At 68.9% G+C, this 41,313-nt stretch carries 37 protein-coding genes and 1 pseudogene; 28 read left to right on the top strand and 10 right to left on the bottom strand.

Annotated elements, in window-relative coordinates; genetic code table 11:
• Nucleotides 1–1,076, top strand: a pseudogene (locus NS4_RS32650) (hypothetical protein); the annotation flags it as partial.
• Between the two features lie 102 nt (nucleotides 1,077–1,178).
• Nucleotides 1,179–2,984, top strand: coding sequence for a dynamin family protein (locus tag NS4_RS14340; RefSeq protein WP_063060026.1), 1,806 nt, complete (start codon nucleotides 1,179–1,181; stop codon nucleotides 2,982–2,984).
• A gap of 4 nt (nucleotides 2,985–2,988) precedes the next feature.
• Here the strand turns inward: NS4_RS14340 and NS4_RS14335 are convergent, their stop codons facing one another.
• Both NS4_RS14335 and NS4_RS14330 read right to left on the bottom strand, forming a co-directional pair.
• A complete protein-coding gene (locus NS4_RS14335; protein WP_063060025.1) occupies nucleotides 2,989–5,001 on the bottom strand; it encodes a glycoside hydrolase family 15 protein in 2,013 nt (670 codons plus the stop codon).
• 42 nt (nucleotides 5,002–5,043) lie between these two features.
• Nucleotides 5,044–5,706, bottom strand: coding sequence for a class I SAM-dependent methyltransferase (locus tag NS4_RS14330; protein WP_063060024.1), 663 nt, complete (start codon nucleotides 5,704–5,706; stop codon nucleotides 5,044–5,046).
• A gap of 83 nt (nucleotides 5,707–5,789) precedes the next feature.
• Here NS4_RS14330 and NS4_RS14325 point away from each other — a divergent pair, with 83 nt between their 5' ends.
• From NS4_RS14325 to NS4_RS14295, 7 genes are all read left to right on the top strand, one after another.
• On the top strand, nucleotides 5,790–5,999 hold the full coding sequence (locus NS4_RS14325) for a hypothetical protein (protein ID WP_063060023.1): 210 nt from the start codon (nucleotides 5,790–5,792) through the stop codon (nucleotides 5,997–5,999).
• A gap of 172 nt (nucleotides 6,000–6,171) precedes the next feature.
• Nucleotides 6,172–7,170: a sulfate ABC transporter substrate-binding protein gene (locus tag NS4_RS14320; RefSeq protein WP_063060035.1), complete on the top strand. Its 999-nt coding sequence runs from the start codon at nucleotides 6,172–6,174 to the stop codon at nucleotides 7,168–7,170.
• Nucleotides 7,171–7,338: 168 nt separating this feature from the next.
• Nucleotides 7,339–8,094 carry a sulfate ABC transporter permease subunit CysT gene (gene cysT, locus NS4_RS14315; RefSeq protein WP_157106047.1) on the top strand — a complete coding sequence of 252 codons (756 nt, stop codon included), beginning with the start codon at nucleotides 7,339–7,341 and terminating at the stop codon, nucleotides 8,092–8,094.
• Complete coding sequence (cysW, locus tag NS4_RS14310; protein ID WP_063060021.1) at nucleotides 8,091–8,897, top strand: sulfate ABC transporter permease subunit CysW; 807 nt, start codon at nucleotides 8,091–8,093, stop codon at nucleotides 8,895–8,897. Before cysT ends, cysW begins: the two co-directional genes overlap by 4 nt.
• Before the next feature lie 91 nt (nucleotides 8,898–8,988).
• Complete coding sequence (locus NS4_RS14305) at nucleotides 8,989–9,984, top strand: sulfate/molybdate ABC transporter ATP-binding protein (RefSeq protein ID WP_063060020.1); 996 nt, start codon at nucleotides 8,989–8,991, stop codon at nucleotides 9,982–9,984.
• 374 nt (nucleotides 9,985–10,358) lie between these two features.
• Nucleotides 10,359–11,372: an AurF N-oxygenase family protein gene (locus tag NS4_RS14300; RefSeq protein ID WP_157106045.1), complete on the top strand. Its 1,014-nt coding sequence runs from the start codon at nucleotides 10,359–10,361 to the stop codon at nucleotides 11,370–11,372.
• A gap of 17 nt (nucleotides 11,373–11,389) precedes the next feature.
• Nucleotides 11,390–12,982: an FAD-dependent oxidoreductase gene (locus tag NS4_RS14295; protein ID WP_084487248.1), complete on the top strand. Its 1,593-nt coding sequence runs from the start codon at nucleotides 11,390–11,392 to the stop codon at nucleotides 12,980–12,982.
• A gap of 276 nt (nucleotides 12,983–13,258) precedes the next feature.
• Here the strand turns inward: NS4_RS14295 and NS4_RS14290 are convergent, their stop codons facing one another.
• On the bottom strand, nucleotides 13,259–14,224 hold the full coding sequence (locus NS4_RS14290) for an Lrp/AsnC family transcriptional regulator (RefSeq protein WP_063060018.1): 966 nt from the start codon (nucleotides 14,222–14,224) through the stop codon (nucleotides 13,259–13,261).
• A 515-nt stretch (nucleotides 14,225–14,739) separates the two neighbouring features.
• On the opposite strand from NS4_RS14290, the gene NS4_RS14285 reads away from it, so the two are divergent.
• Nucleotides 14,740–16,908, top strand: a complete 2,169-nt coding sequence (locus NS4_RS14285) for an Hsp70 family protein (protein WP_063060017.1) — start codon at nucleotides 14,740–14,742, stop codon at nucleotides 16,906–16,908.
• Nucleotides 16,909–16,991: 83 nt separating this feature from the next.
• Nucleotides 16,992–17,789, top strand: coding sequence for an HAD family hydrolase (locus NS4_RS14280; protein ID WP_084487245.1), 798 nt, complete (start codon nucleotides 16,992–16,994; stop codon nucleotides 17,787–17,789).
• 39 nt (nucleotides 17,790–17,828) lie between these two features.
• Here NS4_RS14280 and NS4_RS14275 read toward each other — a convergent pair whose 3' ends face one another.
• The 6 genes from NS4_RS14275 to NS4_RS33875 all read right to left on the bottom strand — a co-directional run bounded on the left by NS4_RS14275 (nucleotide 17,829) and on the right by NS4_RS33875 (nucleotide 23,552).
• Nucleotides 17,829–18,578, bottom strand: coding sequence for a sirohydrochlorin chelatase (locus tag NS4_RS14275; protein WP_063060016.1), 750 nt, complete (start codon nucleotides 18,576–18,578; stop codon nucleotides 17,829–17,831).
• Complete coding sequence (locus NS4_RS14270) at nucleotides 18,578–19,906, bottom strand: sulfate adenylyltransferase subunit 1 (RefSeq protein WP_063060015.1); 1,329 nt, start codon at nucleotides 19,904–19,906, stop codon at nucleotides 18,578–18,580. Before NS4_RS14270 ends, NS4_RS14275 begins: the two co-directional genes overlap by 1 nt.
• A gap of 1 nt (nucleotide 19,907) precedes the next feature.
• Nucleotides 19,908–20,840 carry a sulfate adenylyltransferase subunit CysD gene (cysD, locus tag NS4_RS14265; protein ID WP_063060014.1) on the bottom strand — a complete coding sequence of 311 codons (933 nt, stop codon included), beginning with the start codon at nucleotides 20,838–20,840 and terminating at the stop codon, nucleotides 19,908–19,910.
• On the bottom strand, nucleotides 20,837–21,601 hold the full coding sequence (locus NS4_RS14260; protein WP_169811763.1) for a phosphoadenylyl-sulfate reductase: 765 nt from the start codon (nucleotides 21,599–21,601) through the stop codon (nucleotides 20,837–20,839). The genes cysD and NS4_RS14260 overlap by 4 nt, the downstream gene beginning before the upstream one ends.
• On the bottom strand, nucleotides 21,598–23,331 hold the full coding sequence (locus NS4_RS14255; protein WP_063060013.1) for a nitrite/sulfite reductase: 1,734 nt from the start codon (nucleotides 23,329–23,331) through the stop codon (nucleotides 21,598–21,600). The genes NS4_RS14260 and NS4_RS14255 overlap by 4 nt, the downstream gene beginning before the upstream one ends.
• A 128-nt stretch (nucleotides 23,332–23,459) precedes the next feature.
• Complete coding sequence (locus NS4_RS33875) at nucleotides 23,460–23,552, bottom strand: Ms4527A family Cys-rich leader peptide (RefSeq protein ID WP_357977950.1); 93 nt, start codon at nucleotides 23,550–23,552, stop codon at nucleotides 23,460–23,462.
• 200 nt (nucleotides 23,553–23,752) lie between these two features.
• On the opposite strand from NS4_RS33875, the gene hemW reads away from it, so the two are divergent.
• From hemW to NS4_RS14180, 15 genes are all read left to right on the top strand, one after another.
• On the top strand, nucleotides 23,753–24,961 hold the full coding sequence (hemW, locus tag NS4_RS14250; protein ID WP_084487243.1) for a radical SAM family heme chaperone HemW: 1,209 nt from the start codon (nucleotides 23,753–23,755) through the stop codon (nucleotides 24,959–24,961).
• A gap of 345 nt (nucleotides 24,962–25,306) precedes the next feature.
• On the top strand, nucleotides 25,307–26,338 hold the full coding sequence (gene hrcA, locus NS4_RS14245) for a heat-inducible transcriptional repressor HrcA (RefSeq protein ID WP_063060012.1): 1,032 nt from the start codon (nucleotides 25,307–25,309) through the stop codon (nucleotides 26,336–26,338).
• 209 nt (nucleotides 26,339–26,547) lie between these two features.
• Nucleotides 26,548–27,705 carry a molecular chaperone DnaJ gene (gene dnaJ, locus NS4_RS14240; RefSeq protein ID WP_063060011.1) on the top strand — a complete coding sequence of 386 codons (1,158 nt, stop codon included), beginning with the start codon at nucleotides 26,548–26,550 and terminating at the stop codon, nucleotides 27,703–27,705.
• A gap of 4 nt (nucleotides 27,706–27,709) precedes the next feature.
• Nucleotides 27,710–28,450: a 16S rRNA (uracil(1498)-N(3))-methyltransferase gene (locus NS4_RS14235; RefSeq protein ID WP_063060010.1), complete on the top strand. Its 741-nt coding sequence runs from the start codon at nucleotides 27,710–27,712 to the stop codon at nucleotides 28,448–28,450.
• 218 nt (nucleotides 28,451–28,668) lie between these two features.
• Nucleotides 28,669–29,724: a PhoH family protein gene (locus NS4_RS14230; RefSeq protein ID WP_063060030.1), complete on the top strand. Its 1,056-nt coding sequence runs from the start codon at nucleotides 28,669–28,671 to the stop codon at nucleotides 29,722–29,724.
• 58 nt (nucleotides 29,725–29,782) lie between these two features.
• On the top strand, nucleotides 29,783–30,352 hold the full coding sequence (ybeY, locus tag NS4_RS14225) for an rRNA maturation RNase YbeY (RefSeq protein ID WP_063060009.1): 570 nt from the start codon (nucleotides 29,783–29,785) through the stop codon (nucleotides 30,350–30,352).
• A 5-nt stretch (nucleotides 30,353–30,357) separates the two neighbouring features.
• Nucleotides 30,358–31,680: a hemolysin family protein gene (locus NS4_RS14220; protein WP_063060029.1), complete on the top strand. Its 1,323-nt coding sequence runs from the start codon at nucleotides 30,358–30,360 to the stop codon at nucleotides 31,678–31,680.
• Complete coding sequence (locus tag NS4_RS14215; RefSeq protein WP_063060008.1) at nucleotides 31,673–32,023, top strand: cytidine deaminase-like protein; 351 nt, start codon at nucleotides 31,673–31,675, stop codon at nucleotides 32,021–32,023. The genes NS4_RS14220 and NS4_RS14215 overlap by 8 nt, the downstream gene beginning before the upstream one ends.
• Nucleotides 32,016–32,930: a GTPase Era gene (era, locus tag NS4_RS14210; RefSeq protein WP_063060007.1), complete on the top strand. Its 915-nt coding sequence runs from the start codon at nucleotides 32,016–32,018 to the stop codon at nucleotides 32,928–32,930. The genes NS4_RS14215 and era overlap by 8 nt, the downstream gene beginning before the upstream one ends.
• Before the next feature lie 346 nt (nucleotides 32,931–33,276).
• Nucleotides 33,277–34,869, top strand: coding sequence for a sensor histidine kinase (locus NS4_RS14205; RefSeq protein WP_084487241.1), 1,593 nt, complete (start codon nucleotides 33,277–33,279; stop codon nucleotides 34,867–34,869).
• Nucleotides 34,866–35,285, top strand: coding sequence for a roadblock/LC7 domain-containing protein (locus tag NS4_RS14200; RefSeq protein WP_198165423.1), 420 nt, complete (start codon nucleotides 34,866–34,868; stop codon nucleotides 35,283–35,285). Before NS4_RS14205 ends, NS4_RS14200 begins: the two co-directional genes overlap by 4 nt.
• Nucleotides 35,282–35,641 carry a DUF742 domain-containing protein gene (locus NS4_RS14195; protein WP_063060006.1) on the top strand — a complete coding sequence of 120 codons (360 nt, stop codon included), beginning with the start codon at nucleotides 35,282–35,284 and terminating at the stop codon, nucleotides 35,639–35,641. Before NS4_RS14200 ends, NS4_RS14195 begins: the two co-directional genes overlap by 4 nt.
• Entirely contained in the window at nucleotides 35,622–36,251 is a 630-nt protein-coding gene (locus tag NS4_RS14190; protein WP_063060005.1) for a GTP-binding protein, read from the top strand. Before NS4_RS14195 ends, NS4_RS14190 begins: the two co-directional genes overlap by 20 nt.
• Nucleotides 36,248–37,531, top strand: a complete 1,284-nt coding sequence (locus NS4_RS14185; RefSeq protein WP_063060004.1) for a cytochrome P450 family protein — start codon at nucleotides 36,248–36,250, stop codon at nucleotides 37,529–37,531. Before NS4_RS14190 ends, NS4_RS14185 begins: the two co-directional genes overlap by 4 nt.
• Entirely contained in the window at nucleotides 37,528–38,766 is a 1,239-nt protein-coding gene (locus NS4_RS14180) for a cytochrome P450 family protein (RefSeq protein WP_063060003.1), read from the top strand. The genes NS4_RS14185 and NS4_RS14180 overlap by 4 nt, the downstream gene beginning before the upstream one ends.
• Nucleotides 38,767–38,842: 76 nt before the next feature.
• On the opposite strand, the gene NS4_RS14175 is transcribed toward NS4_RS14180, so the two are convergent.
• Nucleotides 38,843–39,721, bottom strand: coding sequence for a LysR family transcriptional regulator (locus NS4_RS14175; RefSeq protein ID WP_063060002.1), 879 nt, complete (start codon nucleotides 39,719–39,721; stop codon nucleotides 38,843–38,845).
• A 107-nt stretch (nucleotides 39,722–39,828) separates the two neighbouring features.
• Here NS4_RS14175 and NS4_RS14170 point away from each other — a divergent pair, with 107 nt between their 5' ends.
• Nucleotides 39,829–40,338, top strand: a complete 510-nt coding sequence (locus NS4_RS14170) for a cupin domain-containing protein (protein WP_063060028.1) — start codon at nucleotides 39,829–39,831, stop codon at nucleotides 40,336–40,338.
• A gap of 83 nt (nucleotides 40,339–40,421) precedes the next feature.
• Nucleotides 40,422–41,231: a DNA repair protein RecO gene (recO, locus tag NS4_RS14165; protein WP_063060001.1), complete on the top strand. Its 810-nt coding sequence runs from the start codon at nucleotides 40,422–40,424 to the stop codon at nucleotides 41,229–41,231.
• Nucleotides 41,232–41,313: the final 82 nt, after the last annotated feature.

Below are 41,313 nucleotides of genomic sequence, written 5' to 3'. Positions count from 1 at the left end.
CAGTGGCCGCGGCCCCGGTCGCGCCCGCGCCGATGGCTCCGGCCCCCGTTCCGCCGCCGGTTGCCGTACCGGCCGCCATGGCACCGGCGGTGCAGCCGGTCGCGGCGACCCCGCTGCAGACCACGGTCCAGCCCGATGCGGCGACCACTCCGATGGCCAATGTCCTCCATGCGCCGGCCGGACCGTCGCCGCTGACCGCGCCCGCCGCGCAGCTGCCGGAACTGTTCCACCGGCCGCCGCGGACACCGGAGCCACAGCCGCCGGCCGAGCCGGCTCTGCCCGGGCCCTCCACCCCCGTCGTGCCGACAACGACCACGCCGACGACCACCGGCGACGCCACGTCCACCACCGGCACCACGACCACCGGCCCCGACGGCACTACGACCACGTCCCCGGACGGCAGCACCACGGTGGACGGCAGCACCACACCGCCGCTCGGCGGGAGCACCACCACATCTCCGGACGGTTCGGTCACCTCGCCGGAGACCACCACCGGCACCGAGGGCCCGTCCACCGGAAGCACGATGCCGGAGACCACCACCTCCCAGGGCGGGGCCACCGGCAGCACCGGCGAATCGACCGGCGCCACCACCACGAGCCCCGGCGCCTCCACCGGTGGGACCGAGACCGGCGGTACCACCACCGACCCGATCGGTGGTACCGGCTCGAACGGCCCGGGCGCCGGTGATCAGACCCCGGACGGGACTCCGTCCACGGTGGAGATCCCCACGCAGCCGGTCCCCACGCAGCAGGTGCCCACCGCGGACCAACCGTCCGTCCCGGTGCCCACCGTGAGTGTGCCGACCCAGCAACCGGTCCTGCCGGACGCCCCGGTGGCGCCGCACCCGCTGCCGACACCGCTGCCGGTAGCGCCCCAGGTGCAGCCGATCGCCGAGCACGGTTCGCCGGTTCCGTACGATGTGCACGCGGTGGCCGTCACGCCAGATAGCGAGCCGATCGCGCTCGGTATCGCGAGCGGTGGCCTGGCCGGTGATCTGTCCGGCGGATTGCTGCCGCATACTGTGGCGGTGACCGAGGATTCGATTGGCGATCACGGCCACTGGGTATTCATGTGACGGTTCACGACCGGCGGGGGGTTCCGTCCGGTCGTACGGGGGGTCGATTCGACCGAGCGCGGTCGGATGACGGGATTTTGTGACCGAGAGTGAGGAGAGGGCTTGTCTGCCGTAGCCGGACCGCGGGCCGCCACGGTGAAGAACCCGGATGTGATGGCCCCCCTCATCCAGATCATCGATGAGCTGCGGGACGTATCACGCACCGCGAGTCGTAACGACTTGCGGGGCCGGCTCGGGATGGTGCGCGCCCGGGTGGCCGACACCCGGGTGCGGCTGGTGGTGGTCGGTCCGCCGAAGAGCGGGATGAGCACTCTGGTCAACACCATGGCGGGGGCGCCGATCAGCGCCACCGACAGCGCGATCAGCGTGCCCGCGATCGTGGAGTACGGACCCGAACCTTCCGCCACCCTCATCCGCCGCGAGGGCGGTGGGCGTATTCGGCGTCAGCCCGTCGATCCGCTGAACCCGGCTCCGGCGCTCATGGCCAAAGGCGTGATCCGGGCCGATTTCACCCAGCCCAGCCCCCTGCTGGCCGAGGGGATCGTGCTGATGGACGCCCCCGGAGCGGCCGTGCAGGACCGCAGCACCTGGTCGATGATCGCCGCCGCCGACGCCGTGCTCTATGTGAGCGACGCGGACAACGAGTACAGCCGGGAGCAGATCGAGCATCTGCGGCGGATCGGTCAGGTGTGCCCCACGGTGATCTGCGTACTCAACAAAATCGATCGGAACCCGCACTGGACACACGTGCAGGAACGTAATCGCGAACTGCTCGATGCCGCCGGGCTGGGCTTCGCGGTGGCGCCGGTCTCGGCCGCCCTCCATCAGGAGGCGCAGCAGTCCGGTGATCAGCAGCGTGCGATCGAATCGGGTCTGCCGCAACTTGTCGAACATCTGCGCGACTACGTGGTCGCCCACGCCGACGCGGCGGCCGTACAGTCCGCGGTGCGCGATATCCGGCTGGTCGGCGACCATCTCGGTGTCACGCTGCGCACCGAGGCCGACGCCCTGCGTGATCCGCGCCGCCGGGCACATGTCACCCAGCAGCTGGCGACCGCCCGGGACCAGGCCGATCAGCTACGCCAGCGCACCGCGACCTGGCAGATCACCCTCGCCGACGGCAGCACCGAACTCATGGCCGATATCGAACACGATCTGCGGCATCGGCTGCGGATCCTGGTGCGCGATGCCGAGGCGGAGATCTCGCGTACCGACCCGGCGGCCCGCTGGGCGCGCTTCGGCACCGATCTCGAGGCCAGGATCGCCGAGGCGATCGCGGAGAATTTCGAAACGGCCAACTATCGCGCCGAGGAACTGGGCGAGCAGGTGGCCGCGCGGTTCCCCGCCGACCACCGACGCCCGGATCTGCCCGATATCCGTCCGCAGTATCCCGCCGAACTGCTGGAGGACGTCGCGGCGCTGGAGCCGCTGCAGAGCGCGAAAGCCGGTGTGACCGAGCAGTTCCTGTCCGCGCTGCGCGGTTCCTACGGCGGTATCCTGATGGTCGGCCTGGCCACCAGCCTGCTCGGTATGTCCCTGGTGAACTGGTATTCGGCCGGCGCCGGCATTCTGCTGGGTCTGCATGCCCTGTGGGAGGACCGGCGCACCCGCCGGCAGCGGCGACAGGCCGAGGCCAAGGTGGCGCTGGCGCGTTTGATGGACGATGTGGTGTTCCAGGTCGGCAAGGAGTCCCGGACCCGCCTGCGTGAGGTGCAGCGGGTGCTGCGGGATCATTTCACCGATATAGCCACCGACGCGTTGCGCACCGCGGACGAGGCGCTACGCGTCGCCGAGGAAGCCGGCGCCCAGTACGGCGATCGGGGCGCCGAGCGGCTGGCCCGGTTGGACAGCGAGATGGGTAAACTGCGCGACCTGCGCCAGCAGGCCGACAGTTTCGTCGCCGCCTGACCGCTCAGCGCCGGGGCCGGCTGCGCCACGGGGTGCCGCCGGTGTTGCTGTGGGCCGGCCGGAACGTTCCGGCCTCCTGGGAGCCTTCGGCCCGGATCAGGTGGGTGACCGCGTTGATCAGGGCCAGGTGGGTGAACGCCTGGGGGTAGTTGCCCAGATGCCGGCCGGTGGACGGGTCGATTTCCTCGGCGTACAACTTCAGTGGGCTGGCATGGGTGAGCAGCCGTTCGCACAGTCTGCGGGCGCGGCCGATCTCGCCTATCTCCACCAGCGCCGATACCAGCCAGAACGAGCAGATGGTGAAACTGCCCTCGGGGCTGACCTGCCCGTCGTCAGTGGTCTCGTTGCGGTAGCGCAGTACCAGGCCGTTCTCCGTGAGCTCCTCGGCGATGCCGAGCACGGTGGCGCGAACCCGCCGATCGTCCGGGGGCAGGAACCGGGTGAGTACCACCAAGAGCAGCGAGGCGTCGAGGGTCGTGCCGCCGTAAACCTGGGTGAAGCGACCGCGGTCGTCCACGCCGTGGGCCAGCACATCGGCCCGGATCTCCTCGGCGATCCGATGCCATTCCTGGGCGATATGGGCCTGACCATGCAGTTCGGCGATGCGCGCGCCGCGGTCCAGCGCCACCCAGCACATCACCTTCGAGGAGGTGAAGTGCTGGGGTTGGCCGCGGACCTCCCACAGACTCCGATCGGGTTCGCGCCAGTGGTCGATGGCCGCACCTACCTGGCGTTCCAGCATCGGCCACAATGTTTCCGGCACATGCTGACGGGATTTCACGTGCAGGTACACCGCGTCGAGCATGGTGCCCCAGATATCGTGCTGCTCCTGGTTGTAGGCGCCGTTGCCGATCCGGACCGGCCGCGCGTTGCCGTAGCCGGACAGATGATCGAGAGTGCGCTCGGTGAGTTCGCGCTCCCCGCCGATTCCGTACAGCACCTGCAGGGGCACTGCCTCACCGTCGGGTCCGGTGGTGGCGTCGTGCAGGAAGGCGAAGAAATCGTCGGCTTCGCGGTCCAGGCCCAGGGTGTACAGACCCCACAGGGCGAAACTGGCATCGCGCACCCAGGAGTAGCGGTAGTCCCAGTTGCGCTCGCCGCCGGGGGACTCGGGCAGCGAGGTGGTGGCGGCGGCCATCAGAGCGCCGGTAGGGGCGTAGGTGAGGCCTTTCAGCGTGAGGGCGCTGCGTTGCAGATAGCGACGCCAGGGATGGTCCGGGAAATCACCGAGGGTGACCCACTGCCGCCAGCATTCTATGGTCGTCCACATCTTCTCGGTGGCCTCGGCGAAGGTTTGCGGCGCCGGCAGTTCCGACCAGGTGAGCGCGACATAGGCGCAGTCGCCCTCGCGCATCCGGGTCCGCGCTCGGGCCTCGCGCCCCTCGAGACCCAGCCGCAGATCGGTGGTGAGCACCAGGGTGGGCCCGGCCGTCGGGTCGGCGGCACAGACCGCGGAGGCCTCCTCGTACACCTTGCCCGTGTACTCCCAGGTGGCCGAGGCCCGGTGGTAGTCGAACGACGGTTCACAGCTCAGTTCGAGTTCGACCGTACCGCTCACGCATTTGACCGTGCGCAGCAGCATATGGGCGGCGTCCCAATCGGTCGGCGTGCGGCGATGGGTGCGGCTGCGCTGTTCGGTGCTGTGCCATGGGCCCAGCACCAGCGCGTCCCGGACGATCAGCCAGCCCGCCTCGGTCTGCCAGGTGGTCTCCAGGATCATTCCGCCGGGCAGATAGCGGCGGGCGGCGGGCACGGTGCGACCGTAGGGGCCCAGCCGGAAATGGCCGGCGCTGCGATCCAGGATGGCGCCGAAAACACTCGGTGAATCCGGGCGCGGGACACACATCCACTCGACCGCGCCGTTACTGGCGATCAGACACGTGGTTTCGCAGTCGGACAGGAAGGCGTAGTCATCGATGACCGGGAAATTGCTCTGCGGCAGCTTGGTTTGCGGCGGAAGAGCCGGGAAGGTGCCCGGTTTCCCGTCGGCCGACGGTGCGTGCTCGGGACTCGGCATACCCCATCATGGGTCGCGCGGCCCCGAGCCGTCCACCACGGCTCAGCCGACGCGTCGGATCCGGGCCAGCCAGGCGGCGAGTTCCACCTTGCCCGCGGCGTCGGGAGTGAGGTCCCCGGCCCGGTCGGCGACCGTCTCGGTGATCCGGCCGTAGTAGTGCTCGGGCCGCAGGTCCTCGACCTCCCAGCCGGGGCCGGCGAACGAGTCGCGGATCATCGCCGCGCCGATCCGCGGACCGAACCCGGGTTCGGTGTCCGAGAGCGCCAGGATATGCACGTACCCGCCCGGCGCGCACAGGCGGTGCAGTGTGCTGACGTAGTCGGCCCGGGCCCCGGCGTCGGAGACGAACACATGGAACAGCGCACTGTCGACGATCGTGTCGAAGGTGCCGAGCGGGTTGTCGCCGGAGTGGGCGAGGGCGACCATATCGGCCACGTCGAACCGCGCGGTCGGCACATTCTTGGCCGCGGCGTTGCGGCGCGCGTAGGCGACCGCGCTCGGGGACAGATCCACGCCGAGCACGTCGTAGCCGAGGGCGGTGAGCGCGATGGTGTGCTCACCGGCACCCGCGCCGGGGTCCAGGACGCGGCCGCGGATCCGGCCGGCGCGTTCGAGGGCGACGATCGCGGGCTGGGGTTCACCGATGATCCACGGTGCGGTGTCGTTGTCGTAGGCGGAGTTCCATACCTCTGGTGCCTGTGTCATGACCTCAGCCTGCAATCTCGAGTCGGGTTGAGGTCAAGGCACGGGTCGGAGTGGGCGCTGTGCGGTGTTCTACGCTGGTCGCCGTGGAGCGTATTGCCGACTGGTGGGACGGGTTCGAGATGTGGGTGGCGGGTCTGCCGTTCATACCTCAGTTCCTCGTGGTGCTGGTGGGTATGGTGCCGATCAGTTTCGCGATCGCCTACCTGATCGACCGGTTCCTGCACGTGGCGGGCGTCGCGTTGGGCCGCGACGACGCCGACGGTGACCGCGAGGCCGGAAACGAGGTGTACTGATGCCGCGCTCACGGGTGCAGATCGCGCTGCTGGCACTGTTGGTGCTGGTGATCGTCGCCTGGTTGTTCACCCGGTGACGCGGGCTGTCGTGCGCGCCGGTGCCCGGGCCGTATCGGGCGGGCGCGGGTTCGGTGAGCGGGCCGGTACCCGAGTCGGCCGGCCGGTACCTCGCCTGCTGGCGGTGCTGGTCGCGGTGCCGATACTGGTGGCCGGGTGTGCCGGGGGATCCAGCGACGAGGTCGGCGGCGGTGGGGCCGACGGCAGCGGGGGAACCGTCGATCTGTACGCGTACGCCATCCCCAAGCCCGGCTACGACGAGGTGATCCCGAAGTTCAACGACACCGAGGTGGGCGAGGGCGTCGAGGTGCGCCGGTCCTACGGCGCGTCGGGGGATCAGTCCCGCAAGATCGCGCGCGGCGCGCCGGCCGATGTGGTGAGCTTCTCCCTCGAACCCGACATCACCCGCTTGGTCGACGCCGGACTGGTGGATCCCGACTGGAACGCCGACGCCACCCGCGGGGTGCCCTTCGGCTCGGTGGTGGCGCTGGTGGTGCGCTCCGGGAACCCGAAGAACATCCGGACCTGGGACGATCTCCTACGCCCCGATGTCGAGGTGGTGACCCCGAACCCGTTCAGTTCCGGTTCCGCGAAATGGAACCTGCTCGCCCCCTACGCCGCGGCCAGCGCGGGCGGGCAGAACCCGCAGGCGGGGGTGGACTACCTGAATCAGATGCTGACCCGTGTGCGCGTCCAGCCGAAGTCGGGGCGCGAGGCCACCGAGGCCTTCCTGCAGGGTACCGGCGATGTGCTGATCAGCTACGAGAACGAGGCGATCTTCGCCGAACGGCACGGCGACCCGGTCGAGCACATCGTCCCGGAGACCACTTTCAAGATCGAGAACCCCGTCGCGGTGCTCGAACACGCCCCGCATCCGGAGAAGGCGATCGCCTTCCGCGATTTCCTCTACACGACCGAAGCGCAGCGCGCCTGGGCCGATGCGGGCTTCCGGCCGGTCGACCCGGGGGTGGCCGCCGAGTACACCGATGTCTTCCCGCAGCCGCCCGTCCTCTACACCGTCGCCGACCTCGGCGGCTGGGAGAGGGTGGAGGCGGAACTGTTCGCGCCCGAGACCGGAACCATCGCCGTCGCCTACGACAACGCGACCGAGTAGCCGGGTGACCCGGCCCACACGCGATACTCGATACTCGTGACCGAACGCAGCACCGCCACCGAGCCCGCGCCCGCCGGCGCCGCCGGCCCGGACGTGTCGACCCGCCGACCGGTCCGATCATGGTTGCGGTTCACCGGTTCGGTGGGCCCGCTCGGTATCGCCACCGCGATGCTGTGGCTCAGTGTGATCGTGTTGCTGCCGCTGGCCGCGCTGACCTTCAGTGCGTTCGACGACGGCTGGTCCGGGTTCTGGGGCGCGATCACCGATCCGGCGGCGTTGGCGTCGCTGCGGGTGACGGTGCTGGTCTCGGTGGCGGTGGCCCTGCTGAATGTCGTGATGGGCACGATGATCGCCTGGGTTCTGGTCCGGGACGACTTCCCCGGCAAGGGCCTGGTGAACGCGCTGATCGATCTGCCGTTCGCGCTGCCCACGATTGTCGCCAGCATTGTGCTGCTGGCCCTGTACGGACCGCAGAGTCCGGTCGATATCCATCTCAACGCCACCCGGCCGGGCCTGGTGGTGGCACTGGCCTTCGTGACCCTCCCGTTCGTGGTGCGCTCGGTGCAGCCGGTGCTCATCGAGGCCGATCGCGAGGTGGAACAGGCGGCCCTGTCGCTGGGCGCCGACAACTGGACGACCTTCCGCCGCGTGGTGCTGCCGACTTTGGCGCCGGCCATCATCAGCGGCGGCGGTCTGGCGTTCGCGCGCGCCATCGGTGAATTCGGTTCGGTGGTGTTGATCGGCGGCAATATCCCACGGGAGACGCAGGTGGCCTCCCAATACATCCAGCAGCAGATCGAGATCGATCGGCCGGTGAACGCGGCGGCGGTCTCGGTGGCGCTGCTGGTGATCGCGTTCGTCGCGCTGCTGGTGCTGCGGGTGTTCGCCGAGCGCACGGCGCGCAAGGAACGTGAGGCCCGGTGAAACTGTCCGCTCCCGGCCGGATCACGCTGCGCGTGCTGGCCCTCGGCTACCTGTTCGTCCTGCTGGTGCTGCCGCTCGGGATCATCCTGTATCGGGCGTTCGGCCAGGGGATCGGGGCGTTCATCGATCAGATCAGTACGCCCGCCGCCATCTCGGCCTTCAACCTCTCCATGATCATCCTGGTGATCGTGGTGCCGGTGAACGTGATCCTCGGCGTGGTGATCGCCCTGGCGCTGGTACGCGGAGATTTTCCCGGCCGCCGGTTGCTGCAGGGCGTCGTGGACCTGCCGTTCGCGGTCTCGCCGGTGGTGGTGGGTGTCGCGCTGATCATGCTGTGGGGTGTCGACGGCTGGTTCGGTGTGGTCACCGACTGGGGTTTCCGGGTCATCTTCGCGCTGCCGGGCATGGTGCTGGCGACCATTTTCGTCACCATGCCGTTCGTCGTGCGCGAGGTGGAACCGGTGCTGCACGAGATCGGCGACGATCAGGAACAGGCGGCGGCGACCCTGGGGGCGTCGCGCTGGCAGACCTTCTGGCGGATCACCGTCCCCGCCATCCGCTGGGGGCTGACCTACGGCGTGGTACTCACCGTGGCCCGCGCGCTGGGCGAGTTCGGCGCCGTCATCATGGTGTCGTCCGGGTTCCCGGGTGTATCGCAGACGCTGACGTTGCTGGTGCACGAACGCTATATCAACGATCACAACGATTTCGGCGCGTACTGCGCCGCCACCCTGCTGATGGGACTCGCGCTCATCACCCTGCTGTTGATGACGCTGCTGGAACGTAAGCGGAACGCGTCGTGAGGCGACACCTTCGCCGTCGCCGCGGCCTTCGCGGGCCGCATGTCCCAGCTTCGAAGAAAAGCACCTCGACTGTGTATGCCGGAGGCCGCCCGTGATCACCGTGACCAATGCGCGCAAGAGCTACGGTTCGTTCGCCGCCCTCGACGATGTCAGCCTGGATATCCCCTCGGGTGAGCTGACGGCGCTGCTCGGTCCCTCGGGGTCCGGGAAGTCGACGCTGCTGCGGTCGATCGCGGGGCTGGAGAATCTCGATTCCGGGGTGGTCACCATCGGCGGCCGGGACGTGACCCGGGTACCACCGCAGAAGCGCGATATCGGTTTCGTCTTCCAGCACTACGCGGCGTTCAAACATATGACCGTCCGCGACAATGTGGCCTTCGGGCTGACCATCCGGAAACGGCCGAAGCCCGAGATCGCGAAACGGGTCGACGAACTGCTCGGCATCGTCGGTCTGGACGGTTTCCAGCACCGGTATCCGGCGCAGCTGTCCGGCGGGCAGCGGCAGCGGATGGCACTGGCCCGGGCGCTGGCGGTGGACCCGCAGGTGTTGCTGCTGGACGAGCCGTTCGGCGCGCTCGACGCGAAGGTCCGCGCGGACCTGCGGACCTGGTTGCGCCGCCTGCATGAGGAAGTACACGTGACCACCGTGCTGGTCACCCACGACCAGGAAGAAGCCTTGGACGTCGCCGACCGTATCGCGGTCATGAACGCCGGCCGGATCGAACAGGTCGGCAGTCCCGAGGATGTCTACGACCGGCCCGCCAGCGAGTTCGTCATGTCGTTCCTGGGCGCGGTGGCGCGGCTCAACGGGCACCTGGTGCGGCCGCACGATATCCGGGTGGGCCGGGATGCGAATATGGCGCTGGCCGCATATGAGGGGACCGCGGAATCGGCGGGCGTCACCCGGGCGACGGTCGAGCGGGTGGTGCGGCTCGGGTTCGAGGTCCGGGTGGAGTTGCGCAACGCCGCCACCGGTGACCTGTTCACCGCCCAGGTCACCCGCGGTGACGCCGAGGCGTTGCGCTTGGCGGAGGGGGAGACGGTCTACGCCCGCGCGACCCGGATTCCCCAACTGCCGGTGCGGTGATCGAGGGCCTGGCCTTCGGTGTCGCGCGGGTCCGGCCGCTCGTAACCCCGGGTCCGCACACCGGTGCCGGAGTCGCTGCGCTTCTTCGCTCGGCCCTCCCGAAGCCGGGGCGGGCCTCGGACGCCGACCATCCGACGTAGGCGCACCGCCCTCCCTGTCGGCCCGCGCGGTGTCCGGGTGTCACTGCGGGCCACCACCTGTACTCCGTGCTTCTCAGCCTGTTCGGCCCCTGCCCACCCTGTGCTGAGCTGGAGTGATACTCGCCACGTCCATGGTGTGACCCGGCGCCCGCGGGTAGTCGTGTTGACGTACCCGGGCGTAGCTGTAACTATGGGAAACAGTTAAGCCCGAATCATCGACGAGAGGCAGTGACGATGACGTCTTCAGCCACCACGGTCTCCGACGACCAACTGGTCGCGCAGGCTCAGGAATACGCGGAGAAGCTGTTGCTGCTGTCGGAGGGCTCGGTCAACCGGAACTTCGATCCGTTCACCGATATCGACTGGGACAATCCCGACTTCGCCGCCGATGCCCGGCCGGAGCGCTGGATTCTGCCGGTCTCCGGTGACACCGTCGGCCGCCACCCCTGGTATCAGGCGCTGCCGGACGACAAGAAGATCGCGCTCGGCAAGTACCGCCAGGCCAATGTCGCAAAAGTGGGCCTGCAGTTCGAGGCCATCCTGATCAGCGGCATGATGCAGCACATCTTCGGCCTGCCCAACGGTGACCCGGAATTCCGCTACTGCTCCCACGAGATGATCGAGGAGCACAACCACACCCTGATGTTCCAGGAGATGGTGAACCGCATCGGGGTGGATGTCCCGGGTATGGGTCCGCTGGTGCGTCAGATCCGGCATATCGCCGTCCCGGTGGCGGTGGCTTTCCCGAACCTGTTCTTCATGGCAGTGCTCGGCGGCGAGGAGCCGATCGACCACATCCAGAAGGAAGTTCTGCGCTCCGGCGAGGAAGTGCATCCGATCATGCGCGGCGTGATGGCCATCCATGTGGCCGAAGAAGCGCGGCACATCTCCTTCGCCCACGAATTCCTCAAGAAGCATGTCCCGGAGTCCTCGGCGCGGAACAGGTTCGTGCTGTCACTGGCCATGCCGATCGTCATGTGGATCCTCGGCCGTGCCATCGTGACGCCGCCCAAGGCGTTCTTCGACGAGTTCGATATTCCCGACAGCGTGCGCAAGGAACTGTTCTACGGGTCCGACGACGCCAAGCAGACCTTCAGCGACTACTTCGGCGATGTCCGCGCCCTGGCCGAGGAGATCGGCCTGATGAACCCGATCGCCAAGCGGGTGTGGAAGGCGCTGGGGATCGACGGGCACACCACCCGGTACCGCTCCGAGCCGCTGCGCGCGGTCTCCGGCAAAGCGGCCTGAGCGGCGGTAGTACTTCCATGCCCTATGTCGTCACCCAGTCGTGCTGTAGCGACGCGTCCTGCGTGTACGCCTGCCCGGTCAACTGCATCCATCCCACCCCGGACGAGCCGGATTTCCGGACGGCGGACATGCTCTACGTCGATCCGGCGGCCTGCGTGGATTGTGGCGCGTGTGCCTCGGCCTGCCCCGTGGACGCCATCACCTCCACGAAGAAACTGACCGCGGAGCAGCAGCCGTTCATCGAGATCAACGCCGACTTCTACCGGCAGGCGCGCCCGCGTCCGCTGCTGGCACCACCGGTGCCGGCGCCGGCGATCGATACCGCCGCGCGCGGGCCGCTGCGGGTGGCCGTGGTCGGCTCGGGACCCTCGGCCATGTACGCGGCCGACGAACTGCTCACCCAGCCCGAAGTGCAGGTGACGGTGTTCGACCGGCTGCCGGTCCCGTACGGGCTGGCCCGGTACGGTGTGGCGCCGGACCACGCGAAGACCCGGCAGGTGGCCGACCTCTTCGATGTGATGTCGGAACAGCCGGGGTTCGGGTCCTATTTCGATGTCGAGGTGGGCAAGCACATCTCGCACGAGGAACTGCTCGCCTATCATCACGCGGTCGTCTACGCGGTCGGCGCCTCGACCGACCGCAAGCTCGGTATCCCGGGTGAGGGTCTGGCCGGTAACGTTTCCGCCACCGACTTCGTGGCCTGGTACAACGGTCACCCCGACCACCGGCACCACGATTTCGATCTCTCCCGGCGCAAGGTCGTCATTGTCGGCAACGGCAATGTGGCGCTCGATGTGGCGCGCATTCTGACCAGCGATCCAGAACGGCTGGCCGGGACCGATATCTCGCCGATCGCGCTCGAGGCGCTGCGGCGCAGCAGCGTGGAAGAGGTCGTGGTGCTGGGCCGGCGCGGCCCCGCCGAATCGGCGTTCACGGTGCCGGAGTTCGTCGGATTGCTGGGCGCGGAGGTGGATATCGTCGTGGACGGCGAACTGCCTCCGCCCGCGGAGGGCCTGCCGTATCAGGTAGAGCGCAAACTGGATCTGCTGCGCCGGGCCGCCGGGCGGCCGTCGACCGGGCGGCGGCGCATCGTCTTCCGGTATCAGAGCGCGCCGAGCCGTATCCTCGGCCCCGACGCCGTCACCGGCATCGAGGTGGAGCGCACCGATCTGGTGACCGGTGAGGACGGCCGGGTACGCGCGGTGGGCACCGGCGAGCTGGATCTGCTGGAGACCGGGCTCGTGCTCACCTCGGTGGGTTACCGGGGAGTGCCCACGCCGGGCCTGCCGTTCGACGAACAGCGCGGAATCATCCCGAATCAGGCCGGGCGGGTGCTGGAGGCGCCGGACGGGGCAGTGTTCCCGGGCACGTATGTCACGGGCTGGATCAAGCGCGGGCCCACGGGATTCATCGGTACCAACAAGTCCTGTGCGCAGGAGACGGTGCAGCAGTTGGCCGACGATTTCAACGCGGGCCGCCTACCCGAACCCGCGGGCAGCGCCGAGGCCTTCGACGGCCTGTTGCGCGGTCGAAGGCCGCAGGTCCGACCGGGCGGAGCGGTATTGCGCGCCGGGCGATCGGCACGCCGCCGCCTCTTCGGTCGCATCTGAATCCGCTGCGCGGCGGACCACCCGACCCGCGGCGTGTTCCGCCGCGGAGTCGCCCGCGCGGTCACGCCGCCGCGCGGGTGGGCTACGCGCACAGCTGTCTCGGCCGCGGTATCGCTGCGCCGATACGGCATTCCGGCCTGGGTCCGGCCTGCAGACGATCGAGGTCATGGCCGCCCGGCACCGCCACGACCAGTAAAGCCGGCTATCCGCCGCGCCGTATCACTCGGGGCGCCGCCATGTTCTCGTCGCCGGGACCGCGCACCTCACCCGATGCGGTCAGCCCATCCGGCTCACCGGGGCCGGGGCGAAACGTTTCGCGTACGCGGTGATCGGCGCGGTCTCCACCTGCTCGACCCCGGGTAACGTTCCGATCCGCTCGCTCAGATAGCTGTACAGGGTGTCGGCGTCACGGCTGAGCGTGACGGCCAGCAGATTGTGCTTGCCGGTGGTCGCGCCGAGATAGGCGGTTTCGGTGTCCGCGGCAAGGCGCGCGGCGACTGTGTTCAGCCGCGACGGGGTGACCGAAAGCCAGAGCAGGCATTGTGCGGAGAAGCCGAACAGCTTGGGCTCCACTTCGACATCGAACAGCAGCATCCCGGCGGCCCGCAGTTCCGCCAGCCGCCGCCGGACCGCGGATTCCGACCAGTCGATATGCCGGGCCAGATCCGCGTAGGCCGTCCGGCCGTCGGCGGACAGGGCGCGGAAGAGCCTGCGGTCCAGATCGGTGAGCCGGATCGGATCGTGAGGCGTTGTATCGGGCGGGTGTATCCCGGCGAGCTGGTCCTCGGTGAGGGCGGACATACGTCCGCGCCAGCGGTGGTTCATCAGATGGCGCAGCACGCGCTGGGCGGTCACCTCGACGATGCCGGGATGCGCACTGAGCATTGCCAGCGGTGCCGTGCCGTCGCCGGGTACCCGGAACAGGCAGACGATCTCGGTGCCGCCGGATAATTCGGTGACCCAGGCGGTGTCGTGGCGGGCGGCCAGCGCACGTGCCACGCCGGTGGCGGCTCGGGGATGGACCCGCAGGCGCACCAGCCACTGTGCGTCCGCGGCGAGAGGACTGTGCGGTACGGCGCTGACGCGAAGTGCGCCGGCGGCCCGGAGCCGGCCGAAGCGGCGGGCGACAGTACGGTCCGAGACGTCCAGGACAGCGGCGATCCTGCTGAACGGCGCGCGCCCATCGATCTGCAGGGCGTGCAGCAAGCCGTGGTCGACGGGGTCCAGCGTGACCGATTCCACCCGAACAGGATAGGACGCTGCCGGAATCCCCCGATGGTCGCTTTCACAGAGGCGCGGTGTGCGCGGACAGGTCTGCGAGGCGACGAGTTCGGTGCGGTTTCCGTATCGGGGGAGGGCTTGGGCCGGGTACTGCCAAAGGCATTTGCGCGGACTGTTTTCCTGCCAAATGATGCTTTCCGATAAGGCTACCGGTCCGTTACCGACGGGTAGGAATGGTGTTCGAGTAATGCTGCGCCACCGGGGTTTACGAATCCATCGGCCCGTCGACATAACAGAAACCGTGCCATAGGCCGATATATTCGCTGATAAGAAGCTGTTTCGTGGAATCATCGGCTGCTTCGGCCCGATAGGTGACTCCGGTCGGATACGGGAAAACCTCTCCGCAACTACGGATTTACTTCTCGTTTATTCGGTATTCGAGCGGAGATCCAGCTAACCTGTGGTCGCTGTTTGGAAGACGACCGCGCCCATGGCTCTTTCGAGGACGTGGTCACGGTGCGTTGACGGGATGGCAGATGACTTCTGGGCTGGGTATCAGCATCGGTACGGTGAACGTGGTTTCGGCGTGGGTCGGGGCACAGGACGCGCGACCGGTGGTCCGGACTCGACGGACCGCCGTCGGATTCGACAGCGGGGGCACCGCGAGACTCGGGGGTATCACCCGGTTCTCCACGGCGATAAACGAATTCGCCGATCTGGGCCGGAATCCGGATTCGGTGTACGTGGACGGGCGGATCTGGTCGCCGGCCACCATCTTCGCCTCGGTGGTCCAGGGGCTGGTGGCCGCCGAACCGGCGACCGGGGTGGTCGCCACCCACCCGGCCGGGTACACCCGCAAACAACTCGGCCTGCTGCGGCAGAGCCTGGATCTCGCCGGGGTCGGGCATGTGGAGCTGGTCCCGGAACCGGTGGCTGCCGCGCACTGGCTCGATACCGAACACGGGCCACTGGACACCGGATTCGTCCTGGTCTACGACCTGGGCGGAAACAGTCTCGATGTGGCGGTGGTGCGGACCGGGCCGGACTGGCCCGACCACCCGGTGGTCGGCAACGCGGTCCGCTCCTATGAATTCGGCGCCCGGCCGCTGGGCGCGATGATCGCGCGTTGTGCCGGCGACCGCGCCATCGGCCCGGCCGAACCGGCCACCGGCGCCGTATCGCTCATGTCCTTCGTGAATCCGGAGGGCCTGCGGCGTGAACACGTGCGCGATTCCCTCGAGGTGGTCCGGGCGGCGGTGCGCTCGGCCGGTGTAGCGCTCTCCGATATCGATCGGGTGCTGGTGGTGGGCGGCGCCGCGCGACCCCCACAGGTGGCCGAAACCCTCGCCGAACTGGGCCTGCCGGTGACCGTCGCCGCCGATTCGGGGCAGTGCGTGGCGCTCGGTGCCGCCGCGATGGCCGCGGAGAGCGTGGCTCCGGCGGCCTCGGGTGGGATGAAGCATCCGCCGATCTTCTCCGGCGCCGCCCTTTTCTCGGCGGTCGCCATGTCCGCGGCCACCATCCTGGGCAACGGTCCGGCGGATACCGAACATTTCGACCAGGACCGGGTTCCGCTGCAGAGCCCGGGGGCGGTGCAGTTCGAGATCCACGGTGAGGCGCAGGTGGAGCGGTCGGCCACCGGATGGACGGTGTCCTACGCGCCGCTGCGCGCCCCCACGGTGATCTCGCCCGCCGCGATGACACGGCCGTACGGGCCACCCATGCCCGGTCGTGCACCCGCTCCGGCGACATCGGTTCCCGAAAGGTCCGCGGACGCCGGGGCCGGACCACACCACACCCGACAGGACGAACACCCCCAAACCCGGCCGCCGTACGACGACCCCGCGCGATTCGGCCATCCCCCGTTCGGGCACGGTGGTGTCCGGCTTCCACCGCACATCGGCGCGGGCCCGGATCGGCCCGCGCCCGGTGACGAGGGACCGGGCAGCCCGGCACCGGGTGACGAGGGACCGGGCAGCCCGGCACCGGGTGATCCGCCGGTGGTGGACGAACCGGGTGGGGATACCGGTGGTCCGGCCGATGGTGGCGGTGAATCCGGCGGCGCCGGCGGTTGGTCGCCCGGTATCGAGCCGCCGGAGCCAGGAGACGACTCCGACGGCGGCGGCTGGACCGGCGGCTTGCCGGGTGGCGGCTGGACCGCTCCGGGTGGTGCCGGTTCGGGTGAGGACAGCGGCGGTGGGCTCGGTTCGGGTGGTGCCGGTTCGGGTGAGGACAGTGGCGGTGGACTCGGTTCGGGCGGTGCCGGTTCGGGTGAGGGCAGCGGCGGTGGACTCGGTTCGGGCCGAGCGGGTTCGGGTGGTAACAGTGGAGGTGGATACGGTTCGGGGGCTCCGGGCGGCTCCGGCGGCACGGACAGCGGGGCCGCCGGGTTCGGTGCCGACCACGGCGGAACCTCCTCCGGTCCTTCGGCAGGATCCCATCCCTCCGCTCCGGGTGGATCCGGTGACTCCGGCGGGTTCGGCGGGTTCGGCGGGTTCGGCGGCACGCACGGATTCGGGGGGCGTTCGGGACCGGGTGGCGCGGGTGCGAATTCCGGCACCTTCGGCGGTGGTTCGGATTTCTCCGGTGGGTCGCACAGCAGTGGATCCACGTCCCATGGCTCGAATTCCATCAGTGGTGACGGTGGGGCCACCCGTGGTGGGAACACGCGTGGCGGCTCCTCCCGAAGCGGATCACACCGCTGAGCACCCGCGTCGCCGCGGAGCGGTCGAAGCCTTTCGGGAAAACCCGGTGCGGCCCGGCGGCGCTGCACGGCACAATTGACGGGGTGGACATTGACGGGGGCCCACCGCGGCTGATCGCGCTCGATGTGGACGGGACACTGCTGAAAACCGGCACCCAGGTGAGCACTCGGGTGACCGCGGCCGTGCGCGGGGCGGTCGGGTCGGGCGCGCACGTCGTGGTGAGCACCGGACGTACGGTCATCTCGACCCGGCCGGTGCTCGACGAACTCGGCCTCGTCCAGGGACACGCCATCTGCTCGAACGGCGCCGTCCACATCGATATCGAGCAAGCCCTCCCGGTGGCGGTACACCATTTCGACCCCGCGCCCGCGGTCACCGCCCTGCGCCGGCTGTTCCCGGACATGATCTTCACCGCTGAACGGGTCGGCGAGGGATTCTGGGCCACCGGAATGAGCCCCGGCGAGTACTACGCCGGTGGCGATTACGTGGTGGTCGACGATCTCACCCTGGGCAGCGAACCCACTCCGCGCCTGAACTGCTGGTGGCCGCAGGGCGCGCCGGAGGAGATGCACCGGCTGCTCGAGGGGCTGGCACTGCCGGAGATCAGCTGGGTCTATGGCGAATTCGGCCCCTGGCTGACCATTTCCCGGCACGGGATCTCCAAAGGGTGGGCGCTGGAACATCTGCGCCGCCTGCTCGGTATCCCGCGCGAGGCCACCCTGGCCATCGGGGACGGTTTCAACGACCGCGAAATGTTCGCCTGGGCGGGTCATTCGGTCGCGATGGCGAACGCGCCGGCCGAACTCCACGGTCTGGTCGACGAGGTCACCGATGATGTCGCGGCCGACGGTGTGGCAACCGTGCTGGAGCGCTGGTTCTGAGTTCCGAGCCGCTCCGTCCCTGGTGAAAGGCCGCCGGCCTCAGGCCGACAGCGGCAGTGCGCGAGCGAGCGCGGCGTCGTAGCGGTCCCAGACGATCGCGGCGAGCGCGGAGTCCGCGCCGAGGACCTCGGCATGCGGAAGCAGCGGATCCTGGTCGCGCAGCCGGTCGGTGAGCAGGCCGGGCGCCAAGAACCAGGGCGCGACGAGCACGCGGTCGGCGCCGCGGGCCCGCAGTCGTGCCGCCGCCTGTGCGAGGGTGGGTTCCGCGGTGGCGAAGCATACTTCGGTGAGATGGCCGGTCCGGGCCGCGAAACGGCCGGCCAGGCGGGCGGTCCGGCGGTTCGCCGCCGCCGACGACGAGCCGACCGCGGCGAGGGCGACACCGAGTCGTGCGGGTGGGGCGTCCCAGCCGTGCCGGTCACGCACCGCCCGCACCCGCGCGTGTAACACCTCGATCAGGCGGGGGTCGGCGCCGAACACCTCGGCCTGGGTGAGTCGCAGGCCGGGGTTGCGGGCGGCGGCGCCGGCCAGCAGAGCGGGCAGATCCACGCGGGCATGGAAGGCGCTGCCCAGCAGCAGCGGGACGACCACCGCGTCGGTTTCGCCGGTGGCCGCGACCGAGTCCAGCACCTGCCCGACCGAGGGGGCGTTCAGGTCGAGGAAGGCGAGGCGGGCCGGCGTCCCGGGACGCGCGGCCCGCACCCGGTCCAGGAGCGCGGCGACGGTGGCGGCCGACCGGGGATCCCGGCTGCCGTGGGCCACCGCTACCAGCGTGGGACTGCCCGGCATCAGGCTTCGGTTCCGACCTCGACCGCGGTGAGCACATCCCCGACCAGGCCCGCCGCCAGCGTGTTCCCACCCGCCGGGTCGATGAGCAGGAAACTGCCGGTGTGCCGGTTGGCCCGGTAGTCGTCGGCCGCGATCGCCTCGGCGACCCGCACCGAGATCCGGCCGATATCGTTGAGCGACAGCGATTCCGGGTTCGGTTCGGCGGCCAGGCGCTGCTCGTCGAAACGTTCGGTGAGCGCGCCCACGATCGCCTGGGTGGTGCGGGTGCCGTGCTTGAGCAACAGCCGGGCGCCGGGGCGCAGCGGTTTGTCACCGAGCCAGCACACGGTGGCGTCGAAGGTGTCGACGGGTTCCGGCGCGTCGCCGGGTGAGGCGATGGTGTCACCGCGTGAGATATCGACCTCGTCGGTCAGCACCAGCGTGACACTGCGACCGGCCTGCGCGACGGCCAGTTCCCCGTCGGGAGTGTCGATCCGTTCGACGGTCGTGCGGATACCGGAGGGCAACACCACCACCTCGTCGCCCGGGGCCACCGAGCCCGCGGCGATCTGGCCCGCGTAACCGCGGTAGTCCGGGTATTCCGGAGTGCGCGGCCGGATGACGTACTGGACCGGGAAGCGCAGCCCCACCGCGTGCTCCCCGGAGTTGTCCGCGTCCACCGGCACCGATTCGAGATGCTCGATCAGCGACGGGCCACTGTAATACGGGGTCTTGTCCGAGCGGGTGGCGATATTGTCGCCGTGCAGCGCCGACACCGGGATCTCGAGTACATCCTCGTCCGACCAGCCGAGGGTCCGGGTGAGGTGGGAGAACTCCGCGGAAATCTCCGCGAATACCTTGGCGGCCGCGGCCTGCCGGCCCTCTTCGGTGGGCTCGTCCCCGCCGATGAGGTCGATCTTGTTCACCGCCAGCACCAGCTTGGGCACACCCAGCAGCGCCAGGACCGCCGCATGCCGCCGGGTCTGCTCGATCACGCCCTTGCGCGCGTCCACCAGCAGGATCACCAGCTGGGCGGTCGACGCCCCGGACACGGTGTTGCGGGTGTACTGCACATGGCCGGGAGTGTCGGCCAGCACGAAAGATCGGCGCGGGGTCGCGAAGTACCGGTAGGCGACATCGATGGTGATGCCCTGCTCGCGTTCGGCCCGCAGACCGTCCACCAGCAGCGACAGGTCCGGGGTGGACAGTCCCTTGTCCACCGACGCCCGGGTCACCGCGTCGATCTGGTCGGCGAGCACGGATTTGGTGTCGTAGAGCAGGCGTCCGACCAGGGTGGACTTGCCGTCGTCGACAGAACCGGCGGTGGCCAGCCTCAATAGGTCGGACATATCAGAAGTAACCCTCTCGTTTGCGGTCTTCCATGGCGGCTTCGGAGACCCGGTCGTCACCACGGGTCGCGCCGCGTTCGGTCAGCCGGGAGGCGGCGACCTCGGCCAGGATGGCCTCGTTGTCGGCGGCGTCGGACAGGATGGCGCCGGTGGTGGACCCGTCGCCGACGGTGCGGTACCGCACCGACCGGGTCTCGAGGGCCTCGCCGTCGCGCGGGCCACCCCAGACGCCGGGGGTCATCCACATACCGTCGCGCTGGTACACCGGCCGCTGGTGCGCGTAGTAGATGGTGGCCAGTTCCACGTTCTCGCGGGCGATGTAGCGCCAGATATCGAGTTCGGTCCAGTTCGACAGCGGGAACACCCGGACGTGCTCGCCCGGGGCGTGGCGGCCGTTGTACAGGTTCCACAGTTCGGGCCGCTGGCGTTTGGGATCCCACTGGCCGAAGGCGTTGCGCAGGGAGAAGATCCGCTCCTTGGCGCGGGAGCGCTCCTCGTCGCGGCGACCGCCGCCGAAGACCGCGTCGAAGCGGTTCTCGGTGATGGCGTCCAGCAGCGGCACGGTCTGCAGTGGGTTGCGGATACCGTCGGGGCGTTCGGTGAGCCGGCCGTCGGCGAGATAATCCTCCACGCTCGCCACGTGCAGGCGCAGACCGTACTTCTCGACCACATGATCGCGGAACTCGAGCACCTCGGGCAGGTTGTGCCCGGTGTCCACGTGTAGCAGCGCGAACGGCAGCGGCGCCGGCCAGAAGGCCTTCAATGCCAGATGCAGCAGGACGGTGGAGTCCTTACCGCCGGAGAACAGGATCACCGGGCGTTCGAATTCGCCCGCGACCTCGCGGAAGATATGGATGGCTTCCGATTCCAGCGCGGCCAGGGTGTCGAAATCCGAGAGTCCGACGGAGCGTTCGGTGGTGATGGCTTCGGTCATGAGGCGTGTAACCCGCATTCAGTCTTGGCGAGGCCGGCCCAGCGGCCGCTTCGCGGATCGGAACCCGGCTCCGGCTTCCGCGTGCACGGAGCGCAGCCGATGGACGGATATCCCTCCTCCACCAGGGGATTGACGAGAATCGAATGCTTTTCGATATAGGCCTGCATCTCCTCGTCGGACCAGGGCGCGATCGGGTTGATCTTCACCAGCCCGAAGCCCTCGTCGAAGGAGATGAGCGGGGCGCCTGCCCGGGTGGGCGCCTCCACCCGGCGGATGCCGGTGACCCACGCGTTGTAGGGCGCCAGCGAATTGCGCAGCGGCACCACCTTGCGCAGCCGGCAGCATTCGTTGGCGTCGCGGGCGAACAGATCCTTGCCCAGCAGCGCGTCCTGTTCGGCGACCGTCTGCTCGGGGCGGGCGTTGACCACGTTCACCCCGTACACCGCCTCCACGGCGTCGCGGGTGCCGATGGTCTCGGCGAAGTGGTAGCCGGTGTCCAGGAAGAGGACGTCCACGCCCGGCCGGACCTGGGCGGCCAGCTGCACCAGCACCCCGTCCTGCATATTCGAGGCGACGATATAGCCGCTGCCGAAGTTCTCGTCGGTCCAGCGCAGCAGCTCGTCGGCCGTGGCATCGGGGCCGAGTTCGGCGGCACCGCGCTCGGCCAGCGTCCGGAGTTCGTCGGCGCTCAGTTTGGTGGGCAGCGGTTTCTGCTCGGTGGTCACAGTGGGTTCTCCCGTCACGACGCTCGCGGGTTTCATCGCAGATCGGCTTCCTCGGCGCGGACGGCCCACTGCGCGAACCGTTCCCCGCCTTCGCGGTGCTTGACGAAATTGCGGACCACGCGCTCGATGTAGTCACCGAGTTCGGCGCTGGTCACCTTGTGCTGGCGCAGTTTGCGTCCGAAGGCGCTGTCCAGGCCGAGGCTGCCACCCAGGTGAACCTGGAAGCCCTCCACCTGATTCCCGGCGCCGTCGTCGACCAGCTGGCCCTTGAAACCGATATCGGCGATCTGCGACCGGCCGCAGGAGTTCGGGCAGCCGTTGATATTGATGGTGATCGGCACATCGAGTTGGGCGTTGATATCGGCCAGCCGCTGCTCGAGCTCCGGCGCCAGCACCTGGGAGCGTTTGCGGGTCTCGACGAAGGACAGTTTGCAGAATTCGATCCCGCTGCAGGCCAGCAGATTGCGCCGCCAGGCCGAGGGACGCGCCTGCAGGCCCAGCGGTTCCAGCTCGGCGATGAGCTGCTCGACCTTGTCGTCGGCGACATCGAGCACGATGATCTTCTGGTACGGCGTGAAACGGATCCGATCCGACCCCGCGCGCTCGACCGCGTCGGCGACCGCGGTGAGGACACTGCCCGAGACCCGTCCCGCGATCGGGGAGAAGCCCACCGCATTGAGGCCGTTGCGCAGCCGTTGCACGCCGACGTGGTCGATGGGGCGGCTGGGTTGTTCCGGCGCCGGGCCGTCGATCAGCTTGCGCTTCAGGTACTCGTCCTCGAGTACCTGGCGGAACTTCTCGATACCCCAGTCCTTGATCAGGAACTTCAGCCGCGCCTTGGTACGCAGTCGGCGGTACCCGTAGTCGCGGAACAGCGAGACGACCGCTTCCCAGACCTCCGGCACCTCCTCCAGCGGCACCCAGGCGCCCACCCGCTGGGCCAGCATCGGGTTGGTGGACAGTCCGCCACCGACCCACAGATCCAGGCCGGGCCCGTGCTCGGGATGCTCGACGCCGATGAACGCGACATCGTTGATCTCGTGCACCACGTCCTGCTGACCGGAGATCGCGGTCTTGAACTTGCGCGGCAGGTTGGAGTACTCCTTCTTGCCGATGTAGCGGCGCACGATCTCCTCGACCGCGGGCGAGGTATCGAGAACCTCGTCGAGCGACTCACCGGCCAGCGGCGATCCGAGCACCACGCGGGGGCAGTCGCCGCAGGCCTCGGTGGTCTGCAGGCCCACACTCTCGATCCGGCGCCAGATCTCGGGAACGTTCTCGATCTCGATCCAGTGGTACTGGAGGTTCTCGCGGTCGGAGAGGTCGGCGGTATCGCGGGCGAACTCGGTGGAGATACCGCCGAGGGTGCGCAGCTGCGCGACATCGAGCGCGCCGCCGTCGCAGCGGATCCGCATCATGAAGTACTTGGCTTCGATCAGGTCGGTGTTCTCGTCGCCGGTCCAGGTGCCGTCGTACCCCTGCTCACGCTGGGTGTAGAGACCCCACCAGCGGAAACGGCCGCGCAGATCGCCCTTGTCGATACTGTCGAAACCGTTTTTCGAGTAGATGTTCTCGATCCGGGTGCGGACGTTGAGCGGGTTGTCGTCCTTCTTGGACTGCTCGTTGGGATTGAGCGGTTCGCGATAACCGAGCGCCCACTGGCCCTCGGCGCGGCGGCGCACCGGTTTGCCGGTACGGGCGCGCGTGGGCCGCTGGGCGGGGGCCTCGGGCTTCGCGGTGGGATCGGCGTCGGTGCTCGACGTCATGAAGTGGCTCCTGCTTGTGGTCGTACATCCGGGCTGAAGGCGCGAGGTACTCCGCTCGCGCCCGCGGTGTCAGCGGGCCGAAATCCTCGAGAGGGAATCGCCGGAGATCCGGAGAGGGCGCAGCTGAGCTACCGGGCGGAACCGGGCAGACAACAGGCGCTGCAGACACGCTTGAAGTCGACGTGGCGACGTGCCACAAGTCGTACTCCGGATGCGCGCATGCGGCCTATTGTGCCATGCCGGAGCTCGCGTTCCGATGGCCCTACCAGTATTTCCCGCGAACAAGCGGGAAATACCCTGGTATTACGGGCTTATTTGTGACAGTCGTCATATTTATTCGATGGGGCGGTATCCGGTGGTCACCGCGAACCAGAACACCCCGATCGTCGAGGACTGATCCGCGCCCGGTCACACTGGAGGGGTGAGTCCCGCCGCCCCCACCGCATCGCACACCGACGCCTCCGCTCCGGTGCTGCGTGATTTCGGCGGCGGTCCCTTCGGGATCTACGTGCACGTACCGTTCTGCGCGACCCGCTGCGGATACTGCGACTTCAACACCTACACCGCCGGTGAACTGGGCACCTCGGCCTCCACGCAGTCGTGGGCGGAGGCACTGCGCGGGGAACTGGCGACCGCCGCGCGTGAGTTCGCCGCACTGCCCACCGCGACACCGCCGGTGGCGACGGTGTTCGTGGGCGGTGGCACCCCCTCGCTCCTCGGCGGCGACGGTCTGGCGGCCGTGCTCGACGCGATCCGCGCGGAATTCGACCTCGCCCCGGACGCCGAGGTCACCACCGAATCGAATCCGGAATCGACCTCACCGGCGTTCTTCGAGAAAATCCGGTCGGCCGGATTCACCCGGATCTCGCTCGGAATGCAATCGGCGGCCCCACATGTGCTGGCCGTACTGGACCGCACCCACACCCCCGGACGCGCGGTCGCCGCGGCCCGGGAGGCGCGAGCGGCCGGATTCGACCACGTGAACCTCGACCTGATCTACGGCACACCGGGCGAACGCGACAGCGACCTCGATGCCAGCCTGGACGCGGTACTCGACGCGGGCGTCGACCACGTATCGGCCTATTCGCTCATCGTCGAGGACGGCACCGCACTGGCCCGCCGGGTGCGGCGCGGTGAACTGCCCGCCCCCGACGAGGACGTGCTCGCCGCCCGCTACGAGCGGATCGACGCGCGGCTGGAAGCCGCCGGGCTCACCTGGTACGAGGTATCGAACTGGGCGGCCGGCGAGTCCGCGCGCTGCCGGCACAACCTCGGTTACTGGGACGGCGGCGACTGGCTCGGCGCCGGACCCGGCGCGCACAGCCACCTCGGGGGAGTGCGCTGGTGGAATGTGAAGCATCCGGCCCGCTACGCCGACCGGGTTGCCCAGGGCGGACTGCCCGCCGCCGACTGGGAGGACCTCACCGCCGCCGACCGCTACCTGGAACGCGTCATGCTCGCCCTGCGCCTGCGCACCGGGCTACCGCTGGCCGACCTCGACGAGGACGGAAACGCCGCGGCACAGCGCGTCGCCGTGGAGGGACTTGTCACGCTCGCGGGCGGCCGGCTGATCCTCACCGATCGCGGGCGGTTGCTGGCCGACGGCGTGGTCCGGGATCTGGTCGGCTGAGCAGCCGCCTCAGCCGAATGCGAGCTCGGCAAGGCAGTAGACGATCATCACAGCGCGGGCCGGGCACACCGCGGTGACCACCGGTGCCACCCCGGGAACCGTTCCCGCGGTTCGGGTCCGAGGCCACCGGCGGGGACGTCGCATCATCGATCACGCGGTCTTCCCCCCTCTGTGTATCTTGTCTGTGCGGATCCGACGCTGACATGCGCGCTGTGACGCACACCGGGTGAATCGGGCGGGCGCAATTACACTGGGTGACGAACCCAGCGGTATGTGAGCAGGGTTCACAGGAAGCGGTGTGCCGGGCGACCACCCCGACGCGCGGCGGAGCTAGGAGGTGGGTCGATGTCGAGCACCGAGGATCGGCGCTTCGAGGTCCTGCGAGCAATCGTCGCCGACTACGTATCCACCAAGGAGCCCATCGGTTCGAAAACCCTGGTCGAACGGCACAACCTGGGTGTTTCCAGCGCGACGGTGCGCAACGATATGGCGGTTCTGGAGGCCGAGGGCTACATCACCCAGCCGCATACGAGTTCCGGTCGCATCCCCACCGACAAGGGCTACCGCCAGTTCGTGGACCGGATCGCCGAGGTCAAACCGCTGTCGGCGGCCGAACGCAAGGCGATCATGCAGTTCCTCGAATCGGGGGTCGACCTGGACGACGTGCTGCGCCGCGGCGTCCGCCTGCTCGCGCAACTGACCCGCCAGGTCGCGGTCGTCCAGTACCCCACGGTATCCGCGTCGACCGTGCGCCACCTGGAAGTGGTGGCTCTCAATCCCGCTCGATTGCTGCTGGTGGTGATCACCGACACGGGCCGGGTCGACCAGCGAATCGTCGAACTCGGCACCGTGGTCGACGACGAGGATCTCGCCGCGCTACGCGGCATGCTCGGCGCGGCCATGGACGGCAAACGCCTCGCCGCGGCCTCCGCCGCCGTCGCCGAACTGCCCGAGCAGGCGCCCCCCAAACTCCGTGATGTGCTGATCAAGGTTTCGACCGTCATGGTCGAGACCCTGGTCGAACACCCCGAGGAGCGCCTGGTCCTGGGCGGGACCGCCAACCTCACCCGCAATGCCGGCGATTTCGGCATCCACGGCTCCCTGCGCACCGTGCTCGAGGCGCTCGAGGAGCAGGTGGTGGTTCTGAAACTACTGGCCGCCGCCCAGCAGCCGGGCATGGTGACAGTGCGGATCGGCGAGGAGACCCAGGTCGAGGAGATGCGCGGCACCTCCGTGGTCACCACCGGTTACGGTGCCGCGGGCGCGGTCCTCGGCGGTATGGGGGTTCTGGGTCCCACCCGGATGGACTATCCGGGCACGATCGCCTCGGTGGCGGCGGTCGCCCGCTACATCGGCGAAGTTCTCGCCGAACGCTGAATGCTGTGGTTCTCCGCACGGGAGCGGGGGCTTTCCCGCCGCGGAAGGGGGCTTGCGTGGCTCGCTGTTAGGCTCGTGTTCTCCGCCGAGATAAAGTTGAGTCGACCCGACTAAGCTCACGGGCGGGCGGCTCAAATCCATCAGGAGCCACGCGGCCGGTCGTGTGAAGCCGGAGCCGTGGACAGCGACCAAGGACTAAGAGAACTCAAGTGGCACGGGACTACTACGGATTGCTCGGTGTCGGCAGGGACGCCTCCGACCAAGAGCTCAAACGCGCGTATCGCAAACTGGCTCGCGAACTGCATCCCGATGTGAACCCGGACGAAGCGGCGCAGACCCGGTTCAAAGAGGTCTCCGCGGCGTACGAGGTGCTGTCGGATCCGGAGAAGCGCCGCATCGTCGATATGGGCGGTGACCCGCTGGACGCCGGTGGGGGTGCCGGCGGCTTCAGCGGCGCCGGTTTCGGTGGCCTCGGTGATGTGTTCGAGGCGTTCTTCGGCGGGATGAGCGGCGGCGGCGGTGCCGGCGCTCGCAAAGCGCGTGGGCGGGTGCAGCCGGGCGCGGATTCGCTGGTGCGAACCCGGCTGAGCCTGGCCGAGTGCGCGGTGGGGGTCACCAAGCATCTGACCGTCGATACCGCGATCCTGTGCGATCTGTGCCAGGGCGCGGGGACCAACGGCAATTCCAGCCCGGTGCGCTGTGAGACCTGCGGCGGTGCCGGTGAGGTGCAGTCGGTGCAGCGATCGTTCCTCGGCCAGGTACTGACCTCGCGTCCGTGCCCGACCTGCCGCGGCGCGGGCGAGACAATTCCGGATCCCTGCCACAAATGCGGCGGCGACGGCCGGGTGCGGGCGCGGCGGGAGATCGCGGCGCCGATTCCGGCCGGGGTGGCCAACGGGATGCGGGTGCGCCTGGCCGCGCAGGGCGAGGTCGGCCCCGGTGGCGGGCATGCCGGCGACCTGTATGTGGAGATCGTGGAACAGCCGCACGACGTGTTCGTTCGCGACGGTGACGATCTGCACTGCACCGTCCGGGTCCCGATGGTGGACGCGGCACTGGGCACCACGGTGGTGATCGACACCATCATGGACGGTCCCACCGAGCTGACCATCGGTCCCGGCACCCAGCCCGGGGAGATCTCGGTGCTGCGCGGGCACGGTATGCCGCGGCTGCGCTCCAGCTCCCGCGGTGACCTGATGGCGCACCTGGATATCGTCGTGCCGACCAAGCTGGACAGTAAGCAGACCGATCTGCTGCGCAAATACAAGGGTTTGCGGGCCAAGGACAAAGCCGAGGTGATGTCGGCGCAGTCCGAGCACAACAGCGGCCTGTTCGCCCGGTTGCGCGCGTCGTTCAGCGGACGCTGACCCTATGGCCGCCACGGTCTTCTACCTGGACGAGATCCCGGAACCGGGCGCCGTCGCGGTGCTCGACGGCGCGGAGGGCCGACACGCGGCCACGGTGCGCCGGATCCGGGCCGGTGAACCCGTCACGCTCTCCGACGGCCGCGGCGTACTGGCGGATTCGGAAGTCGTCGCCGCGCAGAAGAACCAGCTCGAACTGCTGGTCCGGGACCGTCGCCGCGCCGAGCCGGCGTCGCCGGCGGTCACCGTGGTCCAGGCATTGCCGAAATCCGAGCGTTCCGAGCTGGCCGTCGAGCTGATGACCGAGGCCGGTGCGGATGTGGTCGTGCCGTGGCAGGCCGCGCGCTGTGTCTCGAACTGGGAGACCAAAGCGGACAAGGGCGTGGCCAAATGGCGGTCGGCGGCGAAGGCCGCCGCCCGGCAGTCCCGACGTGCCTACATCCCCGAGGTCACGGCCCTGCACCGGACACCGGAGGTGGTGGACGCCGTGCGCGCGGCGACGGCACAGGGCGCGGTGGTGGCGGCCCTGCACGAATCGGGCGTGGGCGCCTTCACCGACCTGCCGTGGCGCACCGCCGCGGCGATCACGCTGATCGTCGGCCCGGAGGGCGGCCTCGACGATGCCGAACTGACCGCGTTGAGCGCGGCGGGAGCCGAGGTGGTTCGGCTCGGGCCCACGGTGCTGCGCACGTCCACGGCTGCCGCGGTAGCGCTCGGGGCGCTGGGGGCGCTGACCACCCGCTGGTGACCACCGGGTGAACAGCCGGTCACCGCGGTCCGCGACGCCGGGTCGGCCGGAATTCCACTGGGACCTGTCGGGGCCGGGAGTTAGACTCGTGCCAGCGACTCCCATTCGCACCCATCTCCACCAGCGGCGCATCACCGCAGCTCCGAGACCGGAAAGCAGGCCATAGCGACTACGTGCGATCACAAGGCGATAGCGGCGACCAGAATCCCTCCGCGGGCGTGAACGGTGCCTCGGGGCCCGCGGCACGCACCGTCCGTTCCAGTATCGAACTCGCACCCGAATCGGTTTTCCCCTTTCTCGGTTCCGCGGACGAAAACCTCCGTGAACTCGAAGGTCTGCTCGTCGCGGATATCCATGTGCGCGGCAATGTGGTCACGCTCACCGGCCCGGCGGCCGATGTGGCGCTGGCCGAGCGGGTCATCGAGCAACTGGTCGCGCTCACCGGCCGCAACCGGGTGATCACCCCCGAAGCGGTGCGGCATACGGTCTCGATGCTCACCGAGGGCAGTTCCGAATCACCCGCCGAGGTGCTCAGCCTGGACATCCTGTCCCGCCGCGGTAAGACGATCCGCCCGAAAACGCTGAACCAGAAGCGCTATGTCGACGCGATCGACGAGAGCACGATCGTCTTCGGTATCGGTCCGGCCGGTACCGGTAAGACCTACCTGGCCATGGCCAAGGCGGTGCAGGCGCTCCAGACCAAGCAGGTCAACCGCATCATCCTGACCCGCCCGGCGGTCGAGGCCGGAGAGCGGCTGGGTTTCCTGCCGGGCACCCTGAACGAGAAGATCGACCCGTATCTGCGCCCGCTCTACGACGCGCTGCACGACATGATGGACCCGGAAGCCATCCCGAAGCTGATGGCGGCCGGTGTGATCGAGGTCGCGCCCCTGGCATATATGCGTGGTCGTACGATCAATGATTCGTTCATCATCTTGGACGAGGCGCAGAACACGACCGCCGAGCAGATGAAGATGTTCCTCACCCGGCTCGGGTTCGGGTCGAAGATCGTGGTGACCGGTGACGTGACCCAGGTGGACCTGCCGCACGGTGCCCGGTCCGGGTTGCGGGCGGCCACCGAAATCCTCGGCGATATCGAGGATATCCATTTCGCCCTGCTCACCAGCAGTGATGTGGTCCGGCACCGGTTGGTCTCCGATATCGTCGACGCCTACGAGAAGTTCGAGGCAGAGACCCGGCCGCCGGTGGGCCCGCCGCATATGTCGGGGAACCGGGCGCAGCGGCGAGCGGCGGGGCGTACGGCACGGCGGTGACCCGGCCGTGCGCGAGTGCGAATGGGCCGCGCCCGACCGCACCCATTAGGCTGACCAGGTGAGTATCGAGATCGCCAACGAATCGGGTATGGAAGTGCCCGAAGAAGACCTGGTGGGTGTCGCCCGGTTCGTGATCGACCGGATGGATGTGCACCCGGCCGCCGAACTGTCCATGGTGCTGGTGGATCTCGACACCATGGCCGACCTGCACATGCGCTGGATGGACCTGCCCGGCCCCACCGATGTGATGTCGTTCCCGATGGACGAACTCGAGCCCGGTGGCCGGCCGGACAGTCCCGAGCCGGGTCCGTCGATGCTGGGCGATATCGTGCTGTGCCCGGAATTCGCCCTGGACCAGGCGGCCAAGGCCGGCCATTCCCTCGAGCACGAACTCGCCCTGCTCACGGTGCACGGGGTGCTGCATCTGCTCGGTTACGACCATGCGGAACCGGCCGAGGAGAAGGAGATGTTCGCCCTGCAGGGCCGGTTGCTCGAACAGTGGTACGAGGAGCTACGGGAGGCGCAGCGGCGGGCCGAACTGGCCGCCCGGGACGCCCGCCTGCTGGGTAAGACGGGGTTCGCGGCCCCGGAGGGCGACCGCGCGTGGCCGGGTGACGCGCACGCGTGAACGAGATGACCCTGCTGTTGGTCGCCGTCTTGCTCGCTGCCGTGGGTGGTGTCTTCGCCGCGGTGGACTCGGCCCTGAACACCCTGTCCCCGGCCCGGCTCGACGATATGGCGCGCAGCGACCGCCCCGGGGCGGTGCGGCTGGGCCGGATCGTGGACGATCGGCCCCGCTATGTCAACCTGATGGTGCTGTTGCGCATTCTGTGCGAGATCACCGCGACGGTGCTGCTCGCGGCCGCGCTGAGCAGTTTCCTGGACAGCGGATGGGCGCTGCTGGTGACCGCGGTGGTGATGGTGCTGGTCTCCTACGTGGTGATCGGGGTCGGGCCGCGCACCCTGGGGCGTCAGCACGCGTACACCATCTCGCTCGCGGCGGGCCTGCCGCTGCAGTTCATCGGCGCCCTGCTGGGCCCGGTGAGCCGGTTGCTGATCCTGCTCGGTAACGCGATCACACCGGGTAAGGGCTTCCGCAACGGCCCGTTCGCCTCGGAGATCGAATTGCGCGAAGTGGTCGATATGGCGCGGGAACGCGGGGTGGTCGCCGACGACGAGCGCCGGATGATCCAGTCGGTGTTCGAACTCGGCGATACCGCGGCGCGCGCGGTGATGGTGCCGCGGACCGAGATGGTGTGGATCGAGGCCGATAAATCGGTGGCGCAGGCGATGTCGCTGGCGGTGCGCAGCGGGCACTCGCGGATTCCGGTGATCGGGGAGAACGTCGACGATATTCTCGGCGTCGTCTACCTGAAGGATCTGGTGCCCTACGCCGACCGCGGGCGTAGCGTCCGGGTGCGCGAGGTCATGCGGGACGCGGTGTTCATGCCCGATTCCAAACCGCTCGACGATCTGCTCGACGAGATGCAGCGGCGGCGCAATCACATGGCGCTGCTGGTGGACGAGTACGGCGGTATCGCGGGTCTGGTGACCATCGAGGATGTGCTGGAGGAGATCGTCGGGGAAATCGCCGACGAATACGACACCGATGAGACACCGCCGATCGAGGAGATAGAACCGGGCCGGTTCCGGGTGTCGGCGCGCCTGCCGATCGCCGATCTGGGGGAGTTGTACGGGCTGCCGATCGACGAAGAGGAAGTCGACACCGTGGGCGGGCTGCTCGCGCACGAACTGGGCCGGGTGCCGCTACCGGGCGCCGAGGTGGTCGCGCACGGGCTGGAGCTGCGCGGTGAAGGCGGCGCCGACGCGCGCGGGCGGGTCCGGGTGCACACCGTGGTGGTGGGCCGGGCGCCCGAGCACAATACGGAGACCGATCCGGGACCGGCGCGGGACAACGCGTCCGCCCGGCACGACGAGGGAGCAGCCGATGAGTGAACTGGACGCAGAGGACAACAAGTTGCTGGTGCTCGCCCGGGGCGCGCTCGGTCGCACCGGCGGCGCGGCGGGCGCGGCGATCCGCGATACCGACGGGCGCACGTATGCCGCCGGTGAGGTCGGCTTGCAGGCATTGCGGCTCACCGCCCTGCAGTCCGCGGTCGCGGCCGCGATCTCCAGTGGTGCGGAGGGGTTCGAGGCCGCGGTGGTGATCGGCGGGAAGTTCGCGGACGCCGGGGTGGCCGCGGTCCGCGAGGTGTCCGCCGGAGCGAATATCATTTTCGCCGACGCCTCGGGCGCGGTGTTCGATATCGCCGAGGGTTACGAGGCATCCGATGCCTGAACCCACCGAGGGGGAGTTCCGTTCCGGTTTCGTCTGCTTCGTCGGCCGGCCCAATACCGGCAAGTCGACGCTGACCAATGCGCTGGTGGGCGCGAAGATCGCGATTACGAGTTCCCGGCCGCAGACCACCCGGCACACCATTCGCGGCATCGTGCACCGCGAGCACACCCAGCTGATCCTGGTCGACACTCCCGGGCTGCATCGCCCCCGTACCCTGCTCGGCCAGCGGCTCAACGATCTGGTGCGTGACACCTATTCCGAGGTCGACGTGATCGCGCTGTGCATCCCCGCGGACGAGAAGATCGGACCGGGCGACCGCTGGATAGTGCAGCAGGTGCGGCAGATGGCGCCGAAGACCACCCTGCTCGGGGTGGTCACCAAGATCGACAAAGTGGGCAAGGACCAGATCGCGCGCCAGTTGATGGCGGTCTCCGAACTGCTCGGGCCGGAAACCGATGTGGTGCCGGTTTCGGCCGCCAAGGGGGAACAGGTGGAGGTGCTGGTCGATGTGATCGCCTCCCGGATGCCGCCGGGTCCGGCGTTCTATCCCGACGGTGAACTCACCGACGAGCCCGAGGAAACCCTCATGGCCGAACTCATCAGGGAGGCGGCGCTGGAGGGGGTGCGCGACGAACTGCCGCATTCGCTGGCGGTGGTGATCGAGGAGATCCTGCCGCGCGAGGAGAACGAGGACATGCTCGACGTGCACGCCCTGCTGTACGTGGAGAGGCCGAGTCAGAAGGCGATCATCATCGGCAAGGGGGGCGCCCGGCTCAAAGAAGTCGGGACCAACGCGCGCAAGCAGATCGAGCATATTCTCGGCAGCCGCATCTATCTACATCTGCATGTGAAGGTCGCCAAGGACTGGCAGCGCGATCCCAAACAGCTCGGAAAACTGGGGTTCTGAGGTCGCTCGGCGTATCGGTCGCCAGGCATGGTTCCGGGGTCGGAGCGGTGGCCTCGGGGCCTCCGGTTTCGCGCGGTACGCGAGTCGGATTGCGATGCGCACGCGGTGATTTCGCACCTGTTTGCGCGCCGGATACCGACCCGCTCACGACACTGAAAGTTAGCTGAGATTCCGCTTTCTTTGAGTGGCGGAGGTTGGACTAGGCCGATATGCTTCGGCCCGTACCCGAATTGACCGGAGCGAAACCCTTTTTGATCCGACGATTCGGTAACGGGCACGATGTGGTGCCGCATGCGGGCTCGGCTTTGGGTCGGCAGGACCAAGCGCGAGCGGGGGGACCCGACTTATGTACGAATCGGCGCCGGTGGCCTCGGCGTGGGCGACGGGCCGGAGACAGTTGGTGGCTCCGGCGCTGGCCTTGGGGGTCTCGGTCACGCTGGGTATCGGGCTGCTGGCCGCCGCCGTACTGTCGGTCGCGCCGGCCGACCGGATGGTCACCGCCGTATGGGTCTCGATCGCCGTGGTGGCGGCCTGTACCGCCGTCGCCACCGCCACCTACTTCCGCGGCCTGATCACCGCCGAGCAGCGCCGCACCGCCGAAGCGCTGGACCTGCTCGCCCGCAGCGAACAGCGCGCCGCGGCCGCCGAACACGCGGTGGCGGCGGAGAAAGAGGTCAGCGCGACCAGCGAACGCCGCCGGTTGGCGGCCATCGCGTCGCTGGCGAACGCCGCCGGCCGGATGCAGGCCATGACCACCAGCATGCTGGCGAATCTTCAGGAGCTGGAACACCGCTACGCCGATCAGGCGGTGCTCACCGATCTGCTCGAAATGGACCATGCCACCGCCCAGGCCGGACGACTGGCCGACAGTATCGCCATTCTCAGCGGCGCCCGCACCGGTCGGCGCTGGGCCAAACCGATCCTGATGGAACGTATTCTGCGGGCCGCGATCGGCCGGGTCGGCGGATATCAGCGGGTACGGCTGCGGGCGATCGTCGATATCGCCATCGCCGGGCACGCGGCCGAGGGTGTGATCCATGCACTGGCCGAACTCGTCGACAACGCCTGCCGGTTCTCCCCGCCCACCACCGAGGTGCACATCTACGCCGCGGAGATCCCGGCCGGCCTGGTGGTGACCATCGAGGACAGCGGCCTGGTGATGAGCGAATCGTCGCTGCAGCGGGCGCAGCTCACCGTTTCCGGCACCGAGGGGGACGCGACGGAGGGGCTCTCCTCGCTCAACGGCACCCGGTTCGGTCTGGCGGTCGTGGGGCGGCTGGCCCGCAAACACGGTCTCACCGTCAGCTACCGGCCGTCCGCGATAGGCGGGACCGCGGCGGTCGTGATGATCCCGCGCGAACTCACCGCCCGGATCGAACCGCCCGCCACCCCGGCCCTGCCGACCGGCCATTCGGCAGGCCAGGCGATCCTGCCACCCGGCGTCGGGGACGCACCCGACTCCGGTCCGTTCGCCGTGGTACCGGAAACCGGCGCGCGGTACCGGGCGGCACCGGCGGAAGCCGCCGCGGCCGATTCGGACCGCGCCTGGTACAACACCACGAGCCGACCGGCGGGACAGTATGTTTCGGGCCGGCACAGCGTCCCGCAGCACAGCTTCGGCGAATTTCCCGCGGTGGCCGCGGCCGAAACCGAAGCGACCGCCACCACCGTGCTGCCCAAGCGGCGCCGGGGCAGCACCCTGGCCGCCGCGCATCCCGGGGGTCTGCCCGATCCCGACTCCTTCGAGGGCGCCGCCGCGCACGATCCGGTTCCACAGCACCGGTCGTCGGCGTCGTCGCTGGGTGCCTTCCAGCGGGCGGTCACCGGCCGTGCCGGGGAGGACGCCCAGCCGTTCGGCGGACCGATCCAGTCGCCCGGCAACGGCGCCGCGCGACCGTCCCGTCATTCCATGACAACCGACTGGGAGAACGATCGATGACGATGACATCGGATCCAGCGCAACTGGATTGGCTGTTGCAGCGGCTGCTGAGTGAAACCGCCGGCGCGCGGCACGCGGTCCTGCTGGCCGCGGACGGTATCCAGATGTGCCATACCGCGGGACTGTCCATGGACCAGGCCGACCGGCTCGCCGCGATCGCCTCGGGCGTGCAGGCGCTGGCCGGTAGCGCCTCGGCCGAGTTCGGGAACGGCCGCGGCGGGGTCCGCCAGTCGATGACCGAGTTCTACGGCGGCATCCTGTTCATCGTCGGCGCCGGCGCGGGCGCCCAGATCGCGGTGCTGGCCGACGACGACGCAGACGCCGGTTTGGTCGGGGCCCAGATGGCGGCGCTGATCGAGCAGGTCGGGGAGTATCTGTCCGCACCGCCGCGAGGGAGCCGAGCGAGGCTGCTGTGAACCGGCCCGGCCGCGACGACGAACCCGACCGTTTCTACACGCTCACCGGTGGTCGCGCCGCCCCCACCACCGACGAATTCGATCCGGTGACCCTGGTGGTCAGCGAATGCGCGCCCGTGGCCGCCATGCAGTACGAACACGCGGCGATCCTATCCATGTGCTCGCAACCCACCGCGGTGGTGGAGATCGCGGCCGAACTGCGGCTGCCGATCGGCATCGCGACGGTTCTGGTCGCGGATCTGCTGCACGCAGGCAAAGTCACCGTTCGCCACCCCGAGCTGGATACGGGCCCTTACGGTGACACGTTCGATATCGACATGCTCGAGAAGGTGCTAGTTGGACTCCGTAGCCTATGACGACCGCCCCACGCGCGCCCGGGCGCCACTGAGCAGTTCGGTGCGGCACGCCCTGAAGATCGTCGTCGTCGGCGGCTTCGGGGTCGGTAAGACGACCATGGTCCGCGCGGTGAGCGAAATCCAGCCGCTGGACACCGAGGCGGTGATGACAAACGCCGGTGTCGGAGTGGACGATCTGTCCGGGGTGACCGGTAAATCGACCACCACCGTCGCCTTCGACTTCGGCCGGATCACTCTCACCGACGAATACGTGCTGTACGTGTTCGGCGCGCCCGGCCAGGAACGGTTCTGGTTCCTGTGGGACCGGTTGTTCACCGGGGCCCTGGGTGCGGTGGTGCTCGTCGATCCGCGCCGGATCAGTGATTCCTGGTACGCGATCGACCGGCTGGAATACCAGGGCACCCCGTTCGTGGTGGCCTGCAACTCCTTCGAGCCGATCCCGCCGGCGTTGGACGAGGTCCGCGACGCCCTCGACCTCGATCCCCACGTGCCGCTGTTCGCCTGTGACGCGCGTTCGCGAGCGGCCGGCAAACAGGTGCTGATCGGTCTGGTGAAACATCTCATCGAGCGGCAGGCCCCACCCGCGGCGACAGCGGAGGCCCGACCGTGACCCGTCCGGCCTACAACACCGGGATGTCGCCGGGCGGTTGCCCGGTCGCCCCGAGCGGAGCGGTCACGCTGGACGGCCCCGGTTTCCACTCCGACCCCGCCCTTCTCTATACGCGGATGCGGTCCGAGTACGGGCCGGTCGTCGCGGTGGAGCTCATCGGCGGGATTCCGGCGTGGCTGGTGATCGGCTATCGGGAACTGCACCAGGTCACCACGGACGGCCTGCTGTTTCCGCGGGATTCGAGCCTGTGGAACCAGTGGCCGGTGATCACACCGGATTGGCCGCTGCTGCCCATGGTCGGCCGTCCGCAGCCGGGGATCTACTTCACCGCCGGCGCCGCGCACGCCCGGCATGTGAGCCTGGTGGAACCGGCTCTGGAATCGGTGGATCCGTTCGCCCTGCGCACCGCCTGCGAACAACTCGCCGACGGGCTGATCGACCGGTTCTGCGGTCGCGGTTACGCGGATGTGGTCACCGAATTCGCCGAGCTGCTCCCGGTGCTGACGCTGGCGTGGATCATGGGTGTGCCCGAATCGGACGGCCCGTATCTGGCGCAGACCATGCAGGCACTGTGCGACGGCGGTCCAGAGGCGCCCGCCGCCTACCAGCGGTTCGCCGAGTACATGCAGAAGCTGCTGGCGCAGAAGAAGGCCGTCGCCGGACAGGATCTGGTGTCGCGGATGCTGGCGCATCCCGCGCCGTTCGCCGACGAGGAATACGTCCTGAACATGCAGTCGGTGATGGCCGCGGGTCATCTGCCGACCGCGGACTGGATCGGTAACTCGATCCGCCTCATGCTCGTCGACGACCGATTCGCCGCCGCGTTCGGCGCCGCCCGGCACAGTATCGGCCAGGCCATGACCGAGGTGTTGTGGGAGGACACCCCCACCCAAATCCTGGCCGGCCGCTGGGTTTCGCGTGATACCCGGCTCGGTGAAGCCCTGGTGCGCCGCGGCGATATGTTGCTGCTCGGTCTGGCCGCCGCGAACGCGGATCCGCATATCCGCCAGTACTCCGGTGACGGCGCCGAACCCGCCCATTCCGGCAATGCCGCGCATTTCGCCTTCGGCCACGGCGAATACCGCTGTCCCTATCCGGCACAGCAGATCGCGGAGATCATCGCGCGGACCGGGATCGAGGTGTTGCTCGACCGGCTGCCCGATCTCGACCTCGCGGTCCCGGCCGAATCCCTGGTCCGCCGGCCCTCGCCGTTCCTGCGCGGATTCACCGCGCTCCCGGTTCGATTCACACCCGTTTCCGCCGTTGGAGGTGGCTCGTGAGCCAGCAATGCCCGCACAGCGCGGCCCTGACCATCGATCCGATGGTCGCCGATCTCGCGGAGGAGACCCGCACCCTGACCGAGGGGCCGGCGCTCACCAGGATCGAACTGCTCGGTGCGCCCGCCTGGACCGTCACCCGGCACAATCTGGCCCGGCAACTGCTCACCGACACCCGCCTGGTGAAGGACCACACGCAGTGGAATCTGTGGCAGTCCGGCGCGGTGACCCGTGAGTGGCCGTTGATCGGCATGATCGACGCCGGACGTTCCATGTTCACCGTTGACGGCGCCGAACACCGCCGGCTGCGGATAAAGACCACCCGGGCGCTGGCACCGCGCCGGCTGGGTGAGCTGCGACCGAAGATCGAACAGTTCACCGCCGAACTCCTCGACGACCTGGCCGCCGCAGGCGCCGGGAACGAGGTGGTCGATCTCAAGCAGATTTTCGCCTATCCGCTGCCGATGCGGGTGGTCAGTGAGCTGATGGGGGTGCCGCGCTCCGATCACACCATGCTGCTGGAGTCCTACAAGGCATTCTTCTCCCTGCTGACCCCGCAGGAGGAACGGATGCGGGTCATCGCCGAACTCGACGACTATTACACCGGTCTGATCAAGGAGAAAATCGCCCGGCCCGCCGACGATCTGACCTCCGATTTCCTCCACGACGTCGCCGAGGGCGAGACCCCACTCACCGAGGCGGAGGTGCACGGCAACCTGAAGGCTCTCGTGGCCGCCGGGCACGAGACCACGGTGAGCCTGATCGTCACCACCGTCCGCGCCCTGCTCGGTCACCCGGATCAGCTGGCGGCGATCAGGTCCGGCGACCGCACCTGGGAGGAGGCGATCGAGGAGACACTGCGCTGGGACGGCCCGGTGATCCACCTGCTGATGCGCTTCGCCACCGAGGACATCACCGTCGACGACTTCACCATCGAGAAAGGTGACGGTGTGGTCATGTCCTACCGCGCCATCGGTCGCGATCGGAGCCTGCACGGTGAGGACGCCGACAGCTACGACATCACCCGCCCCACCGCCCACCGCAACATCTCCTTCGGCTACGGCCCGCATATCTGCCCCGGCGCGGCCCTGGCCCGGCTCGAGGCGTCCATCGCCGTGCCCGCACTCTTCGACCGGTTCCCGGACCTACAGTGCGCCATGCCGTTGAGCGAGATAGGCAATCTGCCCGTTCTCACCCAGAACGATCCGGCGGCCTTCCCCCTCCGGCTGGGGAACTAGAACGCCGGTCGCCGGGCCTCGATGCCGAACGGTTCGACTGTCGAGCGGACTACGCCGAGGTCGTGCCACGGCTCGGTCAGGTATTCGTGGTCCGGTGGAGCGCGTCGAGCAGATGGCGCAGGGACGGCCCCGGTGGTCCGGGCGCGACGGCGAGCGAAGTCGTCACCGATAAATCGGTGAGGGGCCGGATCGCGATGCGGTGGACGGCCGGCAGCGAGGCCACCTCGTAGAACACCGTCCACGACGGCGGACCCACGGCGATATCGGCGAGAGTCTGCTGCAGCGTGGTGAACGGCGGGCCCACGGGCGGGTCGATTCCCGCGGCCCCGCATGCCTCGGTGACCAGATCGTGGAAAGGCGGGTTGGCCTCCCGGGCGGCCAGGCGTAGCGGGAGGTGCCCGAGTCGGCCGAGCTGTAGCCGGGGTGAGTCGGCGAGCGGGTGGTCGGCCGGGAGCGCGACGTACAGTGGATCGGTCCATACCTCGAGTGCTTCGAGGCCGGTCGAGGGGCGCAGGGCGCGCACCAGCGCGGCGTCCAATTCCCCGGACCGCACCGCGGCGAGTCGTTCGGCGGGTGCCAGTCGCCGGGGCCGGACCTGAAGCTGCGGGGCGATCGCGGCCAGCGTGTTCAACACGCGATACAGTCGATCACCCGGTGCGTGCAGGGTGCCCAATCGCAGCGTGCCGCCGTCGCCCGCCGCAATATCCCCGGCGATGTGACGCATTCGCCGCGAGGCCGCGAGGACGAGCCGCGCCTCATCCAGCAGTCGTTCGCCTGCGCCGGTGAGTCGGACATGCCGGGTCGATCGGTCGAACAGCAGAATCCCGAATTCCCGCTCCAGCCGCGCGATCTGCTGGCTCACCGCCGACTGGACGATATTCACGCGCTGGGCCGCCCGGCCGAAGCCGCCCTCTTCGGCGACGGCCACGAAGTACTCGAGTTGCCGCAATTCCACCGCGCCTCCATTGATCTGGATCCGTGATCACTGCCCGGCACAACTGCGTCTGGTTCGCGCTTTCTTCCCGGTGTGCACTGGGAGCAACAGTGAGCGAAGGAGACGAGATGCCCTACCCCACCCCCGACACCCTGGTCGTACCCGCCGCTACCGCGGAAATCGTGGACCTACCCCACGGCGGGGCCTTCCATCTGCTCGCCGACGCCGTCCACACCGGCGGCGCACTGGGCGCGAACCGGCTCGTCCTCGGCGCCGGTGCGGACGGGGCCGCGCCGCACTACCACGGGCGGTCCACGGAGCTGTTCTACGTGCTCACCGGTATCGCGGAGTTCTTCCTCGACGGCACTACCACAACTGCGCACGCGGGCAGTCTCGTCGTGGTACCGCCGGGTATGCCGCACGCGTTCGGGGCCGCGCCCGGCTCCCCGGTCGACCTGCTCATCGTCCTCACCCCCGGTGTCCAGCGGTTCGAGTACTTCCGTCAGCTCGGCCGGATCCGGAGCGGACACGCGGACTTCGACAGCCTGCTACCGGAACAGCAGCGCTACGACGTCCACTTCCTGCCCGCGACGACCTGGCGCCGTCCGGCTACGCAGACCCGGGACGCGCCTGCGTAGCCGGGGACCGGACTCACGGCGTGGGCGCGGCCGAGCCGGGACGGCTCGAGGCGACGAGATCGTACCCGTGCAAGACTGGTCGCGTGCGCTTGTATCGTGACCATGCCGTCGTGCTGCGCCAGCACAAGCTGGGCGAGGCCGACCGTATCGTCACGCTGCTCACCCGGCAGTACGGTCTTGTGCGCGCCGTGGCCAAAGGGGTGCGCCGTACCAAATCGAAATTCGGGGCCCGGCTCGAACCGTTCGCCTATATCGACGTGCAGCTGCATCCCGGCCGCAGCCTCGATATCGTGACCCAGGTCCACACCGTCGAAGCCAACGCGTCCGCCATCATCGCCGACTACGGCCGCTACACCACCGCCTGCGCCGTATTGGAGACCGCCGAACGCCTGGCCGGTGAGGAGCGCGCCCCCGTCCCCCGCCTGCATACCCTCACCGCGGGTGCCCTGCGCGCGATCGCCGAAGGGCAGCGTCCGCACGAACTAATTCTCGACGCCTTCCTGCTGCGCGCCATGGACTACGCGGGCTGGGCCCCCGCCGTCGACGAATGTGCCCGCTGCGCCACCCCCGGCCCGCATCGCGCGTTCCATGTGGGCGCCGGCGGAGCGGTCTGCGTCCACTGCCGCCCACCCGGCGCCGTCACCCCGCCTCCCGCGGTCTTCGACCAGCTGCTGGCGCTACGCCACGGCCGCTGGGACCGCGTCGAGACGATCCCCGAATCGGCCCGCCGGCAGGCCAGCGGACTGATCGCGGCCCACCTGCAATGGCATCTCGAACACAAACTCCGCACCCTCCCGCTGGTGGAGCGCAGCGGTAGCACACCCCGCATCGGAAATACCGACGAAGAACTGCGCACGGTAGATCAGGTCGCCGGCGCGGCGGGCCCAGGGTAGTGGTGAATCGGCCCGGCTTGCTCCGAGGGGGCCGCGCACTCGTCGAAAGCCGATGCCTCACCCGCAAGGGTCGACATGCGCC

The organism is Nocardia sienata NBRC 100364, assembly GCF_001613205.1.
GTDB classification, from domain to species: domain Bacteria; phylum Actinomycetota; class Actinomycetes; order Mycobacteriales; family Mycobacteriaceae; genus Nocardia; species Nocardia sienata.
Note: the sequence above shows the minus strand (reverse complement) of the source record. Positions and strands in the feature narration are given on the sequence as shown.

Excerpts from the sequence above, each read along its gene's own strand:
- NS4_RS14200 (WP_198165423.1), top strand. The coding sequence starts at position 34,866 with ATGACGATGACATCGGATCCAGCGCAACTGGATTGGCTGTTGCAGCGG.
- NS4_RS14235 (WP_063060010.1), top strand. The coding sequence starts at position 27,710 with ATGGCCGCCACGGTCTTCTACCTGGACGAGATCCCGGAACCGGGCGCC.
- NS4_RS33875 (WP_357977950.1), bottom strand. The coding sequence starts at position 23,552 with ATGCGCGCATCCGGAGTACGACTTGTGGCACGTCGCCACGTCGACTTC.
- NS4_RS14330 (WP_063060024.1), bottom strand. The coding sequence starts at position 5,706 with ATGACACAGGCACCAGAGGTATGGAACTCCGCCTACGACAACGACACC.
- NS4_RS14275 (WP_063060016.1), bottom strand. The coding sequence starts at position 18,578 with ATGCCGGGCAGTCCCACGCTGGTAGCGGTGGCCCACGGCAGCCGGGAT.
- NS4_RS14220 (WP_063060029.1), top strand. The coding sequence starts at position 30,358 with ATGACCCTGCTGTTGGTCGCCGTCTTGCTCGCTGCCGTGGGTGGTGTC.
- era (WP_063060007.1), top strand. The coding sequence starts at position 32,016 with ATGCCTGAACCCACCGAGGGGGAGTTCCGTTCCGGTTTCGTCTGCTTC.
- NS4_RS14295 (WP_084487248.1), top strand. The coding sequence starts at position 11,390 with ATGCCCTATGTCGTCACCCAGTCGTGCTGTAGCGACGCGTCCTGCGTG.
- hrcA (WP_063060012.1), top strand. The coding sequence starts at position 25,307 with ATGTCGAGCACCGAGGATCGGCGCTTCGAGGTCCTGCGAGCAATCGTC.
- cysD (WP_063060014.1), bottom strand. The coding sequence starts at position 20,840 with ATGACCGAAGCCATCACCACCGAACGCTCCGTCGGACTCTCGGATTTC.
- NS4_RS14205 (WP_084487241.1), top strand. The coding sequence starts at position 33,277 with ATGTACGAATCGGCGCCGGTGGCCTCGGCGTGGGCGACGGGCCGGAGA.
- NS4_RS14170 (WP_063060028.1), top strand. The coding sequence starts at position 39,829 with ATGCCCTACCCCACCCCCGACACCCTGGTCGTACCCGCCGCTACCGCG.
- cysT (WP_157106047.1), top strand. The coding sequence starts at position 7,339 with ATGCTGTGGCTCAGTGTGATCGTGTTGCTGCCGCTGGCCGCGCTGACC.
- NS4_RS14335 (WP_063060025.1), bottom strand. The coding sequence starts at position 5,001 with ATGCCGAGTCCCGAGCACGCACCGTCGGCCGACGGGAAACCGGGCACC.
- NS4_RS14260 (WP_169811763.1), bottom strand. The coding sequence starts at position 21,601 with ATGAAACCCGCGAGCGTCGTGACGGGAGAACCCACTGTGACCACCGAG.
- NS4_RS14270 (WP_063060015.1), bottom strand. The coding sequence starts at position 19,906 with ATGTCCGACCTATTGAGGCTGGCCACCGCCGGTTCTGTCGACGACGGC.
- NS4_RS14255 (WP_063060013.1), bottom strand. The coding sequence starts at position 23,331 with ATGACGTCGAGCACCGACGCCGATCCCACCGCGAAGCCCGAGGCCCCC.
- NS4_RS14285 (WP_063060017.1), top strand. The coding sequence starts at position 14,740 with ATGACTTCTGGGCTGGGTATCAGCATCGGTACGGTGAACGTGGTTTCG.
- NS4_RS14215 (WP_063060008.1), top strand. The coding sequence starts at position 31,673 with ATGAGTGAACTGGACGCAGAGGACAACAAGTTGCTGGTGCTCGCCCGG.
- NS4_RS14300 (WP_157106045.1), top strand. The coding sequence starts at position 10,359 with ATGACGTCTTCAGCCACCACGGTCTCCGACGACCAACTGGTCGCGCAG.